Raw genomic sequence first — 57223 nt, 5'->3', positions numbered from 1 at the left:
ACAGATGATCGAGAACCTCACTGCAGTCCGTCTCGTGCGGCTCTCCGCAGCTCATGAGCCCGAGCCTTTCGCTTCGTCCGACTCTCCGGCGCCGGCCGGGACCAGCCCGCGCTCACGGGCGTAGTCCTCGAGCATGCCGCGCAGTTGACGGCGGCCCCGGTGCAGCCGGGACATCACCGTACCGATGGGTGTCCCCATGATGTCCGCGATCTCCTTGTACGCAAAGCCCTCGACGTCCGCGAGGTACACGGCGATGCGGAACTCCTCGGGAATGGCCTGAAGTGCTTCCTTCACATCCGAGTCGGGCAGGTGGTCCAGCGCCTGCGACTCGGCCGAGCGCAGCCCCGTCGACATGTGCGACTCGGCGCGCGCCAGCTGCCAGTCCTCGATCTCCTCGGCCGCGCTGCGCTGGGGTTCGCGCTGCTTCTTGCGGTACGAGTTGATGAAGGTGTTGGTGAGGATCCGGTACAGCCATGCCTTGAGATTGGTGCCCTCGCGGAACTGGTGGAAGGACGCGTACGCCTTGGCATACGTCTCCTGCACCAGGTCCTCGGCGTCGGCCGGGTTGCGCGTCATGCGCAGCGCGGCCGAGTACATCTGGTCGAGGAACTCGAGCGCGTCCCGCTCGAAGCGCGCACTGCGCTCCGCGGACGACTCGTTGCTCGTCTCCACGCCCATGCCCTGGCCCTCGGGCAGCTCCGCCTGGCCGTTGTCGGTCCCTGCGTCGGTACCGGTGACCGGACCCACCTCCTCAAGATTGCGGGCAGAACCGAAACCGGTCCCACTCGAATCGGAGGATAGACGACTACCGGCACCTGCCGCCGCTCGAACAGGAGCGGTCCTGGCCGCGTGCAGCACCGTCCAGTCCAGGTCGGCGCGGCTGCTGCGGCTCGGGCACATAGTCGAACCCATGCGGCGGACTTCCTCTCCTACGACGTCGGTGCTGCCTGTCCAGCACTTCTGTCCGCCTCAACAGCGCCCCGCCCCGCAACATTCCCTGCTCTTTACCCGAGTGAGGCAACCCACTGCACGACACCGGCGGTCAGGACCTCCAGGGCCTGCTCCTGGCTGATCTCCGCCCGCTTGGGCACGGCGAGGCCATGGTCGCCGGACGGCACCTCGACGAGCTCGTAAGCCCCCTCGGGGAACTCCTCCGGCCTGCCCCAGGGATCGTTGCCCCCTTGTACGACGAGCGTGGGCACCCCGGCCCCGAGCAGCTCGTCGGCACGGGATTTCTCGGGCTTGCCCGGCGGGTGGAGCGGGAAGGCGAGCGCGAGGACGGCGTGGGCGCCGAGCTCGGTGGCGGTACGGCAGGCCACGCGCGCACCCGCGCTGCGCCCGCCGGAGATCACCGGCAGCCCGGCCTTCGCGACGGCCGGCCAGATCCCGCGCCAGCCGACGTCGAGCGTCTTCGGCGCCGACGCCACCTTCTTCCCGGCCACCCGCCAGGGCTGCTCGACGAGGGCGACGGTCACGCCGTGTTCCGGGAGGACGCGGGCCAGTGCCTGGAGGTCGCGTGCCTCGATGCCGCCGCCGGCGCCGTGGCTGACGGCGAGGATCAGTACCGGCTTCTTCGCCCTGTGCCAGGTGATGCGGGCGTCCCCCGCGTCCGTGGCGATGATCTCGGTGGTCACGTCAGAACAGTGTGCCCTCTTCCGGCCCTTCCAGCTCCTTCAGCAGCTCCGGGCCGTTGTTGCGGACGTTGCTGACGGCCGTGGAGACCGGGTAGGCGCGCATCAGACCGGCGGGCGGCGGTTCGAGGAGCGAGCGCAGGTCCTCGACGTCCGTCCGGGAGGGGTCGAGCCAGGCGTCCCAGCGGTCGGGGGTGAGCATCAGGGGCATCCGGGGGTGGATGTCGGCCAGGGCGCGCGGGCCCTCGGCGGGGGCCACGGCCAGCGGGGTCCTCTCGGCCTCCGTCGTGATGACCGAGCAGGTCGCCCACCAGGCCTGCGGGTGGTCGTCCGGCAGCGTCCGGTCCCGCCAGAACTCGTACAGCCCGGCCATCGCGAAGACCGAGCCGTCGGCCGGGAGCACGAAGTAGGGCTGCTTGCGGGGCCGCTTCTTCTTGCCCTCGACCTCCAGGTCCCGCTCCTGCTGCCCGGTGACCCACTCGTAGTAGCCGTCTGCGGGGACGATGCAGCGCCGCGCGGTGAAGGCGCGGCGGTAGGACGGCTTCTCGTGGACGGTCTCCGCGCGCGCGTTGATCATCCGGGCGCCGCCCTCGGGAGTCTTCGCCCAGGACGGGACCAGTCCCCACTTCAGCTTGCGCAGCTGGCGAACCGGGCGCGGGTCCTCCACGTCCTTCAGAGGACGGTCCAGGACGGCGTAGACCTCCTTGGTCGGAGCCACGTTGTAGTCGGGCGCCAGGGTCTCCTCGGGCTCCCACTTGTCGATTTCAAAGATTCCTGCGAGATCCTCGGGCCTGCGACTCGCTGCATACCGTCCGCACATACGTGCCACACTGCCAGACTCCGTGAGACGAGAGGGAGCCACCAGGAAACATGGACAGCCACGCCGCCACCGCGCTGCCCGACCTCTGGGACCGGCTCCTCGGCACCCAGCCCGACCCCGACCTGTGGGTGGTGATCGCCACTGCGGTCGCGGCCCTCGCCGTCGTCATGCCGCACAACCTGTGGCGCCTGTCGCGCAACGCCATCACCATCGCCCACGAGGGCGGCCACGGCCTGGTCGCGCTGTTGACCGGCCGCCAGCTCACCGGGATACGCCTGCACTCCGACACCAGCGGCCTGACCCTCAGCCGCGGCAAGCCGCACGGCCTCGGGATGATCCTCACCGCGGCCTCCGGCTACACCGCTCCCCCGCTGCTGGGCCTGGGCGGCGCCGCGCTGCTGGGCGTCGGCCGCATCACGCTGCTGCTGTGGCTGGCGACGCTCCTGCTGGTGGCGATGCTGGTGATGATCCGCAACGCGTACGGGGCGCTGACGGTGGTCCTCACGGGCGGCACGTTCCTGCTGGTGTCCTGGCTGGCCGGCCCCCAGGTGCAGGCGGCGTTCGCGTACGCGGTGGTGTGGTTCCTGCTGCTGGGCGGGGTACGGCCGGCGTTCGAGCTCCAGGCGAAGAGGTCGCGTGGGGGTGCCGGGGACTCGGACGCGGACCAGTTGTCGCGGCTGACGCATGTACCGGCGGGCCTGTGGCTGTTCCTGTTCCACGCGGTGTCGCTGTGCTCACTGATGGGTGGGGGGCGCTGGCTGCTGGGGATGTGACCGCCGGGGAGTGCTGGGGGTGTGAACGCCCTTTTCCGGGGTGCGGGACCGCGTCGGTGTGCGGCTCCGCCGCGGTGGTGCCCCCGCTCGAGCGAAGCCGAGAGTGGGGGAGCGACCAGCTCCGACGGCACCGCACCCAGACGTCGGCCGACCCCGTCGGAGACTAGAGTGGGCGCATGCCCGAAACCCCCGCCCACACCGCCCTCTGGCCCGCCCCCCACGCGAGCGGAGCCGTCGACGCTACGGTCCACGTGCCGGGGTCCAAGTCGGTCACCAACCGCGCCCTCGTGCTGGCCGCCCTCGCCTCGGAACCGGGCTGGCTGCGCCGCCCCCTCCGCTCCCGCGACACCCTCCTGATGGCCGAGGCGCTGCGCGCGATGGGTGTCGGCATCGAGGAAACGGTGTCGTCCAGCTCCTCCGTCGCGGGCGGCCCTGAGGGCACGGGCGAGGCCTGGCGCGTGCTGCCGACGGGCTTCCGCGGCCCGGCCACGGTCGACGTCGGCAACGCCGGCACGGTGATGCGGTTCCTGCCGCCGGTGGCCGCGCTCGCCGACGGTCCCGTCCGCTTCGACGGCGACCCCCGCTCCTACGAGCGCCCCCTGAACGGCGTCATCGAAGCGCTGCGGGTCCTCGGCGCCCGGATCGACGACGACGGCCGGGGCGCGCTGCCGCTGACGGTGCACGGCGGGGGCGCGCTGGAGGGCGGCCCGGTGGAGATCGACGCGTCCTCGTCGTCCCAGTTCGTGAGCGCCCTGCTGCTCTCCGGCCCACGCTTCAACCAGGGCGTCGAGGTCCGCCACACCGGCTCGACGCTGCCCTCCCTGCCGCACATCCGTATGACGGTGGACATGCTGCGCGCGGTCGGCGCCCAGGTGGACACCCCCGAGTCGGGCGGCGAGCCGAACGTCTGGCGGGTCACGCCGGGTGCCCTGCTCGGCCGGGACCTGACGATCGAGCCGGACCTGTCCAACGCCCAGCCGTTCCTGGCGGCTGCGCTGGTCACCGGCGGCCGGGTCGTCGTCCCGGACTGGCCGGCCCGCACCACCCAACCGGGCGACCGGCTGCGGGAGATCTTCACCGAGATGGGCGGATCCTGCGAACTGACCGAGTACGGTCTGGCCTTCACCGGCTCGGGCTCGGTCCACGGCATCGATGTCGACCTGAGCGACGTCGGCGAGCTGACCCCGGGCATCGCGGCGGTCGCCGCCCTCGCCGACTCCCCCTCCACCCTGCGGGGCGTGGCCCATCTGCGCCTGCACGAGACGGACCGGCTGGCCGCGCTCACGAAGGAGATCAACGAGCTCGGCGGGGACGTGACGGAGACCGCCGACGGCCTGCACATCCGCCCGCGCCCTCTGCACGGCGGGACCTTCCACACCTACGACGACCACCGCATGGCCACGGCCGGCGCGGTCATCGGCCTGGCGGTCGAGGGCGTGCGGATCGAGAACGTGGCGACGACGGCGAAGACCCTGCCGGACTTCCCGGAGCTGTGGACCGGGATGCTCGGGGTTTAGGGGCTTCCGCCATGCGCCGCTACGGCAAGCACACCGACGAGGACGACATCCGCTCGCGCCCGAACCGCAAGGGCAACCGACCGCGTACGAACATCCGGCCCAAGCACGAGGACGCCGCCGAGGGCATGGTCCTCACGGTCGACCGCGGCCGTCTGACGTGCCTCGTCGAGAACCGGATCGTGATGGCGATGAAGGCCCGCGAGCTGGGCCGCAAGGCGGCGGTCGTGGGCGACCGGGTCGCCCTGGTCGGTGACATGTCCGGCAAGAAGGACACCCTCGCGCGCATCGTCCGCATCGAGGAACGCACGTCGGTGCTGCGGCGCACGGCGGACGACGACGACCCGTTCGAGCGGGTGGTGGTCGCCAACGCCGACCAGCTGGCGATCGTCACGGCGCTCGCCGACCCCGAGCCCCGCCCCCGTCTGATCGACCGCTGCCTGGTGGCGGCGTTCGACGGCGGTCTGACTCCCCTGCTGGTCATGACGAAGTCGGACCTGGCGTCGCCGGACAAGCTGCTGGAGCTGTACGGCCACCTCGACATCCCGTACGTCGTCACCAGCCGCGAGGAGTTGGCGAACAACGACGCGGCGGACCTGGTGCGCGAGCATCTGACCGGGCGGATCACGGCGTTCGTCGGCCACTCCGGTGTCGGCAAGACGACCCTCGTCAACGCGCTCGTCCCGGAGGAACGGCGGCGGCTGACGGGCCACGTCAACGCGGTGACGGGCCGCGGCCGCCACACGACCACCTCGGCCCTCGCCCTCCCTCTGGAGGGCACGGACGACTGGGTCATCGACACCCCGGGCGTACGGTCCTTCGGCCTCGCCCACATCGACCCGTCCCGGGTGATCCACGCCTTCCCCGACCTCGAGCCGGGCACGGTCGGCTGCCCGCGCGCCTGCAGCCACGACGAGCAGGACTGCGCGCTGGACGCCTGGGTCGCCGAGGGGCACGCGGACCCCGCGAGGCTGTACTCGCTGCGGCGACTGCTGTCCACGCGGGAGCGCACGGAAGGCGACTGACCTCCGCGTTGTTTGTGGGGACGGGAGTCCGGTAAGTGCATACTCGCACCGAACCGCATACACGGGAGGACAGCACATGGCGTGGCTGCTGGTCATCGTCGCGGGACTGCTCGAGACCGGCTTCGCCGTCTGCCTGAAGCTGTCGCACGGCTTCACCCGGCTGTGGCCGACGATCGCCTTCTGTGTGTTCGCCCTCGGCAGCTTCGGCCTGCTGACCCTGTCGTTGAGAAAGCTCGACGTCGGCCCGGCGTACGCCGTGTGGACCGGCATCGGCGCGGCGGGCACCGCGATCTACGGAATGGTCTTCCTCGGCGACCTGGTGTCGACCCTGAAGATCGTCTCGATCAGCCTGGTGATCATCGGGGTGATCGGCTTGCAGCTGTCGGGGTCGGCGCACTAGGTGTGCTGTCCGGCGGATCAGGTCGCAGGAAACCGGCGGTGGCTCATCAACGCAGGTGAGCGGGTCGATGGGGCGCCTCCGCGCGGGGCTGTTCGGGCGTGGGGGAGTCGGCAACCGACGACAACGCCGGTGGGGGCAGCTCCCGCTGCCCGCCGGACAGGCCCAGGAAGGGCGCCCCAGGGAGAGCACATCGGGGAGCGCTAACCGACGAGTTGCCGGTGCAGGACGCCGCGCACCAGATCCGCGACACCGCCCTCCCCGGGCGGCGCGGCCACGCAGGAGAGGGCGAGCCGGACCGCCAGTTCGCAGGAGCGGGCCAGTTCGGTGGTGTCCGCTGTCGCGCCGGGACCGGCGAGCGCCGCCACGGCCCGGTCGCGGACGGTCGCCACGAGATCGCCGGGCGAGGGCAGCGGCCCGTCCGCCCGCCGCTGCGCCGGCACGGAGGAGGAGGACGGCACCGCCGAGAGCGTCGGCGACGGCAGGCGCTCGCTCCAGCAGCCGGTGAGTATGGCGCGTACGAGCACGTTGCCCCGGGCGGCTGACATCGTCCACTCGGCGGCCGCGGTGAGCCTGTCCCGGGCGTCCCCGTGCACCGCCAGCGCCCGCTCGACCCCGGCGAGATACCCGTCGGCCTCCCGCCTGACGAGCGCCCGGGCCAGCCCTTCCTTGCTCCCGAACTCGTTGTACAAGGTCTGCCGGGACACTCCGGCCGCCGCGGCGACGTCCACCATGCGCACAGCGGCCCACGGCCGACGCGCAAGCGCCGTGAAGGCGGCATCCAGTAGGGATTCCCGGGCAGCAGGCATCATCGCCTCCCTGGGGCGACCGACTCTGCGCCCAGATTTGACGCGCCTGAATGCACTGTCAAGGGTTCGCGGGAGCAGTAGGGGTGTTGTTGGCCATGGAGCGGTGGGGGTTGACGACAGGTGCGTTGCCGGGTGGGCCGATCTCTGACCGAGCCGGCCCACCCGCCAGGAACAGGGTGCCCGGCAACAACACAATCAAGCCTTGAGCCGCCGCCGACCGCTCCCTTCACTCCACAGACAGCCGCTTCCTTCACTCCGAGGCGCCAACCCCACCCGTCAAGCTGCGGGCAATCGTGCCGCTGGGGCGGCACGGGTGGGCGCAGGCGGCACCCCGCGCCGGGGTGCGCGCCCCACCCCCCGCACCAGCCGACCCGCACGTGCCACGCAGCCCAGCGCCGACCGACCCCCACCCCCGGCCAACCCGCACAACCAACCCTGCTCCACCGCCCCCACGTCCACTCCCCGGTCCCCTGTGGCCTCACCGCCACCTCGGCGGATACCGTTCCTTCCATGCCGGACTACCTCGACGACCTCCGCCTCGCGCACGTCCTCGCGGACGCCGCCGACGCCGCGACCATGGACCGCTTCAAGGCCCTCGACCTCAAGGTCGAGACCAAACCGGACATGACCCCGGTGAGCGAGGCCGACAAGGCGGCCGAGGAACTCATCCGCGGCCAGCTCCAGCGCGCCCGCCCCCGCGACGCGATCCTGGGCGAGGAGTACGGCATCGAGGGCACCGGCCCCCGCCGCTGGGTGATCGACCCGATCGACGGCACGAAGAACTACGTACGCGGCGTCCCCGTCTGGGCCACCCTCATCGCGCTGATGGAAGCGGCGGAGGGCGGCTACCGGCCCGTCGTCGGCGTCGTCTCCGCCCCCGCCCTGGGCCGCCGCTGGTGGGCCGCGAAGGGCCACGGCGCGTACACCGGCCGCAGTCTGTCCTCGGCCACCCGCCTCCACGTCTCCCGCGTCTCCCAGCTCTCCGACGCCTCCTTCGCGTACTCCTCGCTGAGCGGCTGGGAGGAGCAGGGCAGGCTCGACGGCTTCCTCGACCTCACCCGCGAGGTGTGGCGCACGCGCGCGTACGGCGACTTCTGGCCGTACATGATGGTCGCCGAGGGCTCGGTGGACCTGTGCGCCGAACCGGAGCTCTCCCTCTGGGACATGGCCGCCAACGCCATCGTCGTGACGGAGGCCGGCGGCACCTTCACCGGCCTCGACGGCCGCCCGGGCCCGCACAGCGGCAACGCGGCCGCGTCCAACGGTCTGCTCCACGACGAGCTGCTGGGGTATCTCAACCAGCGCCCCTGACCGACACAGATGAGCGCGCACGCCCTCAATTGGCCGCGTGCGCCCTCTTGTTGACCCTCGCTTTACCTGCGACTCTGGGAGCACCCTCAATTTGTGAACTTGTGAACCGCTGAACTACCCCGGTGGTCTCAGCGCTTCCCAGGAGGTGACCCGGAACCCATGCTCGTCCGCGACGCCATGAGCACGGTGGTCCTGACCATCGGCCCCGCCCACACCCTCCGCCAGGCCGCCGCCCTGATGTCCGCACGCCGCGTCGGCGCGGCCGTGGTCCTCGACCCGGACGCAGGCGGTCTGGGCATCCTCACCGAACGGGACATCCTCAACTCCGTCGGCCTGGGCCAGGACCCGGACACGGAACGCACCCACGCCCACACCACCACCGACGTCGTCTTCGCCGCCCCGACCTGGACCCTGGAGGAGGCGGCCCACGCGATGACGTACGGCGGCTTCCGGCACCTCGTCGTCCTCGAGCACGGCGAGCCGGCCGGCATCGTCTCGGTCCGCGACATCATCCGCTGCTGGGTACCGGCACGGCAGCAGATCCCGGCCTGACCGGACCACGGTCCTCCGCACGCACGAACGGGCCGGACCTCCCCGAAGGGAAATCCGGCCCGCCGCTCAGTTCAGGCCCAGTTCAGGCCCAGGTCAGACTCAGACCAGGTCGAACCGGTCCAGGTTCGAGACCTTGACCCACGCCGCGACGAAGTCGTTCACGAACTTCTCCTTGGCGTCGTCGCTCGCGTAGACCTCCGCGAGCGCGCGCAGCTCGGAGTTCGAACCGAAGACCAGGTCGGCACGGGTGCCGGTCCACTTGACCTCGCCCGTGGCCGCGTCACGGCCCTCGAACGTGGTCTGGTCCTCGGACGTCGACTTCCACGTCGTGCCCAGGTCGAGCAGGTTGACGAAGAAGTCGTTCGTCAGGATGCCGGGCGTCTCGGTGAGGACACCGTGCTTCGACTGCTGGTAGTTGGCACCCAGGACGCGCAGGCCGCCGACGAGGACCGTCAGCTCGGGCGCGCTCAGGTTCAGCAGGTTCGCCTTGTCGAGCAGCAGGTACTCGGCCGGCAGGCGCTGGCCCTTGCCGACGTAGTTGCGGAACCCGTCGGCCTTCGGCTCGAGCGCGGCGAACGACTCCACGTCCGTCTGCTCCTGCGAGGCGTCCACGCGGCCCGGCGTGAAGGGCACCTCGACGTCGAAGCCGGCGTCCTTGGCGGCCTTCTCGACGCCCGCGGCACCCGCGAGCACGATCAGGTCGGCCAGGGAGACCTGCTTGCCGCCGGCCTGGGCAGCGTTGAAGGACTCCTGCACGCCCTCGAGGGTGCGCAGCACCGTCGCCAGCTGGTCGGGCTCGTTGACCTCCCAGCCGCGCTGCGGCTCCAGGCGGATACGGGCACCGTTGGCGCCGCCGCGCTTGTCGCTGCCGCGGAAGGAGGAGGCGGCCGCCCACGCGGTGGACACCAGCTGGGACACCGTCAGCCCCGAGTCGAGGATCTTGCCCTTGAGGGCGGCGATGTCCGCGGCGTCGATCAGCTCGTAGGTGCGCTGCGGCAGCGGGTCCTGCCACAGCAGCGTCTCCTCCGGGACCTCCGGGCCGAGGTACAGCGACTTCGGGCCCATGTCACGGTGGGTCAGCTTGTACCAGGCACGGGCGAAGGCGTCCGCGAACTGGTCGGGGTTCTCGTAGAAGCGACGCGAGATCTGCTCGTAGACCGGGTCGAAGCGCAGCGACAGGTCGGTGGTGAGCATCGTCGGGAGGTGCTTCTTCGACGGGTCGTGCGCGTCGGGGACGATGGCCTCGGCGTTCTTGGCCACCCACTGCTTGGCGCCGGCCGGGGACTCGGTCAGCTCGTACTCGTACTCGAACAGGTTCTTGAAGAAGCCGTTGCTCCACTGGGTCGGCGTGGCGGTCCAGGTGACCTCGAGGCCACTGGTGATGGTGTCGCCGCCCTTGCCGGTGCCGTAGGTGCTCTTCCAGCCCAGGCCCTGCTCCTCGAGCGAGGCGGCCTCGGGGTCGTTGCCGACGTGGTCGGCCGGGCCCGCACCGTGGGTCTTGCCGAAGGTGTGACCGCCCGCGATCAGGGCGACCGTCTCCTCGTCGTTCATCGCCATGCGGCGGAAGGTCTCGCGGATGTCGCGGGCCGCTGCGATCGGGTCCGGGTTGCCGTTCGGGCCCTCCGGGTTGACGTAGATGAGGCCCATCTGGACCGCGCCGAGGGGCTCCTCCAGCTCACGGTCGCCCGTGTAGCGCTGGTCGTCGAGCCAGGTGGTCTCGGGACCCCAGTAGACGTCCTCGTCGGGCTCCCAGACGTCCGCGCGGCCGCCGCCGAAGCCGAAGGTCTCGAAGCCCATCGACTCCAGCGCGACGTTGCCGGCGAGGATCATCAGGTCGGCCCAGGACAGGCTCTGGCCGTACTTCTTCTTGACCGGCCACAGCAGGCGGCGGGCCTTGTCGAGGTTGGCGTTGTCCGGCCAGCTGTTCAGGGGGGCGAAGCGCTGCTGACCGGCGCCGCCACCGCCGCGGCCGTCGCTGATCCGGTAGGTGCCCGCGCTGTGCCAGGCCATGCGGATGATGAGCGGACCGTAGTGGCCGAAGTCGGCCGGCCACCAGTCCTGCGAGGTCGTGAGCACCTCGGCGATGTCCCGCTTCACGGCGGAGAGATCCAGGGACTTGAAGGCCTCGGCGTAGTCGAACTCCTCACCGAGCGGGTTGGCCACGGCGGGGTTCTTGGCAAGGATCTTCAGGTTGAGACGATCCGGCCACCACTGGCGGTTTCCGCCGCCCTGAGTCGGATGCGGGGCGCGCCCGTGCGCGACCGGGCAGCGACCTGCCTCCTCCGGCTTCTCGTCGGTGACGATCGCGTCGTGGTTCTCAGTCATGGGGGAATCCTTTTGGGAGGACGGGGCGGATCACGGTGCTCAGGAACTGAGAGCGGTGGTACGGCCGGGACTCGGGCCCCGGTGGACGACCCTCGGCCTCATCGTGAGAGAAGCCCGGCCCACGCAGTCGCGCACCCAGGAGGCGGCCGCCACCCGCAGGCCGGCACCGCGCGGCTTCTCGGCGGTGGCCTGCCTCTGGGCTTCACTCATGGTGCCAAACGTCACTTCTGTCTGTTCCTGTCGCTTGGCCGAAGCCGATCCCGATCCTACAATGGACAATGTCTAAGTCAAGTGAGGCTCCAAAGTCACACCCGTTCGGGACCTGGTCCCCCTGCTGTTAGGCTGATCTGTATGAGTGACCTTCTGGAACGGCTGCGCGGTCGCGGATGGCGGATGACCGCGCAGCGGCGCGTCGTGGCCGAGGTCCTCGACGGCGATCACGTCCACCTGACGGCCGACGAGGTGCATGCCCGGGCCGTCGCCAAGCTGCCCGAGATCTCCCGGGCGACCGTCTACAACACGCTGGGCGAGCTGGTCTCGCTCGGCGAGGTGCTCGAGGTCGCGACCGACAAGCGCGCCAAGCGGTACGACCCCAACGCCCACCGCCCGCACCACCACCTGGTCTGCGCCCAGTGCGGCGCGATCCGCGACGTCCACCCGAGCGGCAACCCGCTCGCCGACCTCCCCGACTCCGAGCGCTTCGGCTTCACGGTCTCGGACGTCGAGGTGACGTACCGCGGCGTCTGCCCGAACTGCGCGGCGGCGTAAAGCACCCACCCACAAGCCCCGGCACCCCACCCACGGGGCCGGGGCTTCGTGCTGCGCGCACAGGGGGCGGCCGCCGCAAAGGGGTGGCCGACGCAAGGAGGTACCGGCGCAAGGAGGTACCGGCGCAAGGGGACACCGCCGCACGGATACCCAAACCTGACAGGCCGCCATATCACCGTACGGCACCCCCCAGTCCGCCCCGCCCTCACTTCGTCGCCCACCTGGCGAAACTCCTGAAGACCGACGAGGCCGTCCTGAGGTCCACCCATGCCCTCCGCATGGGCTGGCAGACCGCGCAGGCACCACAAACCGCCTTCAGGCGCCCCACCGCAGCCGCTGACCCATCCCACAAACACCGAGGGCCGGAACCCTTTCGGATTCCGGCCCTCGGCCTTCAGTAGCGGGGACAGGATTTGAACCTGCGACCTCTGGGTTATGAGCCCAGCGAGCTACCGAGCTGCTCCACCCCGCGTCGATGAATGCAACGTTACGTGAAGAACGCGGACAGAGGCAAATTGATTAACCAGCGGCCGGTTGCCCCAGGTCAGGACGCACAGCTCTGAACAAGGGCCGGCATACCCAGCCCGCCCGACACCTTCTCAACATGGACCCGCCGTCTCAGCCCGTCCATCGTTTGAGAACGAGGCCCGCTCAGGGCCGAACACGGGCGCAGGGAGCAGGCCCGCCTGGGGTGCAGGGGCGCAGCCCGGCGTGGGGCGCAGGGGCGCAGCCCCGCGTGGGGCGCAGGGGCGCAGCCCCGCCGGGACCGGGCGCAGCCCCGCCGGGACCGGGCGCAGCCCGGCATAGGGCGCCGCCCCACCGGGGTCCAGGGGGCGCAGCCCCCGCCTGCGGAGCACGGAACAGCCCCGCCGGGGACGCTAGGGCCCAGCCCCGTCGGGGGGGGAGGGGCGCAGCCCCGCGTGGGGCGCAGGGGCGCAGCCCCGCGGGAGGCGCAGGGGCGCAGCCCCCTGGTGGGGTTGAAGGGGCGGAGCCCCTGGGGATGGGACGGGTAGGGGCGGCGGGGGCGAAAACCCCCTCGGCAACGACAGCGGCGAGCTGCCCTCACGCCGACAACTCCTCCCGCAGAGCGTCCCGCAACCGAGCCGCCCGCTCCGCCACCTCCCCCGGCCCCAGAGACACCGCCCGATCCGCCCACCGCTGCCCCTCCGCGAGCTCCCCCCGACGCGCGTAGACCAGGGCCAGCCGCAACGCCGCCCGCCCATGCCCCGCGTCCGCCGCTCGCGTCCACCACACGGCAGCCTCCGGCTCACTCCCCTCCCGTGCCAACAGCAGCCCCAGATTGAAGGCCCCGTTGCGAGACCCGGCCTCCGCGGCTTCCCGGTACCACCGCGCCGCCTCCACCACGTCGCCCCGCGCGGCGGCCAGCATGCCCACCCGCACCTGCGCCCGCCGATGCCCCTGGGACGCCGCCCGCTCGTACCACTCCTCACACTCGGTCTTCTCGTGCACGGACTCCCCGAGCTCGTGCGCGGGCGCCGGCGGCCGCCGCGCGTCGAGCACGGCCGCCAGCCGGTACGCCGCCTCCGCGCTCCCCCCGCCGGCGGCACACCGCAGATGCCGTTCGGCCTCCAGCTCGTCCCCGTCCCGCAGCCGCGCCATGCCGACCTGCAACGCGGCTTCCGTGTGTCCGGCGGCCGCAGCCCGCTCGTACCAGCGCAGCGCCACGGCATCCTCGCCCCGCCCCGCGAACAGGATCCCCAGGTTGAACGCGGCGTCCACGCTCCCCGCCTCCGCGGCCTTGGAGAACCACGGCTCGGCCCCGGCCGTGTCCCCTCCCTGCAGCAGCAGGATGGCGAGCGCGTTGGCGGCCTCACGGTGCCCGGCGTACGCGGCACGCCGGTACCACTGTTCGGCCTGCGCGATGCGGCCCTGCTCGGCGCAGAGCAGCCCGAGGTTGTAGGCGCCGTTGTCGTCGCCCGCGTCCATCGCGGCCCGGTACCAGCGCTCGGCGGTCTGGGTCTGGCCCCGCTCGGCGTACAGCGCGCCCAGCGCGTTCGCCGCGTTGCCGTTGCCGTCCTGCGCGGCCCGCAGCCACCACACGGCGGCGTTCTCGGTGTCCCCGGCGTCACGCAGCAGGAACCCGAGCGCACAGGCGGCCCGCGGCTCGCCGTCCTTGGCGGACGTCAGGTACCAGCGCCCGGCCTCCTTGAGGTCACCCCGCTTCTCCAGGATCGCGCCGAGATGCAGCGCGGCCCGCCGGTGTCCGCGCGCGGCGGCCTGTCTGTACCACTGCTCGGCCTCTGCCGAGGAGGAGACGCCGTTGTCCGCGACACTCTTGTCGCCGTCGGCGACCCGCTCCCCCTGCCGGTCGAGCGCGCGCGCCAGCCGGTACGCCGCCTCCCGGTGCCCCCGCTCGGCCGCGGCCCGCATCCACCGCTCGGCGCCGCGGTCCCCGCGGTGCTCCAGCAGGTCGGCGAGGGCGTAGGCGCCCAGCACGTGCCCCTGCTCGGCGGACTGACGCAGCCAGTACTCGGCGGCGGGCTCGTCCCCGCGCTCACGGTGGTGGCGGCCCAGTGCGTGCGCGGCGGCCGCGGAGCCGGCGACGGCGGCGACCCGCCACCATCCGGCGGCCTCGTCGGCGTAGCCGCGCTGGTGGAGGAGGACACCCAGGTTGTTGGCGGCGGCCCGGTCGCCGGCCGCAGTGGCGGCACGCAGATGGGGCTCGGCACCGTCGAGATCGCCGCGGCGCAGCAGCATGGCCCCGAGGACGCTCATCGCCTCGACATCGCCGGCCTCGGCGGCGAGCCGCTGCCGTGCCTCCTCGACGGCCTCCCCCGTCTCGTCCCGGTTCTCGTCCCGACTCTCATCGTGCTCGTCCAGAGTCTGGTCCGGGGTCGCTTCCTCATCGGAAGGCTGCACAAATCGCCCTGTCTCGAACAGAGTTGCCTTGTCCCCCATAACGTCCATCGTCGCACCACCTGCAACCCGGGTACACCTGGTATACCGCAGCCCGTGAGGTCACTTCAGCGTTTTGTCGACATGCCCACAGAGAGACAAGTCAAACACAGTTCTCTCAACTCCCGGAGGCGGCGCGGCGATCCGGGCTTCGAGCACATGCGTTCGCACACCACGAAGGCCCGGATCCTTTGTCAGGATCCGGGCCTTCGCCTTCAGTAGCGGGGACAGGATTTGAACCTGCGACCTCTGGGTTATGAGCCCAGCGAGCTACCGAGCTGCTCCACCCCGCGCCGTGTTCCGTAACCGTATCACGGCGCGGGCGGGGCTTGTTGATCAGCCGCTGGGACTACTGCTGGGACTGGGGCTGCTGCTCGGTTTGCCGCTCGCGCGCGGGCTGGCGGTCGGACTCGGGCTGCTGGTGGCCTTGTCGCCACTGCTGCCGCCGCTGCCGCTCTTGTCCGCCTCGGCCTGCGCCTCCTGGGCCCGCTGCAGCGCGGCCTCGAGCTCCTTCTGCGCCTTGGCGTACGCCTCCCAGTCGGGCTTCTTCAGAGCTTCCTGGCCGGCGGCGAAGGCCTCCTGGGCGTCCTTCAACGCCTCCTGGACCGTCGGGTTGGTGGACGTCGGCGGCGGGGTGGTGGTGTCACCGTCGTCCGGCGGCGTCGGAGTCGTAGCCTCCGCTCCGAAGACCTTGTTGAGGGCCTCGTCGAGGGTGTCCTCGAAGGCGGTGTTGCCTCCGTAGGTCACCAACACCTTGCGCAGCAGTGGGTACTTGAGTCCGCCACCACGGACGTAGACCGGCTCCACATAGAGCAGTCCTCCGTCGAGCGGCACCGTCAGCAGATTGCCGTACTCGACCTCCGAGTCGCCGCCCTTCAGCAGCCTGATGGACTCGGCGATGTCCTGTTCGGAGTTGAACTGGCTCTGGACCTGTTTGGGTCCGTCGACGGTCGTACTCGTCGGCAGTTTCAGCACTCTGATCTTGCCGTAGCCGGGCGTCCCGGCCTCGGAGTCGACCGACATGAACGCACTGAGGTTGTCCCGGCCGTTGGGCGTGAACGTCGTCGTCAGTGAGAACGCCTGTGCCGTCTGGTCGGGCATCTTCATGCTCAGGTAGTACGGCGGCACCGCGTCGCCCGACTGGTTGGTCGGGTCGTTCGGCACCTGCCACACCTCGCTGCCGCTCAGGAACGTCGTCGCGTCCTTCACGTGGTAGCGGGTGAGCAGCTCGCGCTGGACCTTGAACAGGTCCTGCGGGTACCGGAGATGAGCCATCAGATCGGCGGAGATCGCCGACTTCTTCTCCACCGTGCCCGGGAACGCCTTCATCCAGGTCTTCAGGACCGGGTCCTGGGTGTCCCACTGGTAGAGCTTGACCTCGCCGGTGTACGCGTCGACGGTCGCCTTCACCGAGTTGCGGATGTAGTTGACCTGGTTCTGCTGGGCCACCACCGCGCGGTTGTTGTTGGTGGCGGTCAGCGAGTCGGCCGTCGTATCGCCGAGGGTCGTACGTGAGGCGTACGGGTAGCCGTTGGTGGTCGTGTACGCGTCGACGATCCACTGGATCTTGTCGCCCACGACCGCCGGGTAGGCGTCGCCGTCGATGGTCAGCCAGGGGGCGACCGCCTCGACGCGCTCCTTCGGCGTGCGGTTGTACAGGATCCGCGAGCCCTCGCCGATCGCACCGGAGTACAGGATCTGCGGCTCGCCGAACGCCACCGCGTACGCGGCCCGGTTGACCGGGTTGGAGAGGTTGACCCCGCTCTTGCCGGTGTAGCTGGTGGTCTTCTCGCCGTCGTCGTCGGAGTAGTCGATCTCCTTCTGGGGACCGCCGACGATCGAGTACGTGGTCGTCTTCTCGCCGTAGTAGATCCGCTGTTGGTACTTCCCCAGGACACCCTGGGACGGCAGGTCGGACTCGGTGAACGCCGGGCGGCCCTCGGAATCGGCGGTGGTGCCCTTGGCGGCGACCACGCCGTAGCCGTGGGTGTAGCGGAAGTGGTTGTTGATCCAGTTCTGCTTGTCGACACCCGCCAGGTTCAGCTCGCGCAGACCGATGACCGTGTCCTGGTCCTCGCCGTTCACGCTGTAGCGGTCCACGTCCAGGTTGTTCGGGAAGGCGTAGTACTTCCGCATCTGCTGGAGCTGCTGGAAGGTCGGCGACACGATGTTCGGGTCCAGGACGCGGATGCTCGCCGTGGCGTCGACGTCGTCACGCAGCTGCGTCTTGTCCTCGGTCTTGCTCGTCCCCGAGTACTCGGTGACCTGGGCGTCGTCGATGCCGTAGGCCTCGCGCGTCGCCTTCAGGTTCTTCGCGACGTACGGCGCTTCCTTGGCCTGCTCGTTCGGCTGGACCTGGAACTTCTGGACGATCGCCGGGTAGAGGCCGCCGATCAGGATCGCGGACAGCACCATCAGACCGAAGCCGATCACCGGGAGCTGCCAGGTGCGGCGCCACAGGGTGGCGAAGAACAGCAGGGCGCAGATGACGGCGATGCAGAACAGGATCGTCTTGGCCGGCAGGTAGGCGTTGGCGTCGACGTACCGCAGGCCCGTCCAGTTGTCCGTGGCCTTGAAGTCGCTGGACTTCACGGCCAGGCCGTACCGGTCGAGCCAGTAGGCGACCGCCTTGAGCGCGACGAAGATCCCGAGCAGCACGGACAGGTGTCCGGTGGCCGCGGCCGTGGCGCGCGCGCCGGGGCTGGTGACGCGCAGTCCGCCGTACAGGTAGTGGGTGAGCGCGGCAGCGATCAGGGAGAGGATCGCGGCGGCGAAGCCGAAGCCGAGCAGGAACCGGTACCAGGGCAGGTCGAAGGCGTAGAACGAGACGTCGAGGTGGAACTGCGGGTCCTTCTGTCCGAAGGGCACGCCGTTGACCCACATCAGCCACGTCCGCCACTGCCCCGACGCCGAGGCGCCGGCGATCAGCCCCACCAGGGCGGTGATCCCGAAGAGCAGCCACTTCTTGTACGGCGCGATGCCCATCCGGTAGCGGTCGAGGCTCTGCTGCTCCATCGACATGGCGCTCAGCGGCGGGCGCAACCGGTGGGCCAGCCAGATGTTGAAGCCGACCGCGAGGGCCATCAGCAGACCGAAGACGAAGAAGAGCCCGATCTTGGTCCACAGGGTGGTCGTGAACACCGACGAGTAGTTCACGGACCGGTACCAGAGCCAGTCCGTCCAGAACCCGGCGAACATCGTGAACGCCATGCCGAGCACGGCAAGGACGCCCAGTGTCATGAGCAGGGTCCGGACGCGCCGGGACGGGCGGCCCACTCTGATCCGCGGCCCCGTCGGGCCTCCGCCGCGGTCCGGCATCTGGAAAGCCAAGGTGCGCACCTCGAAAGTCGCTGTTGATCCGTCAGGCCCGCGTGTTCGTGGACCGTGGGCGGCCCCCCGTGATCGTGGGCCCCCACCTATGCAACTTACTCACCGTTTACTCGGTTCCCGATTCCGGCCAGGAACGAGGCAGGATTGTGACCATGTCCAACACTCCCATGGCAGCGAACCCGCTCACCCGGGCCGTGCTCGAGATCGACGAGTACGCCTCCGGCCTCGGCTGGGACCAGCCCGCCCGCCTCTTCGCCCTCGTAGACACCGCACGACTGCGGGCTCAGGAACCCTCGCTCGCCGCCCAGCTCGGTCTGGAGGACGAGTCCGAGACCACCGGTCTCACCCCGATCGAGCAGGACGAAGTGCCAACGGACAAGCCGCTCGACGAGTTCCTGGCCACGATCGCCTGGCCCGACGCGGTCACCGGCTGCGCCCTCACCGTGGAGCGCCTGATGCTGCCGCCTTCCGCCGAGGCCCAGGTCCCGCAGGGCCTGAGCGAGGCGGAGCTGGCGCGGTGGGTGGCGGACCACCCCGACCGCCAGGAGGTCCGGATGACGGTCGCGGTCCTGCGTGACGGCGGCCGCGAGTCGGCTCTGCGACTGCGTGAGAAGGACGCCCCGACGGAGGTCCTCACGGGCGGGGACCTGGTCCCGGGCCTGGCGGAGGCGCTGTCGGCGACCTTCGAGGAGTAGCCTGTCCGACTGCTCGCCCGGCGCCCTGCCGGACTACTTGACCGTGCACTTCGGCAGATCGGCCGTGTCGCCGCTGCGGATGTCCTTCAGGGCGCCGAGGGCGTCGTCGATGGTGTTCACCTTGATGAGCGTGAGCCCGCTCGGGGTGTCCTTGGCGGCGGCGGCGCAGTTGTCGGCGGGCGTGAGGAAGTACTGGGCGCCCTTGTCGCGCGCGCCGACGGTCTTCATCTCGACGCCGCCGATCGGCCCGACCTTGCCGTTGTCGTCGATGGTCCCGGTGCCGGCGACGAACTTCCCGCCGGTCAGGCTGCCCGGGGTGAGCTTGTCGTAGATGCCGAGCGCGAACATCAGACCGGCGCTCGGCCCGCCCACGTCGGCGAGCTTGATGTCGATGGCGAACGGGAAGGTGTGGTCGGTCCCGGCGGAGATCCCGACGATGGCGCGCTTCTCGCCGCTGTCGTCGGACGCCGCCGTGGTGATCTTGACGTCCTGGGTCCTGGTCGCCGTCCGGTTCGCCTTCTCGGCGGCGGCCTGCTCCTTCGCCGGCACGATCGTGAAGACGACGTCCTCGCCGGGCTTGTGCTTGGTCACCAGCTTGGCGACGTCGGCCGGCTCCTTCACCGCCGTACCGTCCACGGCCTTGATCACATCGCCGGCGTGCAGCCGGTCCTCGGCGGGCGAGCCCTTCACCACGGTCGAGACGATCACCCAGGACTGCACCGGGACGTCCAGCTCCTTGAGGGCGGCGACCTTGGCGCTCTCCTGGGACTGGCTGAACTCCTCGGCGTTCTCCTGGGTGGACTCCTCCTCGGTCTTGCCGTCCGGGTACAGCGTGTCGTGCGGCACGACCTTGTTGTCGTGTGCGAGCCATCCGTAGACGGCCTCGACGAGGTTCATCCGGTAGTCGGCGCTGGTGACGCGCACGGTGGTCATGTTGAGGTGGCCGCTCGTGGCGTAGGTCTTCCGCCCGGAGATCTGCAGCACCGGCTCGCCGCCGTGTTCGCCGAGGGTGTTCACCGTCGGCCCCGGAGACATCTCCGCGTACGGCACGGGGATGAGTACTCCCGCGCACAGGAGCGCGATCAGCATCAGGGTGGAAGCGAGCATCGTCGCGGTGCGGCGTGGCATGCCTCGACAGTACGGGACGCTTCTGTCAGCGCACCGTCAGGGCCACCGCCCGCTCCAGTACCCCCTGCACCCCCCATACCCCCGGTATCTCACGTACCGGAGTGCGACTTCTCCATGGCTGCGCGGAACCTGGCGTACCCGTCCAGCTCGGGACCGTCGCCGCGGACCTTGCGGGTCCGGTTGGCCCAACTTCCCCACAGACCGGCACCGATCGCAGCCACCAGCGGAATGAGCAACCAGGCGAGCGCCGCCATGCCGACCTCCCAACCCCAATTGAGCGACCGCAACTGACTGATCAGCAGATTAACCATCCGCACTGACAACGCTCACGCCAGGGGTGCGGTTACGCAACCGGAGGCCGCCGGCGGACGGGGCCCCGCACTCAGCAGGCTCCCACCCACTCCTCGGTCCCGTCGGAGAACTTCTGGTGCTTCCAGATCGGCACCTCGTGCTTGAGGTCGTCGATCAGCTTCCGGCAGGCCTCGAAGGCCTCCCCGCGATGCGGACACGACACGGCGACGACGACCGCGAGATCCCCCACGGCCAGGTCCCCCACACGATGCACGGCCGCGAGCGCCCGCACCGGATACTCGGCGACCACCTTCTCCGCGATCCGCCGCATCTCCGCCTCGGCGGTGGGATGGCAGGAGTACCCGAGCGCATCGACGTCGGCACCCCCGTCATGGTTCCGCACCGTCCCCACGAACAGCGCCGTCCCACCGGCCGCGTCGTCCCCCACGGCCCGGAAGACCTCGTCCAGGGAAAGCGCGGTGTCACGAATCGCGATCAGCTTGATGGGGTCCTGCGCCGCCTGCTCACCGGGATGATCATTGCTGGGTGCCATACCTTCATCGTGCCGCACGTCGGCAACGAGCGGGAACGGCGTCCCCCTCCGACACACACGCGTGCCTCTTCGGAGACTCCGACAGGGACGTGTTTTCGCCCCTGGGCGAGCCATTCATCCCGAGCGTGCCATTCAGCGCCGGGCAGGCCATTCAGCACCGGTCGGGGCACATCAGCCCGTCCGGCGATTGAGGACGAGGCCGTTCAGGCCGCAGCGGGGGCGCAGGGGCGCAGCCCCGCGTGGGGCGCAGGGGCGCAGCCCCTGGGGATGGGACGGGTAGGGGCGGCGGGGGCGAGAAACTCAAGGCCCGCACCCACCCCGCGCCCCCTTCCCGCCCGCCCCTCAAACCCTCCGCCGAGCCTTCCGGGCCCTCCGCACCACAGCCGCCGCGCCCAGCAGAGCCACCGTCGCCCCCGCAGCACCCGCAGCCGTCGCATCCTTCCGCCCCAGCCGCCGCCCAGCCACCGTGTGCCGCCCGGCGACCTCCTCCAGCAGCTCCGCGAGCACCTCCTCATTGGTCCACCGCGGGCGCCACCCGGCATCATGCAGCCGGCTCCCACTCACCACCCACGGGTACATCGTGTACGCCAGGTCCCCCGCCGGAGACGGCGTGAGCCCGATCCGGTGCAGCCGAGCGGCAGCGCCCAGCGCGACCGCCGACGGCAGCTCCATCCGCCGGATCCCGCTGAGCTCCTCGACCTCCTCCTGCTCCAGCCACCCGTCGCACCCCACGGCCAGCTCCCCGTCGACCTTCTCCAGGACGGCGTACTCCAGAGCACCGCACAGATCCTCGACGTGGCAGAACTGCCAGGCCGGCCGCGACCCGGCGACGACGAGCAGCCGGGGCGACTCGAAGTACCGGGTCAGCGCGGTGTCGGTGCCGCCGACCAGCACCGCGGGCCGCACCACGGTGACGTTGAGCCCCGGATGCGCCCGCGGAGCGCGCCGCGCCAGCCGTTCGATCTCCAGCAGGTCCCCGACGCCGGTCGCCTCGGCCGTCGCCTTCAGCTCCGCTTCCTCCGACAGCGGCAGTTCGTTGTCCGGCAGCGCGCCGTAGACCATCGCGGAGGTGCACAGCACCACACGGTGCACCCCGGCCGCCGCGGCGGCGGTCAGCACGGTCTGCGTTCCCCGCACGTTGTAGGCCGTACGGGCGGCGCTGTCACTCCCCAGGTCGAGGTCGAGCGCGAGGTGGACCACCACGTCCGCGCCGCGCAGCTTGTCGGCGATCGCCGGGTCCCGGACGTCGAGGATGTGCCACTGTGCCGCGTCGCACTCGCCCCGCCGCTCGTCGATGGCGACGACCTGTTTGATCTCGTCCGACGCGGCGAGCCGCTCGGTGAGCAGCGCGCCCACCCCGGTCGCGGCGCCGGTGACGGCGACGACGGGCCCGCGCCCACCGGCCGGGGTTGAGTGGTTTCGCGCTGCGCGAACCTGCGGATCTGGGGAACTCACCAGGTGTCTCCAGCGGTTGTTTTCCATACGGGCGCGAGTGACGCGTACGTACCAGGTGGCATCCATCCTGCCGCAGGCCGAGAGTCGGCGAAGCACCGAGGCCCGATCGAGCCGGGGTGTCTACGCTGGGTGGTGTTGCAGGGCAGCCGCGCCGCCGGCCGAGAGCCGGTGGCCTTACCAGCCGAGGAACCCCGTGAGTGACACCCCATTCGGATTCGGCCTTCCGCCGGAGGAGCCGGACGACGGCGACGAGGGCAAGAAGAAGGACCCGCAGAGCGGCGGTGGTCAGGGACCGGCCAACCCGTTCGGTTTCGGGCTGCCCGGCGCCGGAGGCTTTGGCGGCCCCGGCGCGGACAATCCGCTCGCGGCCATGTTCGGTTCGCTGAACCCCACCGACCTGGGCGCCGCGTTCCAGCAGCTGGGCCAGATGCTCTCCTACGAGGGCGGCCCGGTGAACTGGGACATGGCCAAGCAGATCGCCCGCCAGACGGTCTCCCAGGGCACCGCCGACGGCGTCAAGGACGTGAGCGTCGGCCCCTCCGAGCGCACCGCGGTCCAGGAGGCCGTCCGTCTGGCCGACCTGTGGCTGGACGACGCGACGTCCCTGCCGTCCGGCGCCGGCTCGGCCGTGGCATGGTCGCGCGCGGAGTGGGTCGAGGCGACCCTGCCCGCGTGGAAGGAGCTGGTCGACCCGGTCGCCGAGCGGGTCGGCGCGGCCATGGGTGACGTCCTGCCGGAGGAGATGCAGGCCATGGCCGGCCCGCTGATCGGCATGATGCGCTCGATGGGCGGCGCCATGTTCGGCTCGCAGATCGGTCAGGCCGTCGGCGTGCTCGCGGGCGAGGTCGTCGGCTCGACCGACATCGGCCTGCCGCTCGGCCCGGCCGGCAAGGCCGCGCTGCTGCCAGTGAACATCGAGACGTTCGGCAAGGACCTGGGTGTGCCGCAGGACGAGGTACGGCTCTACCTCGCCCTGCGCGAGGCCGCCCACCAGCGCCTCTTCGCGCATGTGCCGTGGCTGCGTTCGCATCTGTTCGGCGCGGTCGACGGCTACGCGCGCGGGATCAAGGTCGACACGGCCAAGCTGGAGGACGTGGTCGGCCAGTTTGACCCGCAGAACCCCGAGCAGCTGCAGGACGCCCTCCAGCAGGGCATGTTCCAGCCGGAGGACACCCCGGAGCAGAAGGCCGCCCTGGCCCGCCTGGAGACGGCTCTGGCGCTCGTCGAGGGCTGGGTGGACGCGGTGGTGCACGCGGCCGCGAAGCCGCGCCTGTCGTCCGCGGACGCGCTGCGCGAGACCCTGCGCCGCCGGCGTGCCACAGGCGGTCCGGCGGAGCAGACGTTCGCCACGCTGATCGGCCTGGAGCTGCGCCCACGCCGCCTGCGCGACGCCTCCCGGCTGTGGGCCTCGCTCACGGACGCGCGCGGGGTCGACGGCCGCGACGCCCTGTGGGCCCACCCGGACATGCTGCCGACGGCCGCCGACCTGGACGACCCGGACGGTTTCGTGCACCGCGAGCAGATGGACTTCTCCGAGTGGGACAAGATGCTCGGCGAGGCGGCGAGCGGCGGCTCCGGCGAGCAGCCGGACCTGAAGAAGAAGGACGCCGAGAACAACGACGACAAGGGCGACGACACCGAGTGAGCCTGCACGACGACGCGGTCCTCGTCCTGAAGGAGTACGAGGGCCAGCAAGGGTTGCGCCAGACCTACCTGGAGCATCTGGAGGCCCACCCGGACGGGATGTGGAAGGCCTGCGAGGCCGGGCATCTCACGGCGAGCGCCCTGGTGATCGACCCGGAGCGCGGGCGGGTGCTGCTGACCCTGCACAAGAAGCTCCGCATGTGGCTCCAGATGGGCGGCCACTGCGAGCCGGCCGACGAGACACTGGCTGCCGCCTCTCTGCGCGAGGCGACGGAGGAGTCGGGCATCCCGGGGCTGCGCCTGCTGCCCGGCGGCCCCGTGCGCCTGGACCGGCACCAGACGCCCTGCGCCTGGCATCTCGACGTCCAGTACGCGGCGCTCGCCCCGGCCGGAGCCGTGGAGGCGATCAGCGACGAGTCCCTCGATCTGCGCTGGTTCCCCTACGCCGAGGTCCCGGATGTGGCGGACGAGTCGGTCGTACGCCTGCTGGAAGCGACTCGCGCGCGGCTGTGAGCCGGAACGTGCCTGCGAGCTCGATGTGCAGAGCACGAACGTGTAAGGGGCGACCGCCTAGATGGTCGCCCCTTACGTTTGCTTCCTGGACGGTCAGCTCCAGACGTTGCCCTGGTTCTGCCCGCGCGCCCCCTGCTGGCCCATGCCGTACTGCGCGGCGAGGCCGGAGCCGATCTGGGCGTTCTGCGGCGGGAGCAGTTCACTCGGCTGGACGAGCGCGAAGCCGGTGCCCATGAAGCTGAGCTCCCAGCCCTCTCCCGTGTTGCCGCGCCGCCGCCACACCCCGGAGGAGTGCGTCTGGGCCTGCATCTGTACGCGCAGCCCGGTGGACCAGGCGACGATCGCGTCGGCGTCGCAGTTGACGTACTTGTCGGGCGTGACCTGCAGCATCAGCGGTGCGCCCGAGGTCATCAGGGCGACCCGGCCGCGGCCGCTGATGTTGAGCTGGTACTTCCCGGAGCCGGAGATGCCGTAGAGGCTGTCGACGGCGATGACCTCGTGGTGCAGCGAGGAGTCCATCGCCAGGACGTAGCTGCTGTCGACGGTCAGGCCGTCCTGGTCCACGTCCACCAGGTGGATGTGCTGGGCCAGGTTGGCGAGGTAGACCGTGCCCTGGCCGTGACAGCGCATCAGGTCCAGGCCCTCGCCGGTGCGCGCACGCGCGCGTGACTGGCTGTTGCTCTGGAACTCGGCGTCGAACTCGACGAGGCCCTGGTAGGCGACCATGGTGCCCTTGCGGGCGAGGATGTCGTCGTGACCCTCCAGGGCGACGCGGAGCATCTGCTTGTTCTGCAGGCTCCAGCGCTCCTGGGTCTGCTGGTCGTTGTAGGCGAAAAGCGGGCTCTGCATGGTGACTCTGGCTCCCCCTCAGCCCCGGATCCGGAGGCGGTCGGTGCTGTCCTCGCTGGGCTGGACGACGACGATGCCCTCACCGGAGAAGGCCATCTGGTAGGCCTCGCCGCTGCCCCGGCCGATGAGCGACTGCGCCCTGAAGCTGCGCTTGCCCTTCACCTTGAGGTTCGGCGACCAGGCGACGAGCGCGTCCGGGTCGACGTACGTCTCGTTCTCACCGCCGCCGCAGTCGACGACGATCGGCTTGCCCCGGGAGGTCAGCGCGACCCAGCCCTGCCCGGAGATCTTGGTGTTCCACAGACCCTGTCCGGCGAACTTCGCCAGCCCCTTGACGCGCTCGACACCCCAGGTGAGGTGGGCGTCGAAGGCGAGCAGGTTGGTGGCGTTGACGGAGATGCCGTCGCCGTTGAGGTTGATCACGACGACGTTGGCGCCGTAGTCGGCGAGGTAGAGCAGGCCGTCGCCGGAGCACTTCATCAGGGGCGCGCCCTCACCGGTCATCCAGTCCTTCGCGATCTGGCGCACGGCCGGCGGATTGGGCTCGTACTGGACGAACCCTTCGTAGGCGACCATCGAGCCCACGCGCGCGAGGAGGTCGTTCCCGGTCTGCAGGGCGACCTTCAGCATGTGGTTGCCGTGGTTCTCCATGCGGGCGGTGACGGGTGCGGGGGCGTAGCCCGCGAGCGGCTGGTTCATGACGGGCTCCCTCAGACCTCGTACGGCTGGACGACGATGAAGTTGCCGGGCGCGCCCCGGAACTGGAGGTTGACGCTCTCACCGGTGTCGCCGGGGTAGGCGTTGCGGCGCATCCGCACCTGGCTGGAGACGACGACCTGGGAGGCCGCCGACCAGGCGACGACGGCGTTGCAGTCGGCGAAGGTGGTGGGCGTGACCGGGAGGACGACGGGTGTGCCGTGCGTCTTCACGACGATCGTGCCGGTGCCCGTGAACTGCATGGTGAACAGCGCCCCGCCGGGAATGCCGTGCCCCTCGATGCGGCGGACCTCGTACTGGAGGCTCTCGTCGAAGGCGAGGACGTTCTCGGCGGAGACGCAGATGCCGTCGCCCTGGAGCTCGATGGGGTGCAGCATGGTCGAGTTCTCGGCGAGGAACACCTGTCCCTGGCCGGTGCAGCGCATCAGCTGCATCTCCTGGCCGGTCGCGTTGCCCACGATCCGGCCGGCGAACCCGGCGCCCTTGTAGCTGAAGTCGACCTTGCCCTGGTAGAGCACCATGCTGCCCTGACGGGCGAGCACGGGCTGGCCGCCGATCCCGAGGTCGACACGGACCATCTTCCGGTTCTGCTGCGTCCAGCGCTGGCCGGTGGGGGTCTCCTTGAACTGCTGCAGCGCGGCGGTCACACCGGCTCCGCCCTGGGGCGCGCCCTGCGGCACCCCGTAGGCCTGCTGGGCCGGCGCCTGACCGAAGGGGGGCTGCTGACCGTAGCCCGGCGGCGGTGTCGGCTGCCCGTAGCCGGGCGGCGCCTGGGGCGCCTGGGGCTGGGCGTAGCCGGGAGGCAGCGGGGCGGTCGGCGCGGCGGGCTGGCCGTACGGCTGCTGTTGGGGCGGCTGGCCGTAAGGCGCGGGAGCCGGGGCCGGCGGCGGGACCTGGACGCCTCCGGGCGGAGTCATGGGCGCGACGATGGTCGGCGCGGTGTGCACCGGGGGCGGGGTCGCGGCCGGTGGCGGCGTCGCGGCCGGCGAGGCGAAGCCCTGCGCCGCGGGCTGCGGCTGCTGCGGGGCGGGCGCCGGGGCCGGAGCGGGCGCCGGGGCCGGAGCGGGCGCCGGGGCGGGGGCCGACGGAACGCCGAAGGCGGGGGGTGCGGCGGCCTGGGCCGGCGGGGCGAAGCCCGGGGCGGCACCGGCCTGGGGCTGCTGCGGGGCCGCGGGCGCCGCCTCCTCCTCCGCGACCTCGCCGCCGAAGTTCTTCAGCAGCGCGTCCAGACCGCCGTCGAAGCCCTGTCCGACGGCCGCGAAGCGCCACACGTCCTTCAGGTAGAAGTCGCCCAGCATGACGGCCCGTTCGGTGGAGAACTCCGAGCCGCCGAACGCGTACCGGGCCACCTCCTCGCCGCCCGCGACGATACGGATGTACCCGGGATTGATCTGCGACATCTGCCCGGCGCCGTCGATCGTCGCCGTGAAGGACAGCTTCTGGATCTGCGGCGGGATCCGGTCGAGGGTGACGCGGAAGGACTCCGTGTCGCCCGCCTGGGCGCCCAGGAGCTGAATGGACTCCTCGGGGGACTTCGGCTGGTTGAAGAAGACGAAGTACCGGTCGTCCGAGAGCCGTTCGTCGGCGTCGAGGCCGAAGCAGCTGATGTCGAAGGTCAGGCCGGGGGCGGAGATCTGCACGCCTACGTACAGATCCGTGCCCGCCGTGAGGTCACTGATCCTGGCCTTGTGGCCGCGTTGGAATTCCCTGGGCATGCGTAACGACCGTCCCCCATCCCGAATGCGAGTGCGTCGCGCCAGGCTAACGGCAAACTCCGACACCGGACGAAGTCGGTACAGACCCGGTACACAACCCGCGCAGGAAGGCGGCGGACGATCCGCGCGAGGGGGCTCACTCCCCGCGCGCGCCGGGCAGATGCGGCAGGCGCTCGGCGGCGACCACGCCCTCCAGGTATCCGCGAGCCCGTTCGGTGCGCGGATAGGCCTCCAGCAGCCGCCAGAAGTCGGGGCCGTGCCCGGGCACGAGCAGGTGCGCGAGTTCGTGAAGGAGGACGTAGTCGATGACGTACTCGGGCATGCCCTTCAGCCGGTGCGACAGACGAATGCTGCCCTCGGCCGGGGTGCACGAGCCCCAGCGCGTGTTCTGGTTCGTCACCCAGCGGACCGACCTGGGCCGGGCCCGGCCGTCGAAGTACTGGGCCGACAGCCGCTCCGCGCGCTCGGCCAGTTCGCCGTCACCGGGGACGCGCCGGCTCTCCTGCGCGGCCAGCTTGTCGAGCATGACGCTCACCCAGCGTTGCTCCTCGGCCTCGGACATCCGGGCAGGAATGAGCACGACGGTGCGATCGCCCTCGCGGTACGCGGATACCGTCCGGCGTCGACGGGCGCTCCTGCGGACCTCGATCGCGCTCGCCCCCGAGCCGCTCGGCGGCTGGCTCGTCGTGCTGCGCTGTGGCGTTCCGGCGCGGTGCAGTGGGTCGGCGGGCACGCCAAGACGTTACCCGCTGCACACGGAGGAAGTCCCGGCTCCGGAACGGTCGGGTTCCGATCCCCCGCCCCGGTTTTGCCTCGTACGACGGATTTGTACGACGAATTCCCCTGCTTGTGGACAACTTTCGGCACCCCTCGACGAGGCCCGCCATGCTGGCACTCGTCGGCGGAGCGAGGTCGCCCCCACGCCCCCGCTCCGCCGGCGTACGGAAGTTTCCAGGAGGACGGGGGTCTTCGATGCATCCGATGGTGAAGCCCGCGCTGCGGCGCGGCTGGCGTGATCTCAACACCGTGCAGTTCGGGATGACCCCGGCGCACGCCCTGACACTCGGCCCGGTGGACACGGCGACGGGCAGTTTCCTGGAGCTGCTGGACGGCACACGCGGGCTGGCGCTCCTGCGCGAGGAGGGGCGCCGGATGGACCTGCCCGACGGGCATGTCGACCAGCTCGTGGAGCGGCTGGCGCGGGCGGGGCTGCTCGACGACGCGCGCGGCGGAGGCCCGGACGCCGACTCCCTGCGGGAGAAGAAGGAGGTCCTGGAGCGACTGCGCCCCGACCTCGCGTCCCTGTCACTGACCACGTCGGAGCCGGGTGAGGCGCTCGGGCACCTGGCGGCCCGACGCCGGCTGCGGGTGCAGGTGCGGGGCGCGGGCCGGGTGGGCGCAGTGCTGGCCTCGCTGCTGTCGGGGGCGGGCGTCGGCGAGGTGGACGTGCGCGACGGCGGGCGGGTGGAGCCGGGCGACGTGGCACCGGGCGGGCTGCCCGCCGAGGCGATCGGCGAGCGCAGGGACGAGGCCGCCCGCCGCGCGGTGCGCCGGGCCGCCCCGGACCGCCCACCCCGCAGGAGCACCCGATCACCGGCCGAGACGGACACCCCCGGCTTCTCCCTCGTGATCCTCGCCCCACGGGACGACGTGTCCGTGCACGCACCGGCTCCCTCGGCCGCCGAACCCCTGATCGCCTCGGGCACCCCGCACCTCTACGCCGGAGTGGTGGAGGCGACCGGTGTGGTCGGCCCGCTCGTCCTGCCCGGCGAGACGGGCTGTGCCGGCTGTCTGCACCAGGCGCGCACCGACCGGGACCCGACCTGGCCGCGGCTGGTCGCACAATGGCACTCCGGGCAGCAGCGCCGGGCCCGGGCCTGCGACCTGACGCTGGCCACGACGGTCGCTGCGCTGGCAGCCGCCCACGCACTCACCTTCCTCGACGGCCGGCTCCCGTCCAGCGCGGGGGCACGCTGGGAGGTCTCCGTCCCCGCCCTCCAGTGGCATGCGCGACCGGTGTGGCCCCACTCCGCATGCCCGTGCGGTGCCGCGGAGAAAGGTAAGGGGGAACACACCTCCGAGGACATGGGTTCGCGCGAGACAATGGCGGAGCAACGGCATTCGACGGAGTTACGCCGTACGGCAGACGCGGCGCGGCTTGCTGGGACTTGGAGGGCGCATGTCTGATCTTCCCCGGAAGGCGGTCACCCGGACCGCCAAGCTCGCCGCGCTCCCGCTCGGCTTCGCCGGCCGGGCGACCTGGGGCCTGGGCAAAAGGATCGTGGGCGAGTCCGCGGAGATCGTCGGCCGTGAGCTGCAGCAGCGCACGGCGGAGCAACTCTTCAAGGTCCTGGGCGAGTTGAAGGGGGGTGCGATGAAGTTCGGGCAGGCACTGTCCGTCTTCGAGTCGGCCCTGCCCGAGGAGATCGCCGGCCCCTACCGCGCGGCCCTCACCAAGCTCCAGGACGCGGCCCCACCGATGCCGACCCGCACGGTGCACACCGTGCTCGCGGAGCGGCTCGGCGAGGACTGGTCCGAGCTGTTCCTCGAGTTCGACGACAAGCCGGCCGCGGCGGCCTCGATCGGCCAGGTGCACCGGGGGGTGTGGCACGACGGCCGGGAGGTCGCGGTCAAGGTCCAGTACCCGGGGGCGGGCGAGGCCCTGCTGTCCGACTTGAACCAACTCAGCCGTTTTGCCCGTCTCTTGGGTCCTCTCATCCCGGGCATGGATGTCAAACCCCTGATCACCGAGCTGCGGGACCGTGTCTCCGAGGAGCTGGACTACGGGCTGGAGGCGCGGGCTCAGCAGGCTCACGCGGAGGAGTTCGCCGACGACCCCGACGTGGTGGTACCGGCGGTGGTCCACCAGTGCGACCAGATCCTGGTCACCGAGTGGATCGACGGCGTGCCCCTGTCCGAGGTGATCGCCGCCGGGACCAGGGAGCAGCGGGACCGGGCCGGCCAGCTGCTGTCCCGTTTCCTCTTCTCCGGCCCGGCCCGCACCGGACTGCTGCACGCCGACCCACACCCCGGCAACTTCCGCCTTCTGCCCGGCGGTCCCGAAGGCGAGGACGACTGGCGCCTGGGCGTCCTGGACTTCGGCACGGTCGACCGCCTCCAGGGCGGCCTGCCGGAGCCGATCGGTGAGTCCCTCCGGATGACGCTCGACGGAGAGGCGGACGCGGTCTACGAACTCCTGTGTGCGGAGGGCTTCGTCAAGGAGTCCATCGAGCTGGACCCCGACGCGGTCCTCGACTACCTCCTGCCGATCATCGAGCCGGCCCGGGTCGACGAGTTCACATTCACCCGTGACTGGATGCGCAGCCAGGCAGCCCGGATCGCCGACCCCCGCTCCCCCGCCCACCAGCTGGGCAAACAGCTCAACCTGCCTCCGGCCTACCTCCTGATACACCGGGTGACACTCAGCACGATCGGCGTGCTGTGCCAGCTCGGCGCGACGGTGCGGCTGCGCGAGGAGCTGGAGGAATGGCTTCCGGGGTTCCTCCCTGAGGAGGCCCTGGAGGCGGGGGAGTCGGTGGCGGAGGCGTAAGCCGATACGGGCTGCGCGTTGCCGTTCGGAAGGAGGGGCGGGGTGGGGTGGGGGGAGGGGAGGGGAGGGGGGAAGCCCCCCAAGCAGTGGTCCTACCACCAGGCCGGGTCCAGCCGCCCCTCAATGGCCCTGAGCTTCTCCCGCGCGCAGGTGTCGCAGCAGTACTGACGTACGCCGTTCTCCACGGAGCAGGTCCAGGTGACGGGCGGGGGTTCCTCGGCCCGGGTGCCGCAGCGGGCGCACACGAGGGGGCGGGGCTCCGCCGGGGAGCCGCCGTGGTCACTGCCGCCGGGATGACTCGTCACCCTCGGACGATAACGCCGCGGCCGAGGGATCGCCGGGCACAACGCACCGCGGGGGCCGGTCCGTTCGGACGGACCGGCCCCCGCGGGGAGAGCTTCGCCTCCTGTGTCGGGAGGCCACCGCTTCAGGTGGGAGGGGTTACTGCATCACGGCCATGGCGAGCGCCCGGCGGGCGCGCAGCGAGGCGCGCTCGGCCCGGCGCTGCATCCGGCGGGCGGTCGCCAGGCGCACCGCCAGGCGTTCCCGCTCGGCCTCGTGCAGTCGCTCGTGCATATGCGCACGAGCCAGGGCTTCTGGGATGAGTTGCATCTCGCGGGTCCTGTTCTGACGCGAGTCGTTCGCGCCGGTGGTGGTGACGTCTTCGGTCGCGGAGCCTGCGGGCTCGCTGGTGGACGGCTTCATCGGGGCCTGCTTCTTGGGGTCGTGCGTGAGGGGGCGGTCGATCGTTCCTGCGGTGTTCATGCCGTGACCGGGTTCTTGCGCGGGCGGCCACGCGGCCGCTTCCGGGCGACGACGACACCCTGGACGAACAGCTCGCCACCCCAGACGCCCCAGGGCTCGCGCCGCTCCTTGGCGCCGGCGAGGCAGGCCTCGATCAGCGGGCAGGTGCGGCAGAGGGACTTGGCGTACTCGACGTCTGCCGGCGACTCGGCGAAGAAGACCTCCGGGTCGTAGGAGCGGCAGGGGACGGGTACGCCGAGGTTCTCGATGGCGTCGTCGAGCGCGGTGAGCGCGGTCAGCGGGGTCAAGGTGGAGTCCTCCGTGAGGCCGGGCGGGGGGATCGTTTCGGAAGGCGGTACGGACGGGGCGTGCGCTTCGAGTTGCACGGTTCGTCTTCCTCGTCTGGTCGGTCCGGCCCTGTTGGGCCGGGTGGCGGCTGGGTACCGGGTTCTTTTCTTGTCCCGAGGCCCCTTCGCTCCGTCATCCCCGTTGGAGGACAAACAGAAGGGCCGCGGATCCCGGATGGGGTTCCGCGGCCCTGAAGGCGCCGGCCTGATCGGCGATCAGGCTGGATCACTCCAGGGTTCTGGCCCACGGAAGGCCCACATCAGGTGGTGCTGCGTCGTCTGCTTCCGGAATCCGGCACCGGTCGCCGTAAAGGCATAGGCCTTTGCCTGTGCCGCTACTGCCGCTTCCAGTGCCTTGGTCGGTCGCTCGCTGCGCTCGCGGACGGGAAGGCCCACGGGGGCAACGGAGGAGGACGCCAGCCGGTCGGCACGAATGCCGGACAGACCGGTGCCCAGGTTCGAGGCGCCGAGCATGCACAGGGAGACGATCGAGCGATCGGTCAGTTTGGCGGTGCTGGTGAAGCTGGTGTTGGTGATGATCACTGGAATCGCCTCCTCTCGGCGTCTCGGGGGACCGGGGGTGAACCCAGTCCGACGGATATGCAAGTACAGCACGGGATCAGGGCCTTCGAGAAGGCCTCTGTTCTCGTGCCTAAGAACCTATGGGGATTGCTGGGGCATGCGCAAACTATTTTTTCGACGAGTTCGCGTCAGTCACTTTCAGCCTCTTCCCCCGGGTCCTGGCCTGCGCAGATGGCCAGGACATCGGCTCCGTAGCGGTTGAGCTTGCGCATGCCGACCCCCGGGATCCGCGCGAGTTCGCCCGCCTCCTCGGGGACGGTCTCGGCGATCGCCATCAGCGTCTTGTCGGTGAAGACGCAGAAGGCGGGCTGTCCGTTGCGCCGCGCCTGCACCGAGCGCCAGGACCGCAGCCGCTCGTAGAGCCCTTCGTCCATGTCCGAGGGGCAGTCCTCACAGCGCATCAGCTTCATCTCACCGGCGTCCGTCAGGCTGCGTCCGCAGACCCGGCAACGGGCCGGGATGCGCTGCCTGCGGCCCGGCACGGTGGAAGTGCCCGTCACCGCGCCCCCGAAGCCGCCCCCGAAGCCGCGCTCGACGCCCCCGGAACCGCCGGTGCCGCCGGTGCCGGCGGCACTGCCCGAGCCGGGGCGCAGGCCGTCAAGGAAGCGGCTGGGGCGGCGGTTCGGGCGGCCGCCGGGCGAGCGGGAGAGCGCCCAGGACACGTGGAGGCGCTCGCGGGCCCGGGTGACCCCGACGTAGAGGAGGCGGCGCTCTTCCTCGATCTGCTCGTCGGTCCTGGCGTAGGTGATCGGCATCATGCCTTCGGCGATGCCGACCAGGAAGACGACGTCCCACTCCAGGCCCTTGGCGGAGTGGAGCGAGGCGAGGGTGACGCCCTGGACGGTCGGGGCGTGCTGGGCGTTCGCCCGCTCGTCGAGCTCGGCGACCAGGTCGGCGAGGGTCGCGCCGGGGCTGGCGGCGACGAAGTCCTGCGCGAGGTTGACCAGCGCGGCCAGGGACTCCCAGCGCTCTCTGACGGCGCCGGAGCCGGCCGGCGTCTGTGGGGTCCAGCCCTCGCCGGAGAGGACGGCCCTCACCTGGGAGGGCAGGTCGACGGTGTCCTCGAGGAGGGTGTCGTTGCGGCCGAAGCGGGCGGCTGCGCGCAGGGAGTTGATCGCCTTGCGCACCTCGGGCCGGTCGAAGAAGCGTTCGGCGCCGCGCAGCTGGTAGGGGATGCCGGCGTCGGCGAGGGCCTGTTCGTAGGTCTCGGACTGGGCGTTGGTGCGGAACAGGACGGCGATCTCGGCGGCCGGGACGCCGGCGTCGAGCAGCTCGCGGATGCGGCGGGCGGCGCCCTCGGCTTCGGCGGGTTCGTCGGTGTGCTCGGTGTAGACGGGTTCCGGTCCGGGGGTGCGCTGGGAGATCAGCTCCAGGCGGTGGTCGGCGGCGCGGCCGCGGGCCTGGGCGAGGAGGCCGTTGGCGAGGTGGACGACCTGGGGGGTGGAGCGGTAGTCGCGGACCAGCTTGACGACGGTGGCGCCGGGGTGGCGGGTGCGGAAGTCGAGGAGGTGGTCGGGGGTGGCTCCGGTGAAGGAGTAGATCGTCTGGCTGGCGTCGCCGACCACGCACAGGTTGTCCCGCTCGCCGAGCCACAGCTCCAGCAGGCGCTGCTGGAGGGGGCTGACGTCCTGGTACTCGTCGACGACGAAGTGTTGGTACTGGGCGCGGACCTGTTCGGCGATGTCGTGCCGGTCCTGGAGGATGGCGACGGTCAGCAGCAGGACGTCCTCGAAGTCGATGACGGAGCGCTCGCGCTTGAGGTCCTCGTAGGCGGCGTAGAGCTGGGCGATCTCGGCGGGGTCGCGGGGGGCTTCGCGGCCTGCCTTGGCGGCGGCCAGGGGGTAGTCGGCGGGGACGGTCTGGGTGACCTTGGACCACTCGATCTCCGCGGTGGCGTCCCGCAGCTCGCCCCGGTCGAGGCGGATGCGGCAGACGGCGGCTGCGTCGGCGACGAGCTGGATCTTGCGGTCGACGAGCCGGGGCAGGGAGCCACCGATCGCTTTCGGCCAGAAGTACTGCAGTTGACGCAGGGCCGCCGAGTGGAAGGTGCGGGCCTGGACGCCTTGGGCGCCGAGCTGGCGCAGTCGGCCGCGCATCTCGCCGGCGGCGCGGTTGGTGAAGGTGACGGCGAGCACGCTGGAGGGCTGCAGGATGCCGGCGCGCACACCGTAGGCGATGCGGTGGGTGATGGCTCGGGTCTTGCCCGTGCCGGCTCCTGCCAGCACGCACACCGGGCCGTGCAGGGCGGTGGCCACCTCGCGCTGCTCGGGGTCGAGCCCTTCGAGCACCGCGTCGGCCGAGTCCGGTACCTGCGGGAAGAGGGTGGAGTGCGTTGCTGGTGTCACACAAGCCATGCTGCCAGGTCGCCGGAGACGGGCGGGCCGGTTGTCCACAGGCGGGCATCCGCAGTCGTATTAATGCGGCGGAGGTCACCCCCGGCTCTCCGTCGCTGCCGGGAATGGTGGCCCTTTCAAGTACGTTCTCCCACTGCGACGACCCCGTTCGCCGACCCGCAGAAGGAGCGCGAGAGACATGCTGGGCACTGTGACGATGTACAGCACCACGTGGTGCGGCTACTGCCGTCGGCTGAAGAGCCAGCTCGACCGCGAGGGCATCGCGTACACCGAGATCAACATCGAGCAGGACCCGGAGTCCGCGGCGTTCGTGGAGAAGGCGAATGGCGGAAACCAGACGGTGCCGACTGTGCTGTTCCCGGACGGCTCGACGCTGACGAACCCGTCGCTGGCCCAGGTCAAGCAGAAGATCGGCGCGTAAGCACGCAGGGAAGGGCGGCCTCCGAGGTGTCGGGGGCCGCCCTTCTTGTGTCGTGTCTCACACGAAGCTGCGTGTCGGCAGCGGCTTGCCGTACCAGAGCTCGATCAGGCGGGCTGCGATCGAGATGCCGTAGGGCGGCAGGACCTCGCCGGACTCGAAGGCTGCGCCGAGTTCGTCGCGGGAGAACCAGCGGGCCTCGTGGATCTCGTCGCCGTCGACGTCGATCTCGGTGGAGGTGGCGCGGGCCATGAAGCCCAGCATCAGGCTGGACGGGAACGGCCAGGGCTGGCTGGCGATGTACTCGACCTGGCCGACGGTGATCCCGGCCTCCTCGTAGACCTCGCGGCGGACCGACTGCTCGATGGACTCGCCGGGCTCGACGAAGCCGGCGAGCGTCGAGAAGCGGCCTTCCGGCCAGTGGACCTGGCGGCCGAGGAGGATGCGGTCGTCCTCGTCCGTGACGGCCATGATCACGGCGGGGTCGGTGCGCGGGTAGTGCTCGGCGCCGCAGGCGGGGCAGCGGCGGATGTGGCCGGCCGCGGCGATGACGGTGCGCTCGCCGCAGCGGGAGCAGAAGCGGTGGGTGCGCTGCCAGTTCTCCAGGCCGACCGCGTGCACCATCAGGCCCGCGTCGCGCGGTGACAGCAGCAGGCCGGCCTCGCGCAGCCCGGCCGGGCGGGCCGACTGGTCGATGCGGCCGGGCAGGGCGTCCTTCTGCAGGGCGAAGTAGCTGACGCCGTCCTCGTCGATGCCGAGGAAGTAGCGGTGTGCCTCGGTGAGGGGGGCCTCGAAGGAGGGGGTCATGACGAGTTCGGTCCGGCCGTCCGCCGTCTCGTCGATGAGGACCTGGCCGCCGGAGACCACGAAGCAGCGGGTGGTGGGGTGGCTCCACGCCGCGGCGAGCCAGGCCTCGTCGAGCCGGTGGTGGGCGGCCCGGTCGATGCCGCTCGGTGCGGTGAGTGAGACGGGTCGGTCGGCGTTCTGGTCGGTCCAGGTGGTCACGGGTGCTTCCAACTCCCCCGGTGGAACGGTTGTTTCGGCGGGCGGTTCAGCGGGACGTGCGGCAGGGGGCGACCGGGTGCGGTGTCGCGGTGTGGGGCGGTGCCTCCAGTGTGCCCCGCGCGCGGTGTCGCTCCGGACCGAGCGGGGTCGTCAGGGCGCATGGCGCCAGGTCTCCGCGAGGTCGCTCCAGAGGTACGCGGTGGTCTCGACGCCTTTGAGGAGGAGGTCCAGCTCGACCTTCTCGTTCGGGGCGTGCCAGCCGTCCGAGGGGACGGAGATGCCGAGGAAGAGCACGGGGGCGCCGAGGACTTCCTGGAGGTCGGCTGCCGGTCCCGAGCCGCCCTCGCGGGTGAAGCGGACGGGTCCTTCGAAGGCGCGGCCCATGGCGCGGACCACGGACTGCAGCGCCGGGTGGTCCAGCGGGGTCAGGCAGGGGCGCGTGGCCGGGCTGAACGTGATCTCGTGCCGGATTCCCGCGGGCATCTGTTCGTCGGCCCAGCTGCGGACGGCCTTCTCGATGTGGTCGGGGTCCTGGCCGGCGACCAGCCGGAAGGACAGTTTCACGAAGGCCGAGGACGGGATGATCGTCTTGCTGCCGGGGCCCTGGTAGCCGCCGCCGATGCCGTTGACCTCGGCGGTGGGGCGGGCCCAGATGCGCTCCAGGGTGGTGTGTCCGGTCTCGCCGTGGGGGGCGTGCGACTTGGCGGTGCGCAGCCACTGCTCCTCGTCGAAGGGCAGCTCGGCGAAGAGCTCGCGCTCGCTGTCGGTCAGCTCGACGATGCCGTCGTAGAAGCCGGGGATCGCCACGCGCGCGTGCTCGTCGTGCAGGGCGCCGACGAGGCGGGCTGCGGCGGTGGCCGGGTTGGGGACGGCGCCGCCGAAGGAGCCGGAGTGGATGTCCTGGTCGGGGCCGGTCAGCCGGATCTCGCACTCGGCGAGGCCGCGCATGCCTGTGCACACCGTGGGGGTGTCCTCGGACCACATGCCGGTGTCGGAGACGATCACGGCGTCGGCGGCGAGCCGCTCGGCGTGCTCCTCGACCAGGGCGCGGAAGTGTGGGGAGCTGGACTCCTCCTCGCCTTCGATCAGCAGCTTGAGGGTGACGGCCGGGGTGGTGCGGCCGGTGGCGGCGAGGTGGGCGCGGATGCCGAGGGTGTGGAAGAACACCTGGCCCTTGTCGTCGGCCGCCCCGCGCGCGTAGAGGCGGTTGTCGCGGACGACGGGTTCGAAGGGGTCGCTGTCCCAGCCGTCCTCGCGGGCGGCGGGCTGCACGTCGTGATGGCCGTAGACCAGGACGGTGGGTGCCTGCGGATCGTCGGAGGGCCACTCGGCGTAGACGGCGGGCGCGCCGGGGGTCTGCCAGACCTCGGCGGTCGGGAAGCCGGTCTCCTTGAGCCTGGCGGCGAGCCAGTCGGCGCTGCGGTGTACGTCGGGCGCGTGGTCGGGCTGAGCCGACACGGACGGGATGCGCAGCCACTCGGTGAGGTCGTCGAGGAAGGCGGCGCGGTGGCGCTCGATGTAGGTGCGGACGGCGCTGACCACACTGTCAACGGGATGGCTCATGGTCACGAGCCTATCGGCCCGCGCTGACATCCTCGCCGGGCGGTTCCGCACGGTTTGCTTGCCCGGTCGGCCCCCCGTGACCGTCGTCAGAGGCCTCTTCGTCCGTCAAAAGGCGCTCCAGCTCGGCACGATCGGGCAGACGGCCGGGGCGTACGACCTCGCCGGTGCGTACGTACAGGAACGCCGCTGTGACGGATTCCACGGGCACGCCCTGCTGCTCGGCCCAGGCGAGCCGGTACAGCGCGAGCTGCAGCGGGTCGGCGGTGCGGCCCCGGTTGGTCTTCCAGTCGACGATCTCGTACGTCGCCGTCTCGCCGTCGCCGTCCTTGTAGACGGCGTCGATACGGCCTCGTACGACGCGGCCGGCGAGGGCGATCTGGAAGGGGGCCTCGACGCGGTGGGGTGTGCGGCGGGCGTACTCGGTGCGTTCGAAGGCGTCCTTGAGGGCCTCCAGGTCGCGTTCGTCGGCGATCTCCGCGTTCTCGCCGGGCAGTTCCTCCGGCTCCAGAAAGGGCAGGGTCAGCTCTTCGAAGCGGGCCTCCACCCACGCGTGGAACCGGGTGCCCCGGCGCGCGGCCGGTTGCGGGGGGCGCGGCATGGGGCGCGCGAGTTCCTGCGCGAAGCCGTCCGGGTCGGCGGCCAGGCGCAGGAGTTGCGACGCGGTCAGCGTCGTCGGCAGGGGTACGTCCGTGACGCTCTGCCGGGCGCGCAGGAGCTCTCCGGTGAGCGCGTCGAGGTCGCGGTCCCAGGAGTCGACGGTGCGGGCCTCCTCGGGGGTGAGGGGGGTGCGCCGCGGCTCGGGTGAGTGGGGGCGCGCGGCGGGGGGTTCGGGGGCCTTGGCCTGATGGGGGATGGCGGGGCGGGTGGGGGTCCACTCGTCCCGGTCGGGCGAGGCCTCCTGCGAGGAGACGTCTTCGTCGTAGGGGAACTCGTCGTAGGGGGCTTCGTCGTAGTAAGGGGCTTCGTCGTACGGCGGCTCCCCGTAGGGGGCTTCGTCGTACGGCGGCTCGTCGTGTGGGGGCTCGTCCTCGTCCGGTGGCACCGGCCAGTCCGGGTCATCGTAGGTCTGGGGGTCGTGCGTGACGGCGGGGTCGTCGTCCTTGTAGGAGGCGAGGTCGTCCAGGTGGGTGAGGACGGTCTGGGCGGCGGCGCGGCGGCGTGCCAGGGCGGCGTCGTCGAGGGGCAGCGGCCAGACCTGGTCGGCGGTGGCCCGGTGGAGGGTGGGGTTCTCCGCGCCTTCCTCCGGTTCGTCCGCCCAGGCCTCGATCTCGCCGTGGCCGGCCGCGCAGTGGTCGTACAGGGCCTGGAGGAAGGCGGAGGGACCGCGGGGCTTCTTCTGGGTGGGGCCCCACCAGTGGCCGGAGCCGAGGAGGAGGGAGCGGGGGCGGGTGAAGGTGACGTAGCCGAGGCGGAGTTCCTCGGTGTGCTGATGGTCCTTCATGGCCTCGTGGAAGGCCTTCATGCCCCGTGAGTCCCAGGCGTCGATGTCGGGGAGGGTGTCGGCGTCGCCGCGCAGTTCGTGCGGCAGGACCTTGGCCTGGGCGGTCCACTTCTCGCGGCCCTGGCCGCTGGGGAAGGTGCCGGTGACCAGGCCGGGAACGGCGACGACGTCCCATTCGAGGCCCTTGGACTTGTGTGCGGTGAGCACTTTCACGGTGTTCTCGCCGCCGGGCAGGGCGTTGTCGAGGCCCTTCTCGTACTGGGCGGCGGTGCGCAGGAAGCCGAGGAAGGCGAGCAGGCTCGCCTCGTTCTCGTTGGCGGCGAAGGACGCTGCGATGTCGAGGAAGTTGGACAGGGTTTCGCGGCGGCGGGCGGCGAGGGCGTGCGGGGAGGCCGACAGTTCGACCTCGAGGCCGGTGACGGCGAGAACGCGGTGCAGGACGTCCCCCAGGGGGTCGGCCAGGGAGCGGCGCAGGTCGCGCAGTTCGGCGGCCAGCCGGGCGAAGCGCACGCGCGCGTCGGGGGAGAAGGGCAGCCCGTCGTCGTCCCCTGCGGCTCCGTTCAGGGGGGTTTCCAGGAACGTGTCGAGGGCGTCCGCGAGCGAGATCACCTCGGACGGGTCGACGCCCTCGACGGCTTCGGCGAGCCGCCGGTCGGGGTCGTCGGGGTCGTCCCCGCGCGCGTGGGAGACCAGCAGCCGGGCCCGCCGGCCCAGGAGGGCGAGGTCGCGCGGGCCGATGCGCCAGCGCGGGCCGGTGAGCAGGCGGACCAGGGAGGCGTTGGCGCCGGGGTCCTGGAGGACCTCGCAGACGGCGACGAGGTCGGCGACCTCGGGCAGATGCAGCAGCCCGGAGAGGCCGACCACCTCGACGGGGACGTCCCGGGCGACCAGCGCGCCCTGGATCTCCGCGAAGTCGGTGGCGGTGCGGCACAGGACGGCGATCTCGCCGGGCGCCTTGCCGGTGTTGACCAGGTGGGCGACGGAGTCGGCGATCCAGTCGATCTCCTCGGCGTGGGTGGGCAGGAGGGCGCAGCGGACCACGCCGTCGCGTTCGGCGCCGGGGGCCGGGCGGAGGGCCTCCACGCCCGCGTGCATGGCGCGCAGGGGTTCGGCGAGGCCGTTGGCGAGGTCGAGGAGGCGGCCGCCGCTGCGGCGGTTCTCGCTGAGCGCCTGACGGGTGGCGGGGCGGCCGTCGGCGTGGGCGAAGTGCTCGGGGAAGTCGTCGAGGTTGGCGACGGAGGCGCCGCGCCAGCCGTAGATCGCCTGGCACGGGTCGCCGACGGCGGTCACCGGGTGGCCGGTCCCGCCGCCGAACAGGCCGGCGAGGAGGATGCGCTGGGCCACGGACGTGTCCTGGTACTCGTCCAGGAGCACCACGCGGAACTCGTCGCGCAGGATGCGGCCGACCTCGGGGATGTGGGCGAGCCGCGCCGCCAGGGCGATCTGGTCGCCGAAGTCGAGCAGGTCCCGCTCGCGCTTGACGGTCCGGTAGCGCAGGACGAGGTCGGCGAGTTCGCGCCGGGCGGCGGCGGTCTCGGGCACTTTGCGCAGGTCGGCGTTGGTGAGCTTGGCGCCCTGCAGGGTGCGCAGCAGCCCGGCGTCCCACGCGCGCAGGTCCTCGGGGCGTACGAGGTGCTCGGCGAGCTCGGCGTCGAGGGCGAGGAGGTCGCTGACGAGGTCGGCGAAGGAGCGGGTGAGCGCCGGATAGGGGCCGGGGGCTTCGCGCAGCACACGCGCGGCGAGTTGGTAGCGGGTGGCGTCGGCGAGCAGACGGGACGTCGGCTCCAGGCCGATGCGCAGACCGTGGTCGGTCAGCAGGCGGCCCGCGAAGGCGTGGTACGTGGAGATCACGGGCTCGCCCGGCGGGTTGTCCGGGTCGATGCCGTCAGGATCGGTGACGCCCGCCTTGATCAGGGCCTTGCGGACGCGCTCGGCGAGTTCGCCGGCGGCCTTGTTGGTGAAGGTCAGGCCGAGGACCTGCTCGGGGGCGACCTGGCCGGTGCCGACCAGCCACACCACGCGCGCGGCCATCACTGTCGTCTTGCCCGACCCGGCTCCGGCCACGATCACCTGCGGGGCGGGCGGCGCGATGATGCAGGCCGTCTGCTCCGGGGTGAACGGAATCCCGAGGAGCTCCTTGAGCTGCTCGGGATCGGTGATACGGGCGGGCATGTCGGAGAGGCTAGCGGCGGGCACTGACACTCGATGACAAATCACCCGCCGTGTTCGAAGAAGTGCAGGTCAGCACGTGTGGTGCGGTCCGTCACACCGGTGTGCTCACTCCACGACGTGCCGCCCCTCGGGCCGGGCGCTGCACGACGCCCGGAACGCGCAGTGCGTGCAGTGCTGTCCGGCGGTCGGCGTGAACCGCTCGTCGAGGACCTTGCCGGCCGCGGTGGCGAGCAGTTCGCCGATCCACTCCCCCGCCGCTCCCTCCAGGGCTTCCTGCGCCTGCACCTTGGGCAGGCTCTCGCCACCGTCCCGCTGGGCGGCGCCCTGGCGCAGCTGGACGAGTTCGGCACCGCCCGGCTCGGGCCGTATGCCGTCGAAGGCTTCGTCGACGGCGCCCTCGCGGACGGCGAGCTGGTACACGGCGAGCTGGGGGTGACGCTCCACCTCGCGCGCGGTGGGCGCCTGTTTGCCGGTCTTGAAGTCCACGACATAGGCGCGGCCCTCGCCGTCGGCCTCGACGCGGTCCATCTGGCCGCGGATGCGCACCTCGTAGTCGCCGGACTCGAGGGTGACGTCGAAGTCGTGCTCGCTCGCCACCGGTGTGCGGCCCGTGCGGTCCATGACGTGCCACTTCAGGAAGCGCTCGAGCGCCACGCGCGCGTTGTCCTTCTCCTGCGCCGACTTCCAGGGTGCGTCGAAGGCGAGCGCGTTCCACACGGAGTCGAGGCGCTCCATGAGGACGTCCAGGTCGGCCGGGGTGTGTCCGGAGGCGACCTCGTCGGCGAGGACGTGCACGACGTTGCCGAAGCCCTGGGCGGCGGTGGCGGGCGCGTCGGCCTTGACCTCGCGCCCCAGGAACCACTGCAGGGCGCAGGTATTGGCGAGCTGGTCGAGGGCGCTGCCGGAGAGCACGACGGGCTGGTCGCGGTTGCGCAGCGGCACCTTGCTCTCGGTCGGCTCGAACATGCCCCACCAGCGGTAGGGGTGTGCCGACGGCACCAGGGGCCGCCCGTCCTCGTCGGCGAGGGCGGCGAGGCGGGCGAGGCGGCGGGCGGCGGCCTCCCTGAGGGGGGCGGACGCGCGCGGGTCGACCGTCGTGGCCCGCAGTTCGGCGACGAGCGCGGCGACCGACAGGGGGCGCCGTGGGCGGCCGGTGACGTCCCTGGGCTCGACGCCGAGTTCGGTGAGGAAGCGGGACGGCTGGTCGCCGTCGTCGGCGGGCGCCTTGACCGCCGTCACGACGAGGCGCTCACGCGCGCGCGTGGCGGCCACGTAGAACAGGCGTCGCTCCTCGGCGAGCAGGGCGCCCGGGGTGAGCGGTTCGGCGAGTCCGTCGCGGCCGATGCGGTCGGCCTCCAGCAGGGAGCCACGGCGGCGCAGGTCCGGCCACAGCCCCTCCTGGACGCCGGCCACGACGACCAGGCTCCACTCCAGGCCCTTGGCGCGGTGCGCGGTCATCAGGCGTACGGCGTCGGGGCGCACGGCGCGGCGGGTGAGGGTGTCGGCGGCGATGTCCTCGGCCTCGATCTCGGCGAGGAAGTTCAGGGCACCGCGGCCGCCGGTGCGCTCCTCCGCGCGCGCGGCGGTGGCGAACAGCGCGCAGACGGCGTCCAGGTCGCGGTCGGCGTTGCGGCCGGCCGCGCCGCCGCGCCGGGTGGTCCGTTCCAGACGCGTGGGCCAGGGCGTGCCTTCCCACAGGTCCCACAGCGCCTCCTCGGCCGTACCGCCGCCCGCGAGCCGCTCACGGGCCTTCCGCAGCAGCGCGCCGAGACGCTGGGCACCGCGCGCGTACGTCGGGTCGTGCGTGACCAGGCGCTCCGGCTCGGCAAGCGCCCGCGCGAGCAGCTCGTCCGAGGGCGGCGGCAGCGGGTTGCCCGCGGCCCGTTCCTCCTCGCGCAGGGCGCGTCCGAGGCGGCGCAGGTCTGCGGCGTCCATGCCAGCGAGGGGGGAGGCGAGGAGGGTGAGAGCGGTTTCGGTGTCGAGCCAGCAGGGGCCTGCGGCGGCGGGACCGGGGCCCTCGTCCCCTGCGTCAGCGGCGGAACCGGCACTCTCCTCCCCGGGGACGACGACACCCTCGGCGCCTTCCTTCGCAGGGACGGCAGCAGCCTCTGCGCCCCCCTCCGCAGGGACGGCAGCAGCCTCTGCGCCCCCCTCCGCAGGGACGGCAGCAGCTCCAGTGCCATCCCCCGCAGGGACTGCGGCAGCCTCGGCGCCCTCCTCCGCCCGTACCCCCTCCTCCGGCCGTACGTCCGCCTCCCCCGCCCGTACCGCCTCCTCCGGCCGTACGTCCGCCTCCGCCGCCGTAGCCGCCGCCTCCGCCGCAGCCACCGCCCTCAGCGCCGTCAGCAGCGGCGCCACCGCCGGTTCGTGCCGCAACGGCAGGTCGTCACCGTCGATGTCGAGTGGGACGCCGGCGGCCGTGAGGGCGCGGCGGACCGTAGGGATCGTGCGGGAGCCGGCGCGGACCAGGACGGCCATCTCGCGCCAGGGGACGCCGTCCTCCAGGTGCGCCCTGCGCAGGATGTCGGCGATGTTGTCCAGCTCGGTGCCGGGCGTCGGGTACGTGTAGACCTCGACGCGGCCGCCGTCGCGCACCGGGGCGAGGTCGCGGTGAGCGCGGACCTTCTCCGCGGGCAGGCGGGTCAGCGGCATGCGCTGGGTCAGCAGCCGGGTCGCGGCGAGCAGGGCGGCGCCGGAGCGGCGGGAGGTGCGCAGGACCTCGACGGGGGCCGGGCGGCCGTCGGGGCGTGGGAAGGCGCGCGGGAACTCCAGGATGCCGTTCACGTCGGCGCCCCGGAAGGCGTAGATCGACTGGTCGGGGTCGCCGAAGGCGACCAGGGTGCGACCGCCGCCGGCGAGGGCGTGCAGGAGCCGTACCTGGGCCGGGTCGGTGTCCTGGTACTCGTCGACGTAGACGGCGTCGTACTGGGCGGCGAGCCGCTCGGCGGCCTCGGGGCGGCGGGCGAGGAGGACCGCGCGGTGGACGAGTTCCGCGTAGTCGATCACGCCGTGCAGGTCGAGGACGTCGAGGTACTCGGCGAGGAAGGTGGCCGCGGCGCGCCAGTCGGGACGGCCGATGCGGCGCGCGAAGGCGTCGAGGGCCTCGGGGCCCAGGCCCAGTTCGCGGCTGCGGGCGAGCACCGCGCGGACCTCGTCGGCGAAGCCGCGTGTGGTGAGGCAGGCGCGCAGGTCGTCCGGCCAGCGCACGTGCGCGAGGCCGAGCCGTTGCAGGTCGAGCTGGCCGGCGAGCAGTTCGCGGACGGCCACGTCCTGCTCGGGGCCGGACAGCAGCCGCAGCGGCTCGACGAACAGGTCGCTGTCCTGGTGGGCGCGGACCAGGGCGTAGCAGTACGAATGGAAGGTGGTCGCCTGGGGCGCGCGGGCGGCGCCCATGCGCAGGGCCATGCGGTCGCGCAGCTCGACGGCGGCCTTGCGGCTGAAGGTGAGGACCAGGATGCGCGCGGGGTCGCCGCCACGGGCGACGCGGGCCGCCACGGACTCGACGAGGGTCGTGGTCTTTCCGGTGCCGGGGCCCGCGAGGACGAGAAGGGGGCCGGTGGCGTGGTCAACCACGGAGCGCTGTGCGGCGTCCAGACGAGGGGGGACCACCCGGGCCGGCGGGGTACGTACCAGTCGGTAAGCGCCACGGCTCCCCTGTCGCCCCTGCGGGGGCGACAGGCGCCTGGTGGAGAAAGAGGAGCTCACGTGGTTCGCCGGTCCTGGTGGGTGTGCAAGTCGTCACTGCCGGCGCGGCGCGCCGTCGTCGCGGGGTGGTGGTCGGATGGTGGGTCGGAGGAGCACCGCTCGTGGAGGGCGGTGGTTGTGGGATGAGAGGGACACGTGCCGGCGACGCTACGCCGACGAGCGACCCGGAAGGGCAGCTTCCGATTCTTCCCTCCCGGCCCGTGCGACCCGCGTGCCACGCGAGCCCCTCGACTCTCGAACGTACGCCATGTCACGGACGTGCCCCGTTTCCCCCGTACGGGGAACAGGGTCCCCTTGGGCGGGTCCGATGGCGGAAGCTGTCAGGTGTGACCCTCCGTGTGTTCGCCGCCGTCCCATCGGGCGCGTCTCATGTCCAGGCGCGGCAGATGGCCCTCTGCGGCCCTGCTCGCCTCCTTCAGAGGCGTACCCTCGGCGCGGTAGTGGTCCAGGGCCCGCAGCTCGTGGCCCGGCAGCAGCACTCCGTCGGCACGCACGACACGCCACCAGGGCACGGCTCCCCCGTAGAGGGCCATCACCCGGCCGACCTGCCGGGGGCCTCCCACCCGTCTCCCACCACCACCCTTGCCGGAGAGCGCTTCGCGCTCGCTATCCTCATTTCCGAGCCACTCAGCGACATCCCCGTACGTCATCACCCGCCCGGGCGGGATCAGCTCGGCGACGTCGAGGACCCGCTCGGCGTACTCCGGCAGCGCGTCCGTGTACTCCGGGCGGGCGTCGTCCGGAAGGCTCTGCTCGCTCATCCGCCCCATCCTGCCCCACCCCACCGACAATGCGACGGGCCCGCCACCGTGCGTGAACCTCGCCCCCGCGCGGCGCTTCGGGCAGACTGTGCGCCCCCGCGTTTGCACCCTGATGCCCCCGTGTGTCGGTGGGGCATGCCACCATCATGCGGGCGGTGACCGGTGATACGAGATCAAGAAGAGACGATGAAGCAGCAGGGTGTGCACCCCGAGGACGCGGAGGGCACCTCTGACGCTGCGTCGCGCCCGGACACGGCCCGCGCGGCGGAACAGGCCTCCGACCTGGTCGACGTGACGCACATCGACGAGGTGGAGGGCGACGAACCGCTGCTTCCCGCGCGCGTGCACCGCCCCTCCGACCTGATGCGACTGCTGGTGGGCGTGCTCGCGGTCATCGTGCTGCTGGCCATCGCCGCCTTTGCGCACGGGACGACCTCGGGCCTGGAACAGGACATCAACAAGGGCACCGGGCAGGCACCCGACCTCCTCATCAAGATCGCGGGGCTCGCGTCCAGCATCGCGATCCTGCTGGTGCCGGTGGCGTTCGCCATCGAGCGGCTGATCAAACGGGACGGGCTGCGCATCGCCGACGGCGTTCTCGCGGCGGTCCTCGCGCACGGGGTGACCCTCGCCACCGACCTGTGGGTGGCCAAGGCCGCCCCCGAGTCGATCCAGGATGCGCTTACCCAGCCCTCTCCCAGCGACCTCAACGCCCTCACCGATCCCGTGCACGGCTACCTCGCCCCGGTCATCGCGTACATGACGGCCGTCGGCATGTCACGCCGGCCACGATGGCGCGCGGTGCTGTGGATCGTGCTGCTCCTCGACGCGTTCTCGATGCTCGTCACCGGCTACACGACACCGTTCTCGATCATCCTGACGGTGCTGATCGGCTGGATGGTGGCCTACGGAACGCTGTACGCGGTCGGCTCGCCGAACGTCCGTCCCACGGGACGGACGCTGATGGCGGGTCTGCGGCACGTCGGCTTCCGCCCAGTGAGCGCGGCCCGCGAGGAGGCCTCGGACACGCCGGAGACCGGCGACCGGGGCCGGCGCTACTTCGTCACCCTGGAGGACGGTCCGCCGCTGGACGTCACGGTGGTCGACCGCGAGCAGCAGGCACAGGGCTTCTTCTACCGCGCGTGGCGCAATCTGACCCTGCGCGGCTTCGCCACCCGCAGCAGCCTGCAGTCGCTGCGCCAGGCGCTGGAGCAGGAGGCGCTGCTCGCCTACGCGGCCATCGCGGCCGGGGCCAACGCGCCCAAGCTGATCGCGACCTCCGAACTCGGTCCCGACGCCGTGATGCTCGTCTACGAGCACAGCGGGGGCCGCACCCTGGACTCGCTGCCGGACGAGGACATCACCGACGAACTGCTGCGGGACACCTGGCACCAGGTACGCGCCCTGCAGTCCCGGCGCATCGCGCACCGCAGGCTGGTGGGTGACGCGGTACTGGTGGATCGTTCCGGCACCGTGATCCTCACCGATCTGCGCGTCGGCGAGATCGCCGCCGGTGACCTGTTGCTGCGCATGGACACCTCCCAGCTGCTCGTGACGCTCGGACTGCGGGTGGGCGCCGAGCGTGCCGTCGCCTCGGCGGTGAGCGTGCTCGGCCCCGACGCCGTGGCGGACTGTCTGCCGATGCTGCAGCCCATCGCGTTGAGCCGCTCCACGCGCGCGACGTTGCGCAGACTGGCCCGGGAGCGGGCAGAGCGCGAACGCGAGGCGGTCCTGGAGGCCTCCCGGCAGGCCAAGCAGGCACGCCAGGAGGCGACCGGACCCGAGGCGGAACCGGCCCTCGACAAGCCCGACAAGAAGGCCGTCCGCGCGGAGACACGGGCCGAGAAGCGTGCCATCGACGAGGCACTGGAGGAAGCCCGCGAGGAGGATCTGCTGACGCAGATCCGGCACGAGGTGCTGCGGATCCGGCCCCAGGCGCCGGTCGAGCCGGCCCGGCTGGAGCGGGTGCGGCCACGCACCCTGATCAGCTTCATCGCCGGCGCCATCGGCGCGTACTTCCTGCTGACGCAGCTCACCCACATCGAGTTCGGCCCGCTGATCGCCAACGCCGAGTGGGGCTGGGTCGCCGCGGCGGTGCTGTTCTCGGCGCTGAGCTACGTCGCCGCGGCGATGAGCCTGCTGGGATTCGTGCCGGAGCGGGTGCCCTTCCCACGGACCGTGGCGGCGCAGGTCGCCGGGTCGTTCGTGAAGATCGTGGCCCCGGCCGCGGTCGGCGGCGTCGCCCTCAACACACGCTTCCTGCAGCGATCGGGAGTACGGCCGGGGCTCGCCGTGGCGAGCGTGGGCGCCTCGCAGCTGTTCGGGCTCGGCTGCCACATCGTGATGCTGCTGTCCTTCGGCTATCTGACCGGCACCGAGAAGACGCCGTCGCTGTCGCCGTCCCGCACGGTCATCGCGGGCCTGCTGACGGTGGCGGTACTCGTGCTTGTGGTGACCTCGGTGCCGTTCCTGCGGAAATTCGTCGTCACGCGCGTGAGGTCGCTCTTCGCGGGTGTCGTACCGCGCATGCTGGACGTGCTCCAGCGCCCGCAGAAGCTGGTCACCGGCATCGGCGGCATGCTGCTGCTGACGGCCTGCTTCGTGATGTGCCTGGACGCGTCGATCCGCGCGTTCGGCGACGAGACGACCTCGATCAGCATCGCCAGCGTCGCCGTCGTCTTCCTCGCCGGCAACGCGCTCGGCTCCGCCGCGCCGACGCCGGGCGGTGTCGGCGCGGTCGAGGCGACCCTGACGGTCGGTCTGATCGCCGTCGGCCTGCCCAAGGAGGTCGCCGCTCCCGCGGTACTGCTGTTCCGGCTGCTGACGCTGTGGCTGCCGGTGCTGCCGGGCTGGCTGGCCTTCAACCACCTGACACGCAAGGGCGCCCTCTAGAGACGCCAGAGCGGCCGTACCTCGTACGGACCGCGCCCCGCGCGCGTGGGCGGCCGCGACCCCAGGATGGGATCATGCCCAGCCCCTCCCGCCTGCGCGCCGCCCGCCTGCGCGCCGCCGCCCTGACCGCGACCGCCGTCCTGCTGTGGTCGCTGGTGGCCGGCTGCAGCGACGATTCCGGGGACGAGGATCTGACGGCACAGAAGCTGGACTGGAAGGGCTGCCCCACCCCGTCCCAGGCGGAGGGCGGCGGCAGCCCGCCGTCCCCCCTGGCGAACGGCGACGAGTGGCAGTGCGCCACCATGAAGGCACCCCTGGACTGGGACGACCCCGAGGGCGACACGATCGGCATCGCGCTGATCCGGGCGAAGGCCAGTGGTGCGGAGAGCAGACGGATCGGCTCGCTGCTGTTCAACTTCGGCGGCCCGGGCGGCTCCGGCGTCACCACGCTGCCCGCGTTCGGCGAGGACTACGCGGCCCTGCGCACCCGCTACGACCTGGTGAGCTTCGACCCGCGCGGGGTCGGCCGCAGCGCCCCCGTCCGCTGCGAGAACGACCAGCAGCTCGACGCCCACTTCCAGCAGGACATGACCCCCGACGACTCCGCCGAGCGCACGACGTTCCTGGACAACACGGAGGAGTTCAACGAGGCCTGCGAGGACAACTCGAAGAGGATGCTGCCGCATGTGCGCACCACCGACGCGGCCCGTGACATGGACCTGATGCGCCGGGTCCTCGGCGACACGAAGCTGCACTACTTCGGCATCTCCTACGGCACCGAACTGGGCGGCGTGTACGCCCACTTGTTCCCCCGGAACGTCGGGCGGGCCGTCTTCGACGCGGTCGTCGACCCCACGCAGACGCCCGAGCAGGGCGCGCTCGGGCAGGCCAGGGGGTTCCAGCTCGCGCTCGACAACTTCGCGGAGGACTGCGCGTCGAAGACCGAGGGCTGTCCCGTCGGCGACACCCCGCAGGACGTGAAGGACCGCATCGCCAAGCTGCTGAGGGACCTCGACAGCAAGCCGATCCCGGGCATCTTCCCGCGCGAGCTGACCCAGAGCGCCGCGACCAACGGCATCGCGCAGGCGCTGTACTCGCAGGACTTCTGGGAGTACCTCACCGAGGGCCTGGAGCAGGCCTACGCCGGCGACGGCAGGATCCTGATGCTGCTGTCCGACTCGATGAACGGGCGCAGTGAGAACGGCGAGTACAGCAACATCGCCGCGGCCAACGCCTCCATCAACTGCTCGGACGACAAGCCCCGCTACTCCGTCGACCATGTGGAGAGAAGGCTGCCCGAGTTCCGGTCCGCCTCGCCCCTGTTCGGGGACTTCCTGGCCTGGGGCATGCTCAGCTGCACCGACTGGGCCGTGCCGGGCGCCGCCGAGCATCCCGACGTGCGGGCGCCCGGGGCGGCGCCGATCCTCGTCATCGGCAACACCGGCGACCCGGCGACCCCGTACGAGGGGGCGCGCAGGATGGTGGCCGCGCTGGGCAAGGGCGTCGGGGTGGAGCTGACGTTCAAGGGGCAGGGGCACGGGGCGTACGCCAGCAAGAACAAGTGTGTGCAGTCGGCGGTGCACGGCTACCTGCTGGACGGGAAGGTGCCGGCCACGGGGACGGTCTGCTCCTGACACATCTCTTCCCCTGCCTGACAAACTCGCAGGTCAAACGGTTATCCACAGGCCCGAACGGGCGCGGCTTGATCTGCCTACTATGGCAGGACAGCCGTCCGCCGCCCGATGCGGACGGTCCGCGAGGGGGAGTGCACATGGCGCGATTCGTACGGTGGACGGCACTGGGTGCCGCCGCCGCGCTGCTGGTGGCGGGCTGCAGCAGCGGCACGTCGGACGGGGGCGAGGACGGCAAGGGGAGTACGGCGGACGCGCGGCCGTCGGCCGGCTCCCCCGCGACGACGGGCGCGCCGAAGGCCCTGCCCGCCTCGCTGACCGGACAGAAGCTCGACTGGGGGCGCTGCAAGGAGACCTCGGACTCGCCCGCGCCGAGCAGCGAGTGGCAGTGCGCCACGCTGAAGGCGCCGCTGGACTGGTCGAAGCCGGACGGCGACACGATCGACCTCGCGCTGGTCCGTGCCAAGGCCGGTGGCTCCGGGAGCAAGCGGATCGGCTCGCTGCTGTTCAACTTCGGCGGCCCCGGCGGCTCGGGCGTGTCGACACTGCCGGCCTACGGCTCCACGGTCTCCTCGCTGCGCGAGCGCTACGACCTCGTGAGCTGGGACCCGCGCGGCGTCGGCGCCAGCGAGGGCGTCCGCTGCCGCAGCGACAGGGCGATCCAGGCCGCCGAGTCCGTCGACTCCACCCCGGACACCTCCTCCGAGGAGCAGACGTACCTCAAGGACGCCGCCGACTTCGGCCAGGGCTGCGAGAAGGCGGCCGGCCCGCTGATGGCGCACGTCTCGACCACCGACACCGCCCGCGACATGGATCTGATGCGCCAGGTCCTCGGCGACACGAAGCTGCACTACTTCGGCATCTCCTACGGCACCGAACTCGGCGGCGTGTACGCCCACCTGTTCCCGAAGAACGTGGGGCGGCTGATCCTCGACGCGGTGGTCGATCCCAGCGCCGACTCGGTGGGCCACGCGAAGAACCAGGCGAAGGGCTTCCAGCTGGCGCTCGACAACTACCTGAAGTCGACCGGCCAGGACCCCGAGGAGGGCAGCGCGAAGATCGCGGACCTGCTGAAACGGATCGACGCGAATCCGCTGCCGACGTCGTCCGGACGCAGGCTCACACAGACGCTCGCGGTCACCGGCATCGTCCTGCCGCTGTACAGCCAGGAGGGCTGGCCCAGTCTGACCAGCGCCCTGCAGTCGGCCGAGCAGGGGGACGGCTCCGAGCTGCTGACGCTCGCCGACGCCTACAACGAGCGGGACTCCTCGGGGCACTACGGCACGACGACCCACTCCCAGCGCGTCATATCGTGCTTGGACGACAAGCAGCGGCCGACGCTGGAGGAGACGAAGAAGCTGCTGCCGGAGTTCGAGAAGATCTCGCCCGTGTTCGGCACTTTCCTGGGCTGGGACACGGCCGGCTGGTGCCACGACTGGCCGGTCGCCGGCCAGTTCGACACCCCGGAGGTGAACGCGGCGGGCGCGGCGCCGATCCTGCTGGTCGGCAACACCGGCGACCCGGCGACGCCGTACGAGGGCGCACGGAAGATGGCGGACGAGCTGGGCAAGGGTGTCGGGGTGCTGCTCACCTGGAAGGGCGAGGGGCACGGTGCGTACGGGAGCGGGAGCGACTGCGTCGACTCGGCGGTGGACGGCTACCTGCTGAACGGCACGGTGCCGAAGGACGGCACGGTCTGCTCATGACGACGGCGGGGGCTCCGGGCACCGGTGGTGCGCGAAGCCCCCGCCGTCCGGGCAGGCAGGTCGGCTCAGTAGACCGGCTTGCTGGGCTCGATCTGGTTGACCCAGCCGATCACACCGCCACCGACGTGGACGGCGTCCGCGAAGCCCGCGGACTTCAGGACCGCGAGGACTTCCGCACTGCGGACACCCGTCTTGCAGTGCAAGACGATCTTCTTGTCCTGGGGCAGCCCCTCCAGCGCGGTGCCCAGCAGGAACTCGTTCTTCGGGATCAGCCTGGCGCCCGGGATGGAGACGATCTCGTACTCGTTCGGCTCGCGGACGTCGATGATCTCGATGTTCTCGCCGTCGTCGATCCACTCCTTGAGCTGCTTGGGAGTGATCGTCGAGCCCGCGGCCGCCTCCTGGGCCTCCTCGGAGACGACGCCGCAGAAGGCCTCGTAGTCGATGAGCTCGGTGACGGTCGGGTTCTCGCCGCAGACCGCGCAGTTCGGGTCCTTGCGGACCTTGACCTGGCGGTACTGCATCTCCAGGGCGTCGTAGATCATCAGGCGGCCGACCAGCGGCTCACCGGTGCCGGTGAGGACCTTGATCGCCTCGGTGACCTGGATGGAGCCGATGGACGCGCACAGCACGCCCAGGACGCCGCCCTCGGCGCAGGAGGGGACCATGCCGGGGGGCGGGGGCTCCGGGTAGAGGCAGCGGTAGCAGGGACCGTGCTCCGACCAGAAGACGGAGGCCTGGCCGTCGAAGCGGTAGATCGAGCCCCACACGTACGGCTTGTTCAGCAGCACGCACGCGTCGTTGACCAGGTAGCGGGTCGCGAAGTTGTCCGTGCCGTCGACGATCAGGTCGTACTGGCTGAAGATGTCCATCACGTTGTCGGCCTCGAGCCGCTCCTCGTGAAGGATCACGTTCACGTACGGGTTGATGCCCTTGACGCTGTCCCGCGCGGACTCGGCCTTGGAGCGGCCGATGTCGGCCTGGCTGTGGATGATCTGGCGCTGCAGGTTCGACTCGTCGACCTCGTCGAACTCCACGATGCCGAGCGTGCCCACGCCTGCGGCGGCCAGGTACATCAGCGCCGGCGAGCCCAGGCCGCCGGCGCCGACACAGAGCACCTTGGCGTTCTTCAGCCGCTTCTGCCCGTCCATCCCGACGTCGGGGATGATCAGGTGGCGGGAGTACCTGCGGACCTCGTCTACGGTGAGCTCGGAGGCGGGCTCGACCAGGGGTGGCAGCGACACGGGGACTCCGTTGGTCGGTCAATCACTACAGTTGTTCTCCCTGTAACACTGCCATGGCCATCTTCATTCCGAGACACCCGTTCCGATCCGCGAGACGATTTCGTCCCAGTAGTCGGGCATGGTCTCCCAGGGGTCGAGCAGACCGCCGCGGTCCTGGCGGTCGGTGAACCAGATCGTCGCCGCGCCCTGCCAGCGGGCGATGCGCAGCGCCTCCTCCAGGTGGCCGCGGGGCACGCCGTGCACCAAGTGGCAGAAGCGCTCGGGCGGGTGGGCGGCGGTCCAGCCGGCCGCCTGCGACCAGCGGTAGTCGCTCCAGGGGCCGGAGAAGGTGACGAGCTGGTCGGCGTTCTCGGCGTAGCCGGGGTACGGGTGGGTGCCGTGGCCGAGGACGATGTGGGGCGCGGCACGCAGCGTGCGCAGCGTGCCGACGGTGCGGCGGACCTCGGGGAGCGCGGCGCGGTCGGCCGGGCAGCGGTCCAGGAGGAAGCCGTCGACCTGGTACCAGTCGACGTACCGGCTCGCGTCGGAGATCACCTCGGCGAACGGGCGGGCGCCATGGGCGAGGTCCAGACGGCCGAGGACGCGGACGCCCGCGGTGCGGAGCCGGCCTGCGGCTTGCAGGCAGTGCGGGTCGGGGCGGGTGCCGGGTCCGGCGGCGACGTCCAGGACGGCCCAGTGCACAGGCCGGCCGGGACGGGTGAGTTCGCCCCATTCGGCCGGCGCGACGAGGGGGTGCGCGAGGCCGGGGACGCCGAGACCGGTGCGGACGTCGGTCGTCCCGGCGCTCGCGGTGCCCGCCGGCGTGCCCGTCAGATACGACACGCCGCCTCCATCCAGATGTCGGCGAGGGACTCCTCCAGGTTGATCCGGGGCCGCCAGCCGAGCCGGTCGCGGGCGGTGCGCACGTCGGCCTGCTGCCAGCTGCCGCAGCCGTCCGGGTACGGGTACGCGACCGGGGCGGTGTGGTCGGAGTCGACACGGGGGTGCCCGATGGCCGGCCGGAGGTGGGCGCCGGGCGGGCCGTCGAGTTCGTGGAGGGCGCCGCCGTATCCGGCCACGCGCGCGAGGATCGCGGCGGCGTCGCGCAGACGGACGGCGCGGCCGGAGCCGATGTTGATGACGCCCTGCGCGGCAGAGAGCGAGGCGGCGTGCACGGCGCGGGCGACGTCACGGACGTCGACGAAGTCGCGCTGGGCGCCCAGGCCGCCGAGTTTGAGCTCGCCGTCGCCGGACTGCATCGCTCGGCGCATGGCCTCGGCGAGCCGCCCGAGCGGGGAACCGGCGGGTGTGCCGGGACCGGCCGGCGAGAAGACCCGGAGCACCACGGCGTCCAGACCCGACCCGAGGACCAGTTCCGTGGCGGCTAGCTTGCTGACGCCGTACGGGCCGCCGGGGCGCGGGACGGCGTCCTCCGCCGTGGAGGAGCCGGGCTGGCTGGGGCCGTACTCGGCGCCGCAGCCGATCTGCACCAGACGGGCGCCGCAGCCGCTGCGGCGCAGGGCCTCGCAGACGGTGGCGACGGCGACGGTGTTGTGCCGGGTGAGTTCCCGGGCACCGCCACGGGTGGCGCCCGCGCAGTTGACGACGACCTGGGGGTGGACCGCGTCGAGGAAGCGGGTGAGTGCGCCGGGGCTGCCGGTCGCGAGGTCGAAGCGGACGTCGGCGTCGTCGCCACGGCCCAGCGCGGTGAGCTGGACGGCCGGGTCGGCGAGCAGGCGGTCGGCGACGAAGCGGCCGAGGTAACCGTTGGCTCCGATCAGCAGGACCCTCATCGTGCGGCTCCCGGGATGTGCGCTGCGGCTGCTCCTGTGACCGCGTGGGCTCCTGCGACCGCGGGTGCCCCGGTGGCTCCGGTCGCTCCGGATCGGGAGGTGGTCATCTGGTTTCTCCTTCGGGGGTGTTGCGTGGGTGGAGGAGCGCATGCGTCGTGCGGTCCGTGCACGGTGGGGGTGGCGCTGCGCGCGGTGGTCGAGCGGCGGGCGGCCGCCGGGGTGGGGGCGGGCGGAGATCCAGGCCGCCGAGGCCGACCCGGGCGCGGCGGCTCCGCGTCAGCACGGCGGATCCGTTCGCGCGTGGGCGGAGGCCCTGGTCAGCATGCGGGTCGCGTGGATCAGCAGCATCAGGGCCGCCGCTCCGCAGGCGAGGGCCGGCACGCCGGCCGGGCCCCAGGCGGCCACGAGTGCGTCGACGGGCGTGGCCAGGGCGTCACAGCCGGGCAGGCGGCCCGCGAAGACGGTGGCCAGAGCGATCGCCTCCACGGCGCCGGCGGCCCCGAGGGCGAGCGCCGGGGCGTGGCTGAAGCCGTGCACGGCAAGGAGGCGGGCGAGGAAGAGGAGGGCGCCCAGGGTGAGGGTCTGCGCATACCCGGCGGGCTCGTCCAGGGCCGCCGCGCACACTCCGGTCAGTGCCGCGAGCGAGCACAGGAAGAGGGCGAACGTGCCGAGCAGCAGCGGCGGTACGGAGGCGGCGAACTCCTCCAGGCGCCGGCTGGCGTTCAGCCGGCGCCCGACGCGTACGGCGAGGAGGTGCGCGCTCCAGGCGGCGGGCACGCAGGCCAGGGCGAGGGCGAGCAGGGGCGCGGCGGCGAGGGGCCAGGGACCGTGCGGCGTCACGGTGGGCAGGCCGTCGGGGCCGCCGTCGGTGGCGGCGCGCAGGAGGCCGTCGCCGAGGACCGCGTAGGCGAGGAGCCAACAGGTCCAGCCGGTTCGGTACGCGCCGGAGTGCGTGCGGCCCCGCAGGCTCAATGGACCCCGTCGGAGGGCCGCCCGCACGGCGAGGACCACGGCGAGGACGCCCCCGGTCACGACGAAGAAGCGCGCCCGGCCCTGGGTGAGATGGAGGCCGGTGACGGTCGCGGCGTACAGGGCGCCCGGCAGCAGGGTGAGCAGCGCCCAGTCCGGGCGGGCCGACGGGATCGCAGCGGACGGAGCCGGGCGCGGGGGTGTGTCGGCGTCGCGCGGAACGCGGGCGTACATCTCCTCCGCCAGGGAGAAGACGTCCCGGTGCCGAAAACGGGCGGCGGTCCGGTCGGTGACACCGTGGGCCTCCAGACCGGCCGCGATTTCCAGGGGGTCGACGGCCCGCTCGCACAGTTCGCGGTGGCGGTGCATCAGGGCCTTCACCGGGTCGACGGCACCTCGGCGGGGGGTGGGGGGCTTGTGGGGTGAGGCGGCAGACGGTGCGTCGGCGTCCGGGCCGGTGCCGGAGGACACCTCCAGGCCCTCGCCCGGAGACGCGTCACCGGCACCACGCTCCCAGCCGTCACCCGAAGACGCGTCACCGACACCCTGCTCCGCACCCTCACCTGCAAACACGTCGCCGACACCCCGCTCCCCGCCCCCACCTGCAAACACGTCACCGACACCCCGCTCCCCGCC

General features: G+C 71.7%; 46 protein-coding genes, 2 tRNA genes and 1 pseudogene (1 of these 49 cut by a window edge). 16 read left to right on the top strand and 33 right to left on the bottom strand.

The annotated features are described in order from the left end of the window. From rsrA to IE263_RS38685, 4 genes are all read right to left on the bottom strand, one after another. A protein-coding gene (rsrA, locus tag IE263_RS38700) for a mycothiol system anti-sigma-R factor (protein ID WP_189942777.1) crosses the window boundary here: on the bottom strand, positions 1–55 show its start. 248 nt of this gene lie to the left of the window's left edge; only the first 55 of its 303 coding nucleotides appear in the window; its start codon is at positions 53–55; its stop codon lies off the left edge, out of view. Further along, positions 52–747 (bottom strand): sigma-70 family RNA polymerase sigma factor, encoded by a 696-nt coding sequence (locus IE263_RS38695; protein WP_189942776.1) that lies wholly within the window; start codon positions 745–747, stop codon positions 52–54. The genes rsrA and IE263_RS38695 overlap by 4 nt, the downstream gene beginning before the upstream one ends. Positions 748–1004: 257 nt before the next feature. Next, positions 1005–1634, bottom strand: a complete 630-nt coding sequence (locus tag IE263_RS38690) for an alpha/beta hydrolase family protein (protein WP_189942775.1) — start codon at positions 1632–1634, stop codon at positions 1005–1007. Position 1635: 1 nt separating this feature from the next. After that, the gene (locus IE263_RS38685; protein ID WP_189942774.1) at positions 1636–2451 is read right to left on the bottom strand and encodes an SOS response-associated peptidase; all 816 of its coding nucleotides are present in this window, start codon (positions 2449–2451) and stop codon (positions 1636–1638) included. 50 nt (positions 2452–2501) lie between these two features. Here IE263_RS38685 and IE263_RS38680 point away from each other — a divergent pair, with 50 nt between their 5' ends. From IE263_RS38680 to IE263_RS38665, 4 genes are all read left to right on the top strand, one after another. Beyond that, positions 2502–3224, top strand: coding sequence for a M50 family metallopeptidase (locus IE263_RS38680; protein WP_189942773.1), 723 nt, complete (start codon positions 2502–2504; stop codon positions 3222–3224). A gap of 176 nt (positions 3225–3400) precedes the next feature. Next, positions 3401–4741 (top strand): 3-phosphoshikimate 1-carboxyvinyltransferase, encoded by a 1341-nt coding sequence (gene aroA, locus IE263_RS38675; protein WP_189942772.1) that lies wholly within the window; start codon positions 3401–3403, stop codon positions 4739–4741. Positions 4742–4752: 11 nt separating this feature from the next. Continuing rightward, a complete protein-coding gene (rsgA, locus tag IE263_RS38670) occupies positions 4753–5763 on the top strand; it encodes a ribosome small subunit-dependent GTPase A (protein ID WP_189942771.1) in 1011 nt (336 codons plus the stop codon). A gap of 76 nt (positions 5764–5839) precedes the next feature. After that, positions 5840–6163 carry a DMT family transporter gene (locus IE263_RS38665; protein WP_189942770.1) on the top strand — a complete coding sequence of 108 codons (324 nt, stop codon included), beginning with the start codon at positions 5840–5842 and terminating at the stop codon, positions 6161–6163. A gap of 200 nt (positions 6164–6363) precedes the next feature. On the opposite strand, the gene IE263_RS38660 is transcribed toward IE263_RS38665, so the two are convergent. Further along, a complete protein-coding gene (locus IE263_RS38660) occupies positions 6364–6972 on the bottom strand; it encodes a TetR/AcrR family transcriptional regulator (protein WP_189942769.1) in 609 nt (202 codons plus the stop codon). Between the two features lie 507 nt (positions 6973–7479). On the opposite strand from IE263_RS38660, the gene hisN reads away from it, so the two are divergent. Both hisN and IE263_RS38650 read left to right on the top strand, forming a co-directional pair. Beyond that, entirely contained in the window at positions 7480–8280 is an 801-nt protein-coding gene (hisN, locus tag IE263_RS38655) for a histidinol-phosphatase (protein WP_189942768.1), read from the top strand. A 159-nt stretch (positions 8281–8439) separates the two neighbouring features. Continuing rightward, entirely contained in the window at positions 8440–8832 is a 393-nt protein-coding gene (locus IE263_RS38650; protein WP_189942767.1) for a CBS domain-containing protein, read from the top strand. Positions 8833–8931: 99 nt separating this feature from the next. On the opposite strand, the gene katG is transcribed toward IE263_RS38650, so the two are convergent. Continuing rightward, positions 8932–11157: a catalase/peroxidase HPI gene (gene katG, locus IE263_RS38645; RefSeq protein ID WP_189942766.1), complete on the bottom strand. Its 2226-nt coding sequence runs from the start codon at positions 11155–11157 to the stop codon at positions 8932–8934. 39 nt (positions 11158–11196) lie between these two features. Next, positions 11197–11367, bottom strand: coding sequence for a hypothetical protein (locus tag IE263_RS38640; protein ID WP_189942765.1), 171 nt, complete (start codon positions 11365–11367; stop codon positions 11197–11199). A 141-nt stretch (positions 11368–11508) separates the two neighbouring features. On the opposite strand from IE263_RS38640, the gene IE263_RS38635 reads away from it, so the two are divergent. Further along, complete coding sequence (locus IE263_RS38635) at positions 11509–11925, top strand: Fur family transcriptional regulator (protein ID WP_095747967.1); 417 nt, start codon at positions 11509–11511, stop codon at positions 11923–11925. Between the two features lie 398 nt (positions 11926–12323). Here IE263_RS38635 and IE263_RS38630 read toward each other — a convergent pair. The 4 genes from IE263_RS38630 to IE263_RS38615 form a co-directional block, all read right to left on the bottom strand. Then, positions 12324–12397: transfer RNA gene (locus IE263_RS38630), tRNA-Met, on the bottom strand. A gap of 590 nt (positions 12398–12987) precedes the next feature. Next, positions 12988–14853: a tetratricopeptide repeat protein gene (locus IE263_RS38625; protein ID WP_189942764.1), complete on the bottom strand. Its 1866-nt coding sequence runs from the start codon at positions 14851–14853 to the stop codon at positions 12988–12990. A gap of 207 nt (positions 14854–15060) precedes the next feature. After that, positions 15061–15134: transfer RNA gene (locus tag IE263_RS38620), tRNA-Met, on the bottom strand. A 43-nt stretch (positions 15135–15177) separates the two neighbouring features. Further along, positions 15178–18159 carry a UPF0182 family membrane protein gene (locus IE263_RS38615; RefSeq protein WP_189942850.1) on the bottom strand — a complete coding sequence of 994 codons (2982 nt, stop codon included), beginning with the start codon at positions 18157–18159 and terminating at the stop codon, positions 15178–15180. Between the two features lie 164 nt (positions 18160–18323). Here IE263_RS38615 and IE263_RS38610 point away from each other — a divergent pair, with 164 nt between their 5' ends. After that, entirely contained in the window at positions 18324–18866 is a 543-nt protein-coding gene (locus IE263_RS38610) for a PPA1309 family protein (RefSeq protein WP_189942763.1), read from the top strand. A gap of 33 nt (positions 18867–18899) precedes the next feature. Here the strand turns inward: IE263_RS38610 and IE263_RS38605 are convergent, their stop codons facing one another. The 4 genes from IE263_RS38605 to IE263_RS38590 all read right to left on the bottom strand — a co-directional run bounded on the left by IE263_RS38605 (position 18900) and on the right by IE263_RS38590 (position 22293). Next, entirely contained in the window at positions 18900–19994 is a 1095-nt protein-coding gene (locus IE263_RS38605) for a YlbL family protein (RefSeq protein ID WP_189942762.1), read from the bottom strand. Between the two features lie 89 nt (positions 19995–20083). Beyond that, on the bottom strand, positions 20084–20305 hold the full coding sequence (locus IE263_RS38600) for a hypothetical protein (protein ID WP_189942855.1): 222 nt from the start codon (positions 20303–20305) through the stop codon (positions 20084–20086). A gap of 71 nt (positions 20306–20376) precedes the next feature. Further along, a complete protein-coding gene (locus IE263_RS38595; protein WP_189942761.1) occupies positions 20377–20838 on the bottom strand; it encodes a molybdenum cofactor biosynthesis protein MoaE in 462 nt (153 codons plus the stop codon). Between the two features lie 342 nt (positions 20839–21180). Then, positions 21181–22293, bottom strand: coding sequence for an SDR family oxidoreductase (locus tag IE263_RS38590; protein WP_189942760.1), 1113 nt, complete (start codon positions 22291–22293; stop codon positions 21181–21183). 193 nt (positions 22294–22486) lie between these two features. Between IE263_RS38590 and IE263_RS38585 the strand changes: the two genes are divergently transcribed. Further along, positions 22487–23938, top strand: a complete 1452-nt coding sequence (locus IE263_RS38585) for a zinc-dependent metalloprotease (protein ID WP_189942759.1) — start codon at positions 22487–22489, stop codon at positions 23936–23938. Next, a complete protein-coding gene (locus IE263_RS38580; RefSeq protein WP_189942758.1) occupies positions 23935–24450 on the top strand; it encodes an NUDIX hydrolase in 516 nt (171 codons plus the stop codon). The genes IE263_RS38585 and IE263_RS38580 overlap by 4 nt, the downstream gene beginning before the upstream one ends. Before the next feature lie 93 nt (positions 24451–24543). Here IE263_RS38580 and IE263_RS38575 read toward each other — a convergent pair whose 3' ends face one another. The 4 genes from IE263_RS38575 to IE263_RS38560 form a co-directional block, all read right to left on the bottom strand. Beyond that, on the bottom strand, positions 24544–25299 hold the full coding sequence (locus IE263_RS38575) for an AIM24 family protein (RefSeq protein WP_189942757.1): 756 nt from the start codon (positions 25297–25299) through the stop codon (positions 24544–24546). An 18-nt stretch (positions 25300–25317) separates the two neighbouring features. Further along, the gene (locus IE263_RS38570; RefSeq protein WP_189942756.1) at positions 25318–25998 is read right to left on the bottom strand and encodes an AIM24 family protein; all 681 of its coding nucleotides are present in this window, start codon (positions 25996–25998) and stop codon (positions 25318–25320) included. Between the two features lie 11 nt (positions 25999–26009). Continuing rightward, on the bottom strand, positions 26010–27731 hold the full coding sequence (locus tag IE263_RS38565; protein WP_189942755.1) for a TerD family protein: 1722 nt from the start codon (positions 27729–27731) through the stop codon (positions 26010–26012). A 136-nt stretch (positions 27732–27867) separates the two neighbouring features. Continuing rightward, positions 27868–28464: a M48 metallopeptidase family protein gene (locus IE263_RS38560; RefSeq protein ID WP_189942754.1), complete on the bottom strand. Its 597-nt coding sequence runs from the start codon at positions 28462–28464 to the stop codon at positions 27868–27870. A 239-nt stretch (positions 28465–28703) separates the two neighbouring features. Between IE263_RS38560 and IE263_RS38555 the strand changes: the two genes are divergently transcribed. Continuing rightward, positions 28704–29918: a TOMM precursor leader peptide-binding protein gene (locus IE263_RS38555; RefSeq protein ID WP_189942753.1), complete on the top strand. Its 1215-nt coding sequence runs from the start codon at positions 28704–28706 to the stop codon at positions 29916–29918. Then, complete coding sequence (locus IE263_RS38550) at positions 29911–31281, top strand: ABC1 kinase family protein (protein WP_189942752.1); 1371 nt, start codon at positions 29911–29913, stop codon at positions 31279–31281. The genes IE263_RS38555 and IE263_RS38550 overlap by 8 nt, the downstream gene beginning before the upstream one ends. 92 nt (positions 31282–31373) lie before the next feature. On the opposite strand, the gene IE263_RS38545 is transcribed toward IE263_RS38550, so the two are convergent. From IE263_RS38545 to IE263_RS38525, 5 genes and pseudogenes are all read right to left on the bottom strand, one after another. Continuing rightward, a complete protein-coding gene (locus tag IE263_RS38545; protein ID WP_189942751.1) occupies positions 31374–31586 on the bottom strand; it encodes a hypothetical protein in 213 nt (70 codons plus the stop codon). 136 nt (positions 31587–31722) lie between these two features. Continuing rightward, entirely contained in the window at positions 31723–32046 is a 324-nt protein-coding gene (locus tag IE263_RS38540; protein ID WP_189942750.1) for a putative WhiB-interacting protein, read from the bottom strand. After that, positions 32043–32411: a WhiB family transcriptional regulator gene (locus IE263_RS38535; RefSeq protein ID WP_019072119.1), complete on the bottom strand. Its 369-nt coding sequence runs from the start codon at positions 32409–32411 to the stop codon at positions 32043–32045. The genes IE263_RS38540 and IE263_RS38535 overlap by 4 nt, the downstream gene beginning before the upstream one ends. Positions 32412–32588: 177 nt before the next feature. Next, positions 32589–32915 carry a hypothetical protein gene (locus tag IE263_RS38530; RefSeq protein WP_189942749.1) on the bottom strand — a complete coding sequence of 109 codons (327 nt, stop codon included), beginning with the start codon at positions 32913–32915 and terminating at the stop codon, positions 32589–32591. Positions 32916–33082: 167 nt separating this feature from the next. Beyond that, positions 33083–35357, bottom strand: a pseudogene (locus tag IE263_RS38525) (ATP-dependent DNA helicase UvrD2). Positions 35358–35486: 129 nt separating this feature from the next. Between IE263_RS38525 and IE263_RS38520 the strand changes: the two are divergent. Then, complete coding sequence (locus IE263_RS38520) at positions 35487–35729, top strand: mycoredoxin (RefSeq protein WP_189942747.1); 243 nt, start codon at positions 35487–35489, stop codon at positions 35727–35729. Between the two features lie 57 nt (positions 35730–35786). Here the strand turns inward: IE263_RS38520 and nudC are convergent, their stop codons facing one another. The 5 genes from nudC to IE263_RS38495 all read right to left on the bottom strand — a co-directional run bounded on the left by nudC (position 35787) and on the right by IE263_RS38495 (position 46373). Then, a complete protein-coding gene (gene nudC, locus IE263_RS38515; protein WP_189942746.1) occupies positions 35787–36731 on the bottom strand; it encodes an NAD(+) diphosphatase in 945 nt (314 codons plus the stop codon). Positions 36732–36881: 150 nt separating this feature from the next. Next, positions 36882–38294: a dipeptidase gene (locus tag IE263_RS38510; RefSeq protein ID WP_189942745.1), complete on the bottom strand. Its 1413-nt coding sequence runs from the start codon at positions 38292–38294 to the stop codon at positions 36882–36884. Positions 38295–38304: 10 nt separating this feature from the next. Next, positions 38305–41907: an ATP-dependent helicase gene (locus IE263_RS38505; RefSeq protein ID WP_189942744.1), complete on the bottom strand. Its 3603-nt coding sequence runs from the start codon at positions 41905–41907 to the stop codon at positions 38305–38307. A gap of 105 nt (positions 41908–42012) precedes the next feature. Beyond that, positions 42013–45612 carry an ATP-dependent helicase gene (locus tag IE263_RS38500; protein ID WP_189942743.1) on the bottom strand — a complete coding sequence of 1200 codons (3600 nt, stop codon included), beginning with the start codon at positions 45610–45612 and terminating at the stop codon, positions 42013–42015. Between the two features lie 320 nt (positions 45613–45932). Further along, positions 45933–46373, bottom strand: a complete 441-nt coding sequence (locus IE263_RS38495; protein ID WP_189942742.1) for an MGMT family protein — start codon at positions 46371–46373, stop codon at positions 45933–45935. A gap of 186 nt (positions 46374–46559) precedes the next feature. Here IE263_RS38495 and IE263_RS38490 point away from each other — a divergent pair, with 186 nt between their 5' ends. From IE263_RS38490 to IE263_RS38480, 3 genes are all read left to right on the top strand, one after another. Beyond that, a complete protein-coding gene (locus IE263_RS38490; RefSeq protein WP_189942741.1) occupies positions 46560–49265 on the top strand; it encodes a lysylphosphatidylglycerol synthase transmembrane domain-containing protein in 2706 nt (901 codons plus the stop codon). A gap of 74 nt (positions 49266–49339) precedes the next feature. After that, a complete protein-coding gene (locus tag IE263_RS38485; protein WP_189942740.1) occupies positions 49340–50899 on the top strand; it encodes an alpha/beta hydrolase in 1560 nt (519 codons plus the stop codon). A gap of 137 nt (positions 50900–51036) precedes the next feature. Next, positions 51037–52602, top strand: a complete 1566-nt coding sequence (locus IE263_RS38480; RefSeq protein WP_189942739.1) for an alpha/beta hydrolase — start codon at positions 51037–51039, stop codon at positions 52600–52602. A 65-nt stretch (positions 52603–52667) separates the two neighbouring features. On the opposite strand, the gene moeZ is transcribed toward IE263_RS38480, so the two are convergent. The 4 genes from moeZ to IE263_RS38460 all read right to left on the bottom strand — a co-directional run bounded on the left by moeZ (position 52668) and on the right by IE263_RS38460 (position 57160). Continuing rightward, positions 52668–53846: an adenylyltransferase/sulfurtransferase MoeZ gene (gene moeZ / locus IE263_RS38475; RefSeq protein WP_189942738.1), complete on the bottom strand. Its 1179-nt coding sequence runs from the start codon at positions 53844–53846 to the stop codon at positions 52668–52670. A 63-nt stretch (positions 53847–53909) separates the two neighbouring features. Further along, positions 53910–54668, bottom strand: coding sequence for a spherulation-specific family 4 protein (locus tag IE263_RS38470; RefSeq protein WP_189942737.1), 759 nt, complete (start codon positions 54666–54668; stop codon positions 53910–53912). Then, positions 54656–55618 (bottom strand): NAD-dependent epimerase/dehydratase family protein, encoded by a 963-nt coding sequence (locus IE263_RS38465; RefSeq protein WP_189942736.1) that lies wholly within the window; start codon positions 55616–55618, stop codon positions 54656–54658. The genes IE263_RS38470 and IE263_RS38465 overlap by 13 nt, the downstream gene beginning before the upstream one ends. A 276-nt stretch (positions 55619–55894) precedes the next feature. Continuing rightward, positions 55895–57160 carry a hypothetical protein gene (locus tag IE263_RS38460; RefSeq protein ID WP_373312238.1) on the bottom strand — a complete coding sequence of 422 codons (1266 nt, stop codon included), beginning with the start codon at positions 57158–57160 and terminating at the stop codon, positions 55895–55897. Positions 57161–57223: the final 63 nt, after the last annotated feature.

Source organism: Streptomyces aurantiogriseus, assembly GCF_014649375.1.
GTDB classification, from domain to species: Bacteria; Actinomycetota; Actinomycetes; order Streptomycetales; family Streptomycetaceae; genus Streptomyces; species Streptomyces aurantiogriseus.
This window is presented reverse-complemented; position numbering and strand designations above follow the sequence as displayed.

Coding starts and splice junctions, on each gene's coding strand:
- IE263_RS38600 (WP_189942855.1), bottom strand. CDS start 20,305: ATGGTTAATCTGCTGATCAGTCAGTTGCGGTCGCTCAATTGGGGTTGG.
- IE263_RS38520 (WP_189942747.1), top strand. CDS start 35,487: ATGCTGGGCACTGTGACGATGTACAGCACCACGTGGTGCGGCTACTGC.
- IE263_RS38625 (WP_189942764.1), bottom strand. CDS start 14,853: ATGGACGTTATGGGGGACAAGGCAACTCTGTTCGAGACAGGGCGATTT.
- IE263_RS38555 (WP_189942753.1), top strand. CDS start 28,704: ATGCATCCGATGGTGAAGCCCGCGCTGCGGCGCGGCTGGCGTGATCTC.
- IE263_RS38650 (WP_189942767.1), top strand. CDS start 8,440: ATGCTCGTCCGCGACGCCATGAGCACGGTGGTCCTGACCATCGGCCCC.
- IE263_RS38685 (WP_189942774.1), bottom strand. CDS start 2,451: ATGTGCGGACGGTATGCAGCGAGTCGCAGGCCCGAGGATCTCGCAGGA.
- IE263_RS38480 (WP_189942739.1), top strand. CDS start 51,037: ATGGCGCGATTCGTACGGTGGACGGCACTGGGTGCCGCCGCCGCGCTG.
- aroA (WP_189942772.1), top strand. CDS start 3,401: ATGCCCGAAACCCCCGCCCACACCGCCCTCTGGCCCGCCCCCCACGCG.
- IE263_RS38615 (WP_189942850.1), bottom strand. CDS start 18,159: ATGCCGGACCGCGGCGGAGGCCCGACGGGGCCGCGGATCAGAGTGGGC.
- IE263_RS38635 (WP_095747967.1), top strand. CDS start 11,509: ATGAGTGACCTTCTGGAACGGCTGCGCGGTCGCGGATGGCGGATGACC.
- IE263_RS38550 (WP_189942752.1), top strand. CDS start 29,911: ATGTCTGATCTTCCCCGGAAGGCGGTCACCCGGACCGCCAAGCTCGCC.
- IE263_RS38465 (WP_189942736.1), bottom strand. CDS start 55,618: ATGAGGGTCCTGCTGATCGGAGCCAACGGTTACCTCGGCCGCTTCGTC.
- katG (WP_189942766.1), bottom strand. CDS start 11,157: ATGACTGAGAACCACGACGCGATCGTCACCGACGAGAAGCCGGAGGAG.
- IE263_RS38680 (WP_189942773.1), top strand. CDS start 2,502: ATGGACAGCCACGCCGCCACCGCGCTGCCCGACCTCTGGGACCGGCTC.
- IE263_RS38540 (WP_189942750.1), bottom strand. CDS start 32,046: ATGAACACCGCAGGAACGATCGACCGCCCCCTCACGCACGACCCCAAG.
- IE263_RS38595 (WP_189942761.1), bottom strand. CDS start 20,838: ATGGCACCCAGCAATGATCATCCCGGTGAGCAGGCGGCGCAGGACCCC.
- IE263_RS38610 (WP_189942763.1), top strand. CDS start 18,324: ATGTCCAACACTCCCATGGCAGCGAACCCGCTCACCCGGGCCGTGCTC.
- IE263_RS38565 (WP_189942755.1), bottom strand. CDS start 27,731: ATGCCCAGGGAATTCCAACGCGGCCACAAGGCCAGGATCAGTGACCTC.
- hisN (WP_189942768.1), top strand. CDS start 7,480: ATGCCGGACTACCTCGACGACCTCCGCCTCGCGCACGTCCTCGCGGAC.
- IE263_RS38505 (WP_189942744.1), bottom strand. CDS start 41,907: ATGCCCGCCCGTATCACCGATCCCGAGCAGCTCAAGGAGCTCCTCGGG.
- IE263_RS38510 (WP_189942745.1), bottom strand. CDS start 38,294: ATGAGCCATCCCGTTGACAGTGTGGTCAGCGCCGTCCGCACCTACATC.
- IE263_RS38495 (WP_189942742.1), bottom strand. CDS start 46,373: ATGAGCGAGCAGAGCCTTCCGGACGACGCCCGCCCGGAGTACACGGAC.
- IE263_RS38570 (WP_189942756.1), bottom strand. CDS start 25,998: ATGAACCAGCCGCTCGCGGGCTACGCCCCCGCACCCGTCACCGCCCGC.
- IE263_RS38490 (WP_189942741.1), top strand. CDS start 46,560: ATGAAGCAGCAGGGTGTGCACCCCGAGGACGCGGAGGGCACCTCTGAC.
- IE263_RS38605 (WP_189942762.1), bottom strand. CDS start 19,994: ATGCCACGCCGCACCGCGACGATGCTCGCTTCCACCCTGATGCTGATC.
- IE263_RS38660 (WP_189942769.1), bottom strand. CDS start 6,972: ATGATGCCTGCTGCCCGGGAATCCCTACTGGATGCCGCCTTCACGGCG.
- IE263_RS38575 (WP_189942757.1), bottom strand. CDS start 25,299: ATGCAGAGCCCGCTTTTCGCCTACAACGACCAGCAGACCCAGGAGCGC.
- IE263_RS38665 (WP_189942770.1), top strand. CDS start 5,840: ATGGCGTGGCTGCTGGTCATCGTCGCGGGACTGCTCGAGACCGGCTTC.
- rsgA (WP_189942771.1), top strand. CDS start 4,753: ATGCGCCGCTACGGCAAGCACACCGACGAGGACGACATCCGCTCGCGC.
- IE263_RS38640 (WP_189942765.1), bottom strand. CDS start 11,367: ATGAGTGAAGCCCAGAGGCAGGCCACCGCCGAGAAGCCGCGCGGTGCC.
- IE263_RS38485 (WP_189942740.1), top strand. CDS start 49,340: ATGCCCAGCCCCTCCCGCCTGCGCGCCGCCCGCCTGCGCGCCGCCGCC.